A 54,264-nucleotide genomic window follows, 5' to 3' on the forward strand; every position below is an offset into this window, starting at 1 on the left:
GAGACTGCCTGGCGGATCCACCGCAGCGTGGAGGGGGTGGGGATGGCCCAGCTGTAGTGCGCGCAGTGAGTGCGGCGGTCGCGGGCATAGGGCTGGGGTGGGCTGCCGTCGCCGTCTGATTCCCATGGCAGTCGTTCGACCAGTTCCCAGTAGGGGTTCCTGCCGGGCAGCGGGGGGCTGGCACTGCGGCAGGAGGTGGCGGTGTCCGGCACGCGGGGGTTCCTCCGGGACGGGAGGGCGGCAGTCACGCGGAATGCGCGGCGTGGGCGGACGTGAGCAGGTTACCGGTCACTGAGTGTGGCTCCTCTCCGCCGGAAGGCACGCCGGGGGCTGTCCAGGGGGTCATGGGTTGAGTGTGGGCGCGGGCGGGTTGGCCGGTGGCGGGCTGGTCGTGGGTGTCCCGCCTGGCGGGAGAGGTGGTGCGGTCTGGGGGGTAATTGCCCTCCGCGCGGCAGCGGTACAGGTACCGGCGGGCTGGGCGGTGGGGGCTCGTACGGGTGTCGGTGTGGTGCGGGGGCGGCTTTCGGACAGGTGCGTGGGCAGCATCCGGGCGACACCCCCGCAGACGCCTGTATGTTTCGCAGGAGTTGACCGAGGTCATCGACCTGAGCCGCCACTGGATGGAGGGCCTGACCTCGCGGCTGGTGGCAGGCGAGGAGCAGTACATGAGCGACCACCTGTGGAGCTGGCTGTGATCTAGTCCCGTCGGTGCCTATGGCAACTCGGCATCAGCTACTCCGCGTCGGACAGCGTCTCTACGTGGGGCTGACGCCCCGGGAGCCCTGCTGATGCTGTGTAGCGGCGTGCGCCTGGCCTTGACCGTGGTCGCGGGTGGGCGGCTGCGTCGCATCCGGGGCGGGAGGGACGGCCCGCCGCCTGTGCTGTTCCTGGATTCGTGCGATGCGACGCCGGAGTTCGTCGGGGTCCGCGTTCTGCACCGCCTCGGTGAGCTCCTCGGAGCTGACGTCGAACTCCTCGAAGCCCACCGGGTCGTGTGCACCCGGTGCTCCCTGCTTGATCTGTCGGATGAGGCGCTCTTTGCGCTCCCGCATCTCGGCAAGCCAGTGCGGGTACGACGTGCCGATGGTGGCCTCGGATCGTGTGTGGATGCCGAGGCCCGAGGCGTTGGGGGGGGCGGGCGGTATCGGGGCGCGGGCGCTCACGGCGAAGCGGGGGCCGGGAAGGGTGTGGAGCGCGGATGCGTCGTCGGCGCGGCTGGCGACGATGAGACGGTCGGCTGTGGCGGTCCGCGCAAGGAGTGCCTCGCGAGTGCCGGGGTCGTGCAGGAGGTCGGCGTGCACGACCAGGACGCCGCCGGTGTTGCGTTCGGGATGCTGGACCGCCTCGTCGGCGGACATGGGAGTACAGGCGAGGTCCGGGTGCAGCTCGGTGACGGTGGTACGGATCTGGGGCAGCAGGTGGCGGAAGTCGATCACTGTCAGCGGCATGCCCGTGCGGGCGGCCAGGTGCGCTCCCGCGGCGACCGCGATCTGCCGGCCGGGGGCTCCGAAATCGTAGGTGACGTGGCCTCCGCCGGAGGCCACCAGCGAGTCGATGAGCTGTGCCGCCTCGGGGTGGTCGATCGCATCGGTCATGTGGGGCCTTCTCGGGTTCTCTTGGGCGCGATCCGGCTGGCGGCTCGGTCTTCCTTGCCGTGAGCCGGTCCGGACAGGTGACTAGGTGCGGCCGATCTCCTGGGACCGGTGCTGCTGGTGTGCGGCGGACTGCTCTTGGCCGTGGTCTCGGGGTGTCCGTGACGGATCGGTGGGCACGGTCGCGGCTCGGCGCTGGCGAGCCGGCTCGATGGTCGCCTCGTACTTGCTGCGGAGTTCGCCGACGCGCTGTCTGACCTCGGCGGGATCCGCCCTCTTCAGCACCTCGGCCATCTCGTCGAAGACTGCGATGTCCTGGTCGGACAGGACGTCACGGTTGGCCTGCCGGACCAGGCGCAGGGCCACGCTCATGTCCATCGGCGGGGGCGTCAGGGTAGTCGGCGCCGGACGGAGAGCTGAAGGCATCAGGTCACGGAGTCGAAGGACGAGGCCGGGGGTGGCGAGGGCGTCGAGGGTGGTGTCGCTGTAGTCGTGGCGCGCCACGAGGAGGTGGTCGGCGCTGTGGGCCATCGCGAGCAGCGGCTTGCGCACGTCGGCGTCGCGCAGGATGTCGGCGTGCACGGCCAGGACGCCGTTGATGCTTCCGGTCGGCTGCAAGGCCGCCTCTTCGGCGGAGATGACCGCGCTGCGCGCCTCCGGCTGTACCTCTCGGACGAAGGCGCGGACGTCGGATTGGAGGCTGCGGGCTTCCACGATCATCAGCGGGGCGTTCGTCTCGGCCGCCAGCCGCGCGCCGGCGGCGAGGAGGGTCTCCCGGCCACCGCAGCCGACGTCGTAGGTGAGGCGGCCTCCCCCGGCGGCCACGAGCGTCTCGACGGTCTCCGCGATCCGCGGGTGCTTCAGCACGCTGCTGTCCACGCGATCATTCCCCTCTTCGCCGCGGTCAGTGGTTGTTGTAGAAGGTGGCGGAGGTCTTGCAGTACGAGGGGCGCTGCCCGGTCTTGATCACGCAGACCCGCAGCTTGTAGGAGTATTTCTCGGCGATGTTGTGGCGGCCGTCGACGGCGCTCACGACGGTGCACTCACTGTCGTTGTAGCTGTCGGTGACGCGGTAGACGTGCGCACCGGCGGCGGTCTGGACGTCCACCAGCGCGCGGTAGCCGTCGGTATTGACGTCGCACACCTCCAGCCGGTCGCCCTGTTCGCGGAAGGTCGCGGCGGCGCCGCTGCCGTGCGGGCCGCCGTTGTACCACCAGGTGGTCGCCGCCGAGGCGGTTCCGGCGTTGGTCGCCATCAGGGCACCCAGCGCCACGGCGGGTACGGCGGCGCGAGCCAGGCGCATACGCGTCGACTTCATCCGGTCCTCCTGAACAGGCGGGGCCCGGCCGTGGTGCCGGACCGTTCAGAGGCAATCAGCTCCTCGTGGCACCGAGCGGCTGGTGCCGGACTGCTTCCCAGGTTCTGCGACGGTGTCCGGGCCGCCTGTCCCGCCCGGCGGGATATTCGTCCGGTCCGGCGGCGACCAGCTTCTGCGCCGGTGCCGGGTCTGCCCGGGGGCTTCTGGCCTGTGGAGTGCCGGAGCGCGTGCCGGTTGTCTCCCGCCGGTCACGGCCGGACCGCTACCCTGGGAGAGCAGCGGCACGTGCCGACGACCTTCGAGGTGATCATGGGTAGCGACGACTGGACCCCCGACTCCATCGCCCATGCTCTGCCGGACGCCGGCATGCGCATGGAGTTCGTGCGGCAGCTGAACACCACGCCGCTGTCGGGGCTCGCCGCACTCGGCGAGAAGTGGATCAAGGTCATCAAGGACCTGGAGGCCGCTGCCGAACGCGGCCGTGAGCTGCACGCCTACCAGCAGCAGCACGGCGGGCAGCTCCCCAAGCGGTACACGGACGTCACCGACCTGATCGTGGAGAGTCGGGCCGCCTGAACCATGTACCGGCTCTACATGGACTCCACACTGCATGCCGCATACCGGGACCTTCCTGACAAAGCGCGTGCCCGTGTCGCTCAGTTCCTGCTCGGCTCGGTCAACGATCCCCGGGCGGCCACCAGTCCGTACGGGGACGTCGATGACGGACTGATGAGGCTGTGGGCCTCGGGCGACCTTGCCGTCGCGCTCCTGATCGGGGACCAGACGCGGACCATCACCGTCCTCAGCATCGCCTACGCCGGACTGGACTAGCCCCGGCGAACCCGGCCCGCCCCGGCTTGAGGTGTGCGAGCTCGTCACGCCGCCGGGGCGTGCGCGGTGCCGCACCGCGGGCACCGGCAAGGGTTGCCCTCGCTGGATGTGGCCAGCGCCAGGCACCGCGCGCAGTCGCACAGTTCAGGCTCACCCGGAGCCCTCCGGTAGTCCGGGCCCAGCGGCGCGGCCGAAGGCCAGGCGCCGGGCTTGTGCCCGGCGGGGGCTGAGAATCTCTGCCACAGCGCCACGACCCGGACGGAGGACCGCACAGGGCGGATCTGCAGGCGCATGAACGCGGGCAGATCCCCCTGCTCGCGCATGGCCGCGATGTCGTCGGTCGTGAAGTTCTCCACGGCCCCCTCGCGCGCTCCGGCGTCCCCGGTGATCCGCTCACCGGCCGCCAGGGGTGCTCGATCCGTCACGGTGCCCCTCGTCCAACTCGATCCCTTCGGGCACCCAGGGCGGCGGCATCTCGTGCAAGCCCCCACCGCCGCCCCGGGCTCTCCCCAATCCGTCCCAGAACAGGAGGTCCCCTCACCCTGCCGTTCGGGGAAGCGACCGATGCCGCCGCGGGGCGCCTAGTCCCGGCATCTGGCACGAGCAGGTGCGGGGGCGTCCCGCCTGGCGGACCGGACGGCCGGATCGTGGGTCCGGCGCCGACAGGCGGGCTCAGGCGGCGGGCACCGCGCGGGCCAGCGGGGCCAGGTCGCCGTGGAGAGCGGCGTGCAGGGCCGCCGGAATCTACCGGGCCCGCTCCTCGCCTGCAAGGAGAGGAGCGGGCCTGGATCGAAGGCGCCCACCGGGACTTCGAGAACTCCGACCCGGCCGCACTGGAGGACTACACCGCGTACGAACAGCGCCTCGACCAGTTCGCCCGGTAACACGGCGTGCAGGCCGCTGACGACGAGCTTGAGGACACCCGCGCCAGGCGCCTGTTCCTGAACGACACCGACGAGGCCGGCCGGCAGCGGTGAGGAGCACGGTGGGAACCGGCGCGGGCCGGATAGATCGCGCACCTGCGGAACCAGAACGCCACCGGCTGGGACGAGACGGCGGGTGCGCGTGTCACGCGCACCCTGTCCGACCAGGAGTGGGAGGCCGCGTTGCGGTCAAGGGTCGCCGAGGCCGCCGACGAGGTGCTGTGGGACCTGCCGATCTTCACCGGCCGGCGCCGACCCTGGCTGGCCCCCACCACACGGATGCCCGCCGACGTGCTCCGCCCCCTCCGTCAGGCATGCGCGGCCCAGGACCTTCGCCTGTCCTCCACCGTCCTGCCCGACCTCGGCAACGCCGTCGGGCCCGCATCCCTGGCCCGTTGGGAAGACGCCGCACGCCAACTGGGCGACGAGGCCCACGCGCAACTGCCCCAATGACGTCAGCGCATACCACCTGGCCCGCCGGTGAACATGGAGGCCGGGCCGCGAGCCGGTCTCCACACTCACCGCAAGGGTGGCGATCGTACGGGAGAGTAACTGCCGACCTCTCACAGTGAGTAACATCCGGCAGCAACAACCAGGTACAAGGAGTGCTGTCGTGGCCGACGAGCCCGCAAAGACCCCCATCCAGAACAAGTACGCGCAGCAGTACGCCGACGACCTCGCAGCCAACCGCAAGGAGCAGGGCAACCTCACCGCGCAGATCGCCGGTCTCCAAGAGCGCCTGGAGCAACTCAAGGCGGAGGAGGACTGGTTGACCCAGGCGCAGGGCAGTTTGCCCGAGGTCCCGGCGCCGAGCGTGTCCCAGGCCCAGCCGGCCGCCGCTGAGGCCGAAGCCTCCGCGCCAGCCGAGACGATCGCCGATGCGACCCAGGCCGTTCCGCCGCAGCGGCAGGACGAGCCGGTGAAGGGGGGACAGCCCAGGAAGCCCGCGAAGAAGACCGCGAGCAAGAAGGCCGCCAAGGCGACGGCGAGGAAGACCACGGCCAAGACGACAGCGAAGAGGACGGTGAAGAAGGCCGCCGCGAAGAAGACGACGGCCAAGGAGGCTCCGGCACAGTCGGCCGCCGCCGCGGAAGCACCGGCGGACACGGCCGCGGCCGAGGAGAAGTCGGGGCCGCCGCTGTGGCAGCTCACCCTGAAGATCCTCCTCAAGACCCCCGGGCAGCCGTGCGTGGTCCGTGAGGTCCACGACCAGCTCGCGCAGCTCCATCCCAACCGGGCGACGTCCATCCAGACGGTGCGCAACAACCTGGAGATCCTCGTCAAGAAGGGCCTCGCCGAGAAGTCGACCCAGCGGCGGAACACGATGTACACCGCGTCCGTGGACACCGACGCAGATGCGACGCCTGCTGCGGACGGCGAGACCGGACAGGCTCCCGAAGCCGCTGCCGAGAAGGTCCCGGCGGAGGTCTAACCTCCGCTGTGGCCCGCCCGGGCATCCGCGCCGGTCCGGCGGGCCGAGCGCTGCAGGTGCCCGGGCAGCAACACCGCGCCGACGAGAAGCTGGAAGGCCGCCGGCGCGAAGCCGAACGGGTAGTCCTCGCCCAGGCCCCAGCTCAGGATGCCCGCGACGCACCCGGCTCCCAGCCAGGCGATGGCCTCGCACGGTAGGCCGCTGCGCGTCCTGGCCGTCCCGTAGGCGGCGATGGCCGCCAGCCCCAGGCCGGCGGCCACGCCACTCAGCTCAGCGCGGACGCCCAGGAGGTCGGCGGCGGTGCCGTGACCTGGTAGTTGTCGTCGTGTCTCACGGCTTGGCCAGCTGTCCAGTCTCACGATCGTGTCCGAATCCTCGGGACGGCTGGCTTGCTGGCTCGTCAGCTCGCTGGCTAACCACCAGCTGACGGAGTGCAGAACGCAAGCGGAGCGCTGGCCGGAGTGGCTGGCGCCCCGCTGCCGTGCCATCAGGCCGGTTCGGGTGTGGGCGTCTCGGTCCGGCTGCCACTCAAGACGTCCACGATGCGGAAGTCGTCGCGTTCCAAGGCCTCGACGATCGCCACGGCCATGTTCTCAAGGCCGTCCGTGTCGGCAGGTAGGCCGCCGTGCGCCTTCCGGTAGGCGACCATGGTGTCCACGATCCTGAGCACAACATCGGTGTTCTCCGCACTGCTCTGCATCACGCCTCCTGTTCGTCGTCGCTGCCGCCGTTGACCGCGCGGAGCCGCCGGTGAGCCTTGAACGCCTCCCCGGGTTCCGGCCAGTCGTTGGCGCAGATTCCGTAGCGGGGCGGCATCAGACCCCGCTCACCCGTATGAGTGAAGGGCCTGACCTGCCGATCTCAAACTCGTGTCAGATCTGCCATCGCCTGGCCATCGCTCGTGAGATTTGGCCACGAAATCTGAGACCCTACAACGAGATCCCAGGCGGTCGGCGTCGGTCAACCGGCTGATGCCGCCACAACGATCTCGACACGGCGGTTTCGCTTCCTTCCCGCCTCCGTGCCGTTGTCGGCGATCGGCCGGGCCTCACCGAGGCCTTCGGTGGTGTATGTGACGCCAGCGAGCTCCGGTCGCTTCTGCAGGAGAGCCTTGACGGCGGCAGCGCGCTCCTTCGACAGCTTCAGTCCGTGCTCGGCAGTGCCGAGATCGTCGGTGTAGCCCATGATCTTCACGGGCCGGGACGGGCGTGCCGCGGCGATCTTGCGTGCGACGTCGTCCAGGGCTGACCGCGCGGCTGGCGAGATCGTGGAGCTGTCCTTGGCGAACAGGAGAGAGGCCTGAAGGGTGTACTTGGTCTCCGAGTCGCTCTGGGTCTCGCGCTGGGTTCCCGCCAAGTCCTCCACTTGAAAGACGAGCGGGTACACCCGGCTGGTCAGACCGCTCAGGTTTGTGGCTTCGGGGCCGGGAGGGGTCGGGGCTGCCGTCCCGGTGGTGATGAGCGCGGCCGCCATGAGGGCGAGTGTCGTGGTGGCGGCCATGGTCACTCTGCCGGGATCGTGATTACGACGGGCTGCGTGTTCGCCAGTTGGAGGTCGACCTCGGTGGTCGACTCAGGCGGAGCCGGGAAGGACGCATAGAGCAGGCGGGTCTCCCCCGGCTCGATGATGCTCTTGATCTTGGTGCACAGGCAGGTGCCCTTGGCGTCCTGCAGCGGGAGATAGCGCTTCTTGCCCTTCCTGTCGACGAGGGAGGAACCCTCGAGGCTGTACGACCACGCCGAGGCGTAGAAGTCCTTGTGGCCGTCGTTACGGGCCCCGGCCGAGACCGTCACGATCCCATCGCGCCGCTCCACTCGGTAGATCAGGCCCACGATGTCGTCATCGCCCCGGGTCTGGGCGATCGGATCGGTGGAGGGCAGGCCGGTCGGCTTCGGCGCTGCGCTGGGCGGGGCGTCGGCGGCGGTGCTCGGGGTCGCCGAGGCCTTCGGGGGCTGCGCCGTGGGCGTCTGCGGGCCGTTGGAGGGCGCGCTGGACCCGCAGGCTGCAAGTACTGAGGCAGCCGCGACGGCAGCGGCAGCGGCGGCCAGCTGTCGGGGAGATCGCATAGGGCCTTCCTCTCAGGGAGTCGTCGTATACGGGCCGCGCGGAGAGGTGGGTCCGGCGGGTCGCGCGCCGTTGGTGTGGGCGATGTGAGTCACCTTGTACGTGCGCGCCGAGGACTGACCGGCCTGAGTCCCGGGGCTCCTGCAGGGCGGGAAACGTTCTGGCTGTCCGTCCCGGCAGGCGGGAACTGCGCGGGTGACCGGCCGGACGGGGCTCGCGATGGGCCCCGTCCGGCGGGCGGTCACCGGTTGTCGGGCGTGTGGGCGTGGCGTCGGCGGGATCCGGCCCAGACAGCGCCGCCTCCGGCTGCTACCAGGACACCGACCGCCCCGATGAGCCAGGTGGTGGAGGCCGCGCCGGTGTGGGCGAGCTCCGCGGTGGGCGCGGGCGGCTGGGGCGCGGCCGACGGCGGTGTGGGGGCAGGGGGCGGTGTAGTGGCCGGCGGGCTGGCGGGGGTCTTGGTGTCGGCGAAGGTGACGGTGACCTGGGCGCCGGGGCGGGCGGTGAAGCGCTGGGGCGCGGCGTCGGCCTGGTAGCCGTCCGGCGCGGTGGTCTCGCTCGCCCAGTACGAGGTGCCGTTCTTGAGCTGCACATTGAGCTTGAGCTTGGCGGTGCCGTCCTTGCCGGTGGTCAGCTTGGCGATCTCCTTGCCCCGGGTGTGCTTGCCGGAGGCGTCGAGGGTGTCGGTGTTGATCGTGATGACCGCTCCGGCGAGCGGCTTGCCCGTCGCCTTGTCGGTCTTCTTCACCAGCAGTTCGCCCTGCTTGAACGGGTCGACGATGGTGAGCGGGTTGGCGGCCGCGCGCTTGCCCTCGGTGATGGTGATGCCCTGGTCGGGAACGCGCTCGTGCAGGCGGCTGCCGGTGTCGGTCTCGCGCAGCCGGTAGGTGCCCGGCGCGAGGTCGTCGAAGGCCAGGGTGCCGTCGGCGCCGGTCTTGCCCTCGGCGACGACCCGGCCGCTGTCGGGGTCGGTGAGCTGGAAGGCGGCGCCGACCAGGCGCTCGCCGCCCGGGTCCTTCTTGTGGATGGTCACGCCCCCCGGGGCGGGGGTGACCGCGATGGCGGCGTTGGCGCTCGCGGTGGTGGTGTCACCGGCCAGCAGCATCCGCTGGGCCTTGCTGTCGCGGGGCGTGAGGATCTTCAGCTCGGAGCCGGGAAGGTTCGACGCGGTGGCGCGGACGGTGGCGGTGCCCTTGGTGTCGGCGGTGAACTCCCACTCGGCGGTGCCGTCCTGGCCGGTGGTGACCTGCCCGTGCTCGCCGTCCTTGCCCGCCTCGGCGAGTGCGACCTTGACGCCGGGCACCTTGGCGCCGGAGAGCTGGGCGGTGACCGCGACGGTGACCATGACCTTCTTCCCGACCGAGGTCTGGGTCACCTTCGGGGTGACGGTCAGTCGGTAGGGGCCCGCGTACCGCTTGGCCTCGGCCAGGTAGCCGAGCGCCATCGTCCGGGCGGAGGGGTCCACGTTGGGGTAGGCCAGACGCTGCTTGCCGCGGGCGCCGTCGATGCCGTAGGCGCCGCCGGCCAGCCACTCGTACACGGCCGCATCCACCGCGGCGGCCTGGGCCGCGTTACGGGTCTGGCCGTACTTGCCCACGACGTAGGAGGCGTAGGCAAGATGGGCGTCGGGGACGGGTCGGCCGGTGACCGAGGACGTCCAGTGCTCGACCGTCTTCGGGCCGGTGTAGCCGCCCGCCTGGTCGGGCCCACGGCGCTCGGGGTCCGCGCAGAACGTCTCGTAGTTGCCGTACACCGTCATGCCGGGCGGCCCGTAGGCGCCGATGTGGGAGCTGGCGGCGTGGCCGTCACTGTCGGGGATCGCATAGCCCGGCCCGAATTTGTCGTGGTCGGCCGCCGGTCCCGGGGCCGCGTGGGCGTGCGACCAGGCGAAGGTCCCGGCCGCCGCAGCGGCGATGACGGTGGCGGCCAGGCGCGACGACGCGCGGACGAGAGGTGCGTGCATGACGGGGGTGAACTCCTTGGTCAGGGAGGGGTGATGCGGGCCCAGGTACGGCAGCGCCCGCCCGGGCGGATGGATGAACGGGGGCCCGGGCGGGCGCTGGGGAGGGGAGGTCCTGTGCGGCTACGGGCGCGCCGTGAGCACGGCGAGCGGGCGCTCGGCGAGGTCCTCGCCCGGCCGGGCGGACGTCCGCGGGCGGGCGGCGGACAGCGGGCGGGACTTGTACGGGCGCTGGATCATCTCGAAGGCTCCTCGGAGAAGACGGTGGTGAAGCGTCGGTTGGACAGAGGCGATCTCAGCAGGACGGGCCCCGCACCACCAGAGGTAAAAGCTGACAAACTCTGCTAATCCCCGGGAGTGGGATACGAGTTGTCGCGACGGTCTCGGCTGCGGGACAAAATCTCTCCGACGCCGTGGTCCCGGTCCGTCCGGCGGGTCGCCCACCGCGCGGCCACGGCGTGACGGCGGTCACACCCGACGTGCGTCGGCGGAGCCGACAGCGACCTCCCGGTCGGCCAGGCTCGGTGGCCGAATGCCACAACGGAGGGAATGACCCGATGCCTGTACTGCACGACCGGGTCCGTGCCGCTCACGCTCTTCTTGGTCTGAAGATGGAAGCGCGCGTTGTCGAAGGTGAAGTGGTTGTCCGTTCCGGAGGGCGGGAGCGGTGCCCTGCGGTCCGTCCGCCTTACACCTCGGCCGTGGTGGGGGCGGGCACGGTGCGGGCCGAGAGGAGAAGCGCGCACAAAGCGGCGGCCATCAGCGGAACGGCGAAGTGGCCGCCGAGTGGGCCCGCCAGGGCGGTGCCGCCTGCCAGGCCGAGGCGGATCGCGCTGGACATCCAGCCGACCGCCTCGGTCGATGTGCCCGGTGGGGCGAGCGAGGTGACGGTCAGGCTGGCAACGGTCAGCAGGGGGACGAACAAGGCGCCGGGCAGCATCGCCAGGATGAGGATTGCCGCAGCCGGGAGCGGGGCGAGCAGGGGGAGCCATCCGGCGGCGAACGCGGCGCCCAGCAGCATCAGGTGCCGCGGCCGGGGAGCAGTCGCGGGCTGGAAGCGGGCGAACATGACGCCGCCGAGTAGCCCCGCAGCGGCGAACACGGCGGGCAGCGCGCCCGCGAGCCAGGGCGCGGCCTGCCGTTCGGCAACGACGATCCCGGCGACGTCGAGGGCGCCGACCGTGGCGCCGAGGAAGACCAGGGAGAACAGCAGGGGCCGCATGGCGGGCGGGCGCAGTACGCCGAGCCGCTGCCGGCGGCGCGGTGTGGCCCGCCAGGTGCGGGCGGGGCGGGTGGTGGCGAAGGCGAGAGAGCCGGCCATGGTGACGGCAGCCGCCAGGGCGAGGGCCGCGGCCGGGGAGAGCCAGGTGGCCATCACGATGGCCAGGGCGGGGCCGGTGACGTAGACGATCTCCTGGGTGGAGGAGTCCAGGGTGTAGGCGGTGCGCACGTGCGCGTCATCGGGCAGTACGGCGTGCCACAGCGATCGCAGCCCGCCCTCCAGCGGCGGGCATCCGGCTCCGGCCAAGGCGACGCACACGGCGGCCAGCGGTAGGTGAGAGGTGCCCACCAGGGCCAGGATGCCCAGCGCGGTGGCGACCAGGACGGCGCCGAGGTGGCAGGGCAGGGGAAGGCCGCGCAGATCGGCCAGCCGCCCCAGCAGCGGCAGACCGAACGCCGGGGCGATGCCGTAGAGCGCGGCCAGCAGACTGGCGGTCGCCAGGGAGTGGCCGTCCGCCTGTGCCGCCAGGATCAGGGCGACGGGCACCATGCCCAGCGACAGGCGGCCCACGACCGATGAAATCAGCAGGCGGCTGCAATATCGGCGGCGCAGCACATCGCGGAAGGTTGGCGGGGTGGTCCGTGGCGCCGGATCGTCGGCCGGTGCAGGCGGGGGTGACGGCTGCGGTGCGCGGATCGGCGCCTGGGTGGTGCGGGGGACGTCGCGGACCTGCGCGTGGGCCATCGCCTGCCTGCCTCTGCAAGGGAGATCGTGGGTGCGGGAGAAGGCCGCCGTCCGTGCGCCGGGGCCCAGGGGGGCAGGCGGCGGCGTACGGACGGCGGCAGCGGCGAAAGAGGTCCATCCGCCATGGCGAGAAGCCCAGCAGGCTGCCAGGCTGCCCTCAACGTCGCTTCCGGCAGGGCGGACAGCATCTGTGCTCCCTCCCACCCCTTGGGGCGGCAGTCGGGCACATCGGTCCGCCACGCGACGCCCTTGGCGTGTCCGGCGATTGCTCCGCGCGGACTGGAGGGGCTCCTCGCTGCACTCGGCACGCTGCGTCTGCCCGGCCCGGGGCAAATCCGCATGCCGGAATCGGTGTGCGTGGGCGGAGTCACGCTCGGGGTGACCGGCCGATAGGCGGCGAGCAGCGGGGATGCCAGTGGTCTGGAACGGGGGCCTTCTGCTGCTGATCGAGCTCTGCGGCCGAGAGTGCCTGCCGTTCCCGGGGCGGCGTCGTTTCCGGACGCGTCGGCACACCCCCCGGTGCGGCCTGTCAGCGCCGCTGCTCGGGAACACGCCCGGCGATGCCTTCCAAGGCTGAAACGCCCCTGTTCAGCTCCTTGAGCAGTTGAGCCATGCCGAACAGAACACCGTGCAGCTCCCGCACTACGTCCGCGAACTCAGTTAGCGGCTTGGCCTGTTCATCGGACGGACGGGGGGTGCGCGCGAGCCCAGGATGCGCAACAAAGGTTCCCCGCCCTTGGCGGGCGACCACGTGCCCCTCGTTCTTCAGGAGGCGGATGGCCTTCTGCACCGTCAGGCTGGACGCCTGGTGAACCTTCATGAGCTCGGCGTGCGACGGCAGGAAACACCCCGGCTTGAGGGTTCCATCGGCGATCTGGCGTCTGAGGTCCTCAGCGACGCGCTCGAACTTTCGCAGCCCGCAGCCGTCGTCACACGTGCTGTCAGCGCTTCCCTGCGGAGCCTCGCTGGTGTGAATCGCCATGGCAGAGTCCTGGAGTCAGGAGGCCGAGCCGCCGACGGGTCCGCGGCGGATCCGAGCCCCACGGTGACGGCTGAAAGTGCAGGAACAGCCCGGAAACGGCCGGTCTCCGGCACGGCAAGGTGCCCCTGAGTAGCACTGGCCGCAGGCTGAGCCTGGCCGCCTACCCTTCGTTCTCTTCTTCCATGCCCGAGACGTTCGGGTTGATCAGCCGCAGTGCTTCCCGGAGTAGCTGCTCCAGGCGGTCGAGGAGTCCCAGGTGGCGTTGGCTGCTGCTGCGGCCAACGCCATGACGGCGGGGGCTACGGCAGCACGGGTCGCGATACGGCAGATCATCGGGGAGCCCTTTCGAAGAACGTGGCGCGGAAGTGGCCTGGGGGTCGATGCTGCGCACCAGGGCACGGGCGGTGAGCGGATCGGCCGCCCGGCTCCCGCAGCATGCAACGGCGACCTGGGTTGCCGTTTCGCAGGGCGGGAGTAGCAGTGCGGCCGGCTGCGCGGGTGAGCGCAGCCGGCCGCGCCGAGAGCGCACGGCTTGGTGGTCTTGGAAATCTCCTGGGGCCCCTCGGCTACTACTTCGACGCCCTGGCAGGGATGCGCACCCTCAGGTCCGGACGTGACCGATCCTGGGCGGCCGATACGGCGGTGACGCCGTCGGCCATCGGCAGCGGTCCCACCTACGGGTTCCGCGACTTATCCTGCCCTCCCGGCCGGCGGAGTCCGCCGCGCGGTAGCCAGCACCGGCGCGACGGCAGCGCCCGGGGCCGTCGAGTCCGCGGGGCGGGAGGTGCAACCGGGTTGTGCAGCGCATCCTCCCGCCCCGCGGCGTGCTCGGCGCCCGGGCGGCCCTCAGCGGCTGCGGGCGGGCGTAGATGGAGTGGCACCCATAGCCCGAGCGACCCGTATGGAGCCGATGACGTGAGTCCCCGCACCGCCTTGACTCCGCCCGACGAGGACCTGGCCATCGGCTTCCAGCCGTCCCCGCCCGCGGCGGACACCCGCGCGCTCCACCAGCTGCAGCGCGCCCTTGCGCCGGGCGAGCGGCCGTTCCTGGGCCTCCCGGACCACCTGGGCCAGGTGATGGCCGAACTCTCCCAGCTGCTCGGCCTGTTCAACGGTCAGCAGGACGGCCCGTACGACGACACCCGCTTCGCCGACGGCACCCGAGCGCACGAGAAGGCGGTGCTCACCTACTTCGCCGCGCTCGTCGGCGCCTCCCTCGACGAGGCGCACGGCTATGTGGCGGCCTCACCGCGCGAGGCGCTCCTGCACGGCCTGGTCATGGCCCGCCGCGGGCTGCCGGAGCCGTCGGTCTACATCAGCGAGCAGGCCCACTACGACGTCGTGCGGGCCTGCGAGCTGCTGGGGATGAACACGGTGCGGGTCCATGCGCTGGGCGACGGCACGATGGATTCGGACGATCTGCGGCTGCAGACCCGGATGCGGCGCGGGGCGGGGGCGCTGGTGGTAGCCACCTGCGGCACTCCCCTGCACGGCGCGATCGACAACGTGGCCGAACTGCGCGCCGCTGCCGCGTTCGGGCCGGTGCACATCCATGTCGATGCGAGCGCGGGTGGACTGGCGGCCGCGCACACCGACCTGGTGCCGCCGTGGTCACTCGCACACGGCGCGCACTCCATCACCCTGTCCGGGCACCCTCTTCTGGGGCTGCCCGTCCCGGCGGGCGTCTCGCTGGCCCGGCGCGTGCAGGCCCCTCCCACGAACCTGCCGATCACGGCGCCCGACCGCCTGCTGGTCGGCGCCCGCAGCGGGCTCAGTGCACTGTTGCTGTGGACGCGGCTGCGCTCCCTGGGGCGGGCTGGCATGGCCGCCGTGGTGGCCCGGTGTCAGGAGATCGCCGCCTACGCGCTCGCGCAGTTCGAAGCCGCGGGGGTGGCACCGGAACGCTTCCCCGGCTCGCTGACGGTCACCTTCGAGCGGCCCGCCCGGTGGGTGGTCGACAAGTGGAGCCTGCACTACAGCGGGGACCGGGCGCGGATCGTCACCACCGGGCCCATGACGTACACCGCCGTCGACGAGCTCGCCGCCGATCTGTCCGCTGCCCGTCAGGGAGTTGCCGCGTGATGCCCGCCGTTCCGCTGCCCCCCTGGCTGCTCGCCCTGCCCGCCGAGGTCGGTGATCTGATGGACCACACTCCCGAGTCCGCGTACGCGCATCTGCGCGACACCCGCCCCGCGTTGTTCTCCAGCCCGGCCGGCGACGGCGCGATTGGCATCACGCGCTGGCCGATGGCCGAGGGGCAGGTCCTGCACCGTGACGAGGAGCGGGTGGTCCTCGAAGACCCGGTGGTCCTCCCGGACGGACGGCAGGAGCGCCTGCTGCGGATCCTCGCCGCGCGGCCGGAGCCGCCGGTGGCCGTGCTCCCGCTGCTCGACGGTCAAGTCGTGCTCGTCGACCGGTTCCGGCACGCGGCCCGCACCTGGACCTGGGAAATCCTCAGGGGCGCCGGTGCGGGGGACGTCGGCGACGCCCAGAACGCGGTCGAGCAGCTTGAGGACCTACTCGGTACGAGCGCCTCGGAAGTGATCGGCCTGGGCCGGGTTCACCCGGACCCGGCGATCCTGGCCGAGGCGGTGATGCTGTACGCGGCGCGCATCGACGCCCTGGGCGAGCTCGCGCACGGCGCGGGGGTCCGCCGGGTGCGCGTCGTCGCGTTCGCCGAGGCGGAGCAGATGGCCCTGACCGGTCAGATCACCGACGCGGTGACGATCGCCTCGTTGTTCCGGGCTCGTCAGGCAGGTCTGGGCGAGGAGGGCCCGTCCGTATGACGGGGGCACCGGGACGCGACCGGCTGACCGCCGTCGTCGAGCGCGCCATCGAGCAGCACCTGCCCGGCGGCACATACGGGGTGGATGTTCCCAGCATGGCCCGTGAGGTCGTGCGGCAGGTGCGCCGGCAGTTGGTGTTCGAGCGGTTGGAGGAGACGAAGGCGAAGCTCGCCGGGACGCTCGAAGGCAACGCCGCCCGGGCGGAAGAAGCCTCCCAGGGGGACGCTCCCTGAGCGCAGGCGGGGAACGCCTACGCGGTGGGGCGGTCGTCGGCGTCCAGGCCCAGAGTATGCCGGGCCTCTTCCCACACCTCCGGGCTCACCGGGACGCTGGGACCGCCGGGGTAGTCGAGGATGATCGGGTCGTAGCGCTGCCCGAGCTCCTCCCGGAGCTGCTCGATGCCCTCCATGGTGGCGGAGGGCGCCGGGTCGAGGTTCATGAGAAGGACGCGGTTGCCGCCATGTTGCGCCAGGAGCTGAGCCATCTCGATCGAGGTGGTGGTCTTGCCGCGCCCCCGGGAGCGGAGGGTGAGGTGTGTGCCGCCAGGGAGGTTGGTGACGACGCGGGCCGCCGGCTCGGGGGTGCTGCTGTTCTCCTTGGGTTCGCTGCCCTGGTTGCCGATCGGCACTTCGAGCCCCCAGCACGTGACGGATCCGGTGGACAGTACGGTACTGGGGCGCGCTGACAGCCATGCCGGATCCGGCCAACCCCCACCGCCTCGGGCCGCTACGGCGCGCTGGTGGAGTGCTCGTCGCGGGCGCCGGGCGACCGGGTGAGGATGTCGGCCGCGATGACCAGCGGCATCAGCAGGCCGACCGCGGCCAGGCCGACGAGCGCGGCGAGGTGGAGCACCGCTCCCAGCAGTCCGAGCACCACGGTGACCAGCGGCCATGCCACGGCCGACAGCCACAGGGCGAGGGCGAGGAGTCCGTACCCGGCGACGAGGGCGGTTCCGCACACGAGCGTGGCCATGGCGGCCAGGGCGAGATGCGGCAGGCCGCGCCGGATGAGCGGCCCGGCGGCGCGCAGCAGCAGACGGATGACGGTGTTCAGGATCCAGGTCACCGGTCCACTCCGGGCGCGGCGGGGCTGGCGGCCAGGGCCTGGGCATGGGCCTCGTCGTGGCCGGTGGGCGCCGCCGGGCCCGCGGTGGCCGGGGCGGTGGGGCGGGCCATGGCTTCCTGCAGGCGGGCTCGGATGTCCTCCTCGTCGAAGGGCACGCTGGCAGCTCGGGTGTGTTCCAGGGCGTCGAGGGCGCGGTTGAGCAGGTTGCTCTCGGTGCCTGTGGTGGCGCGGCGATGGGCGGGGATGGGCTGCTGGAGCTGGTAATTGATCTGGCCGTCCAGTGCCTCGGCCGCGCGCTCCAGTGTGCCGAAGGCCTCGATGGCGCGGCGCTGGGTCTGTGCGGCGGCGATCGGCGCGAGCGCCTCGGGTAGATCACGCGGCGCGGGGGCGGGGAAGGCCAGGCGGCCGAGCGCGTCGTGCATGAGGTGCAGTTGGCCTTCGCGGGCGGCCAGGTAGGAGGTCGCGGCGTGCAGCAGTTCCGGGTCGGCGAAGTAGTCGGTGCTGTCCTCGGCTGCGGTGGCGGCGCGCTGCGCGGCCAGGTCCTCGACGGCGTCCGCTGCGGTGGCCGAGTTCTCCCGCCAGGCGGCGGCCGGGCCGCTGGTGGACAGGTCGCGGGCCGGGATCGGGAAGGTGTCCAGGAGTTGCCTGGCTTCGCTCTCGCGGCCCGAGTGCGCGGCGGCGGTGTAGGCGCGAACGGTCTCGCGGGCCTGGGCGAGGTGTGCGGCGCGCGCCTCGTCGAGAACTGGGGCGGTACCCAAGGGTGCGCCGTCGACTCGCCGGTCGCGCAGGTAGTCGGTGAGGTCGGGCTCGAGGACGGCCCGCAGTTGCTGGGCGTGCGCATCGCGCAGGGCGATCTGGTCGAGCAGCCAGTTGGCCATGGGCGCGAGTGCCGGGACGTCGGCGGTGAGAGACTCGACCGCGTGCCAGTCCTCGATCAGCTCGGTACGGGTGCGGTAGGGGAGCTCCAGGCGGTCGATCAGCTCGACGATCCTCAGCCCTGTGGTGACAACCAGGTCGGCTGTGGGCTCGTCCAGTTCTCCGGCACGCTCCAGGCTCGGGGTGAGGACGGAGGGCGGCGGATAGCTGGTCAGGGCGCGCATGTGGCAGGTCCAAGCGGCGGCCGCGGCGATCCACCCGAGTTCGAGTCCCTGCTGCGCCTCGGCGTTTCTGCGGTAGAACCAGCTGGCCAGTTGCTCGGTGAGCCGGGCCTCGTCGCTGGTCGGACCGTGCATCAGCTCGGCGGCGAGTTCGCCGGGGGTGTGCTCGCGCAGGACGCCGGACTCGATGGTGAGGATGGCCAGGTGCCGTGCTCCGTCGTCCAGTTGGAGCCAGCGGCGCAGGGTCTCGGCTCGTCCGTGGGTGACGTCCTGCAGTGCGATGCGGGTGAGGTCGGCGCCTGCGCGGGCGATCCCGCTCTCCCCGGCCCGGGGAGCCTCGGTGCCTTCAAAGCCGGCCGGCTCACTGCCCTCGGCCACCCACACCAGGGCGTACGCGTCCTGGCCTCGCTCGGCCAGCCAGGGGCGGAAGTCGTCGGGGAGGGGGGTGGGTTGCTCGCTCATCGAGGGGACCTTCTGCTCGGCGGTGGAGTGCCGCGCGGCCCGTGGACGGCGGCTGGCGGCAGCTTGCCCATGCCGATGATCTCCACCGGCCGGGCCCCCGCGACCGGTCCGCCCTGCGGGAACCGGAAGGAGACCAACCGCAAGCGCGTCCCGTGAGACGGGACGCGACCCGGGAAAGGAGCGGGCGCGGGGCGGGGCGATCGAAGCCGCCTGGCTGGGAGCGTTGCCTGGACGGCGTGCGGTCGTGGACGCAGGCATGACCGCCCTTCTGTCTCCCCCTGTTCACGATGCGTCCGCTGCTGCTCCCTGTGGGCGTTCCTGCGCGAGGTCGTTGAGCGCGATCCCCAGCGGGCGTATCAGTTGATCGACGCCCCGGCCTTCCAGTTGGTCACCGAGCTGCCCGAGGCGGCCGGGGCCCTCGGGCGGATCGATCTGCACGCTTATGGGCGGGCACACACCTTGCTGGACGACGCCGGGGTTCTGATCAGGCAGGCGGCTGCTGTTCTTCTGGGACTTCCCGCGGCCGGGCCTCGGGTCGAGCGGGAGGTGGTGGCGCAGGCTCTTGCCGTACCGGACGTGGGTCCGGCCGACCGTGCCGGGCGCCGGTCCGCCGCGGGCCAAGGCCGTGCTGGCGGGGTGGATGACGAGGTGTGGGAGCGTGCGGGCCACTTCGCGCTGTGCTTGGCGCGGCAGCCTGGCGGGGGCGGGAAGGTCGAGCTGCGGTTGCGCGATCAGTCGCGCGCCGCGGGCGCGGGCGTACTCCTCCAGGGCCCCGGCCATCTGCTCCATCAGGTACGCGCCGAACCGTGCATCGCGGCCGTCGGCGTACCAGATCCACGTGTAGACGAAGCCCAGGGAGCTGTCGGCGTAGTCGGGGTGGGGCGGCATCCGGTTCCCGTTGTGCGTCTCCTCCTGCACGGTCAGCGTCCTTGCCTGGGCCGCCGGCGGGGCCGTTGCGGGGTGCGGCGCGGGCGCCAGGCGGGGGCCGGATCGCCTTCGCCGGAGGCGGAGGAGAAGCCGCCCGCGATGCTCGGCCGGGCGGGGGCCGGTACCTGTCCGCCGGCTGTGGCGGGCCGGTTCGTGGGGCTGGTGGTGCGGTTCGGCCGCGCGGCGCGTGCCAGGACGGTGGCGTTCGGGATGAGTGGGGCGCACGTCTCGCAGACCTCCTCCACGCTCCACACGCGTCGCACCATCGGGTCGTGCCGCAGGATCAGCACCACCCCGCCCGCGCAGGATGTCCTGGTGTCTGGGTGGGCGCCGCACCGCTGGGAGCCGCAGTGGCAGTAGGCGTGGGGGTTGATGGTCGCTGCCTTAGCGTGCGCGGCGGCGTGCGCGGCGGCGAAGGTACGCAACGCGGTGAGGTTCTCGGAGCGGGCGGGCATCCGGCACGCCGCGGTGCTGCAGGTGACCGAGGCGGCACGGCTGCCGTGGCCGAGGATCCGGACCGTCCAGGCCCGTCCGGGGGTGCGCTCGGTGGGGGATTCGCTGTAGGCGGTCGTCACGGCCGTCCGTTCTCGTTGCTGGGTTGCTTGGTGATGTTGCTCCACTATGTGTCCTCCAATGGGTCGTCGGGCAGCAGTTTTCTGCACCGAGTGGTGTGGGTTCCAGACGGTGAGCTGGCGGTCGGTCCCGGTGTCCCGCCCTCCGGCCGGCCACGGAACCGGCCGCCAGTTGGTGGTGCAGCGGAGGCGGGAAGGCACCCGCTGTAGCTGCTGTGCTGCGGCGTGCATCAGGCCTTCGGCCCTGGGCGGCGCCGCTCGGGATGGGCGAGGTCGGGGAGCGGCTGGGTGATGTCCCACTCGATGAGCCGATCCTGCTGGCGTTGGTAGAAGGCGCGCTTTTCGGCCTTGCGCCGCTCGTAGTCCTCGCGGCCGTGGATGCTGTAGACCTCGACGTACGCCGCGGGCGTCACGTCGGTGAGGACGAAGTCGGGCAGCACGGTGGCGGTGGTGTCGTAGCGCCAGGGCTTGATGAAGGCGTGGCGGCGGCCGGCAAGAGCGGCGGCCATGACGACCTCGTGGGAGGAGTCGGCCGGGATGTAGGTGCCGGTGGTGAGCATCGCGGCCACGTCGACGGCGATGAGGTGTCCCTTGGGACTGCGCTCGACCACGAACAGGGCAATCCGTGCGGCGGCCGTCTTGGCGAAGGCGTGCCGATAGGAGCGCGCGGCCCGCGCGTGCAGGGCCGCGCGGGCGTAGAGCGGGGTGTGCTGGTGGGCGATGCGGTAGGCGACGCCGTACGGGGTGGGGGCGACTTCTTTGACCTGGCCCAGGAGCAGGCCGCGTCGTTCGGTTGGTCCGTGGCGCCCCAGCCGGGTGCGGAATGCTTCCAGGGCTGCCGTGTTGGCGGCGGCGGCCTGGGGTGAAGGGCGGCACGAAGTAGAGGACGGAGTCGAGTCCTTGGCCGTTGACGGTGGCCTCCCGCAGAGGGCGGCGCAGCAGGGCGTGGCAGTGGTGCCATGTCCGCCGCCGGAATCGGGGCTGCCAGGTGTTGAGGTGGGCCTCTTCCCAGAGCCAGTGGAGCAGTCCGAGCAAGCCGATGGTGCGCCGCGCGTGCCGGTCGTCGGGGGGCTCGTCCGTGGCGTTCTCGTGGGTTTCGGGGTGGTTCAGGTTGCGGGCGAGGGGGGTGGCGAGGCGGATGAGCACGCCGTCGTCGGCCTCTTTGATGGCCTGCGTGCTGTAGCGGTCGCGGCCGGAGTGTCCGGGGGCCGAGCTTGTGGAAGGGGCAGGTGGTCTCGTGCTGGTCGCCTTCCCCGGGCCAGCCCGCGAGGTGGTAGCGGCCCGCGCGGGTGCAGCGGATCACTAAGCGCAGGGCCGGGCGACGGCACAGGCACCAGGCGTGTCCGACCTCGGCGCGGGCGCGGGCGAACAGACCGGCGGCCTGTGTGGTGTGCTCGCGTAGCCAGGCCAGTTGCACGGTGCGGCTCGCCAGTTGGATGCGGCCGGAGCCGGACGTGGGGTGCATGCTCACCTTGTTCAGAGGGTCGGTGGCCGGTGGCCGGGCCGGTTGGTGTCGGGCGGAGGCTGTTGGCGCAGCGGTGAGGTCGGCGGCAGCAGGACGGCGCGTTGGGCGGCGGTGCGGGCTCGCATCTCTTCGAGGCGGCGCTCGACGCGGGCGTGGGTGTACAGGTCGATCGCGTCGGTGAGGTGGTCCCATTCCTCACCGTCCAGGCCGGCCGGGCGCGGGCCGAGCACGTCGGGGCCCGCGCGGTGGTGGCGGCGCCGGTAGTCGCCGATGGCGGTCAGCAGCCGGGTGTAGGTGCGCTGTTCGTCCTCGTCGTCTTCGCCGGGGGCGGTGATCTCCTCCATCCAGGCTTCGGGCAGGGGCTCACCGGCGAGCACGGCGGCCAGGGCTCGCCGGGCGAGGCGGGCATCGAGCGCGCCGTGGGACAGCGGGGCGATGCCGAGGGGGTCGCGCAGGGCCGGGTGGTCGGGCAGCGGGCCGCCGGGTGGCGGCGCATCGAGGTGGCTGAGGGCCGCTTCGATCATGACGGAGGCGGGGGCATCGGGCGGCGGGAGGTGCACCGGGCGGCGGCGTCCGGTCAGGGAGCGGACCCGGGCGTCGAGGTCGTCCCAGGCCGCCGCGTCGTTCGGGTCGGCGGGGCGCGGGCCCAGTCCGGGTACGCCGGTGATGGCGTGGCGGGTGCGCCACAGTTCCACGAGGGCTGCGGTGGTGGCCCAGGCGTGGCGGCGGCGCGGGGCACTGGTGGGCGGCGGGTTGCCGAGCGGGCGGGTCCAGGCGGGCGGGGCGGCGGCCAGGGTGTGGCCGCGGTTGGCGAGCGAGCGGGCCAGGATGCGGTGGCGCTCGGCGAGGTAGGTGGCCCAGCGCTCGGGGGTGTCGGGGTGGACCAGGGCGTGGGAGTCGGCGACCCAGTCGGGGATCTGTGCGCGGTGGTTGGGTCGGTGCGGGGCGTGGTCGGGCAGGCGTTCGCGGAAGCGGAGCTCGGCGTAGATCTTGTCGGAGACGGCGTCGGCGCGGGCCAGCGCGGCTCGCGCCGAGCGCTGGCGGTCGGCCGTGGCGGTGCGCCGGGTGGCCAGGGTACGGCGGATCGCGCCCTGCGAGGTGGCGCCGGGGGCCGCGGTGGAGGTGGCCCGCTCGCGCTGGAAGTCCTCGCGTGCGGCGTCGCGCCAGTTAAGGGCGCGGCGCAGTTGCGACTCGCGCATCAGGTCGGCGATTACGCGCCGGGCCGTGTCGGACAGCGGGGTCTTGTTCTTCTGGGCGTGGCGGATCTGGGTGCGCGCCATGGCCATGTCGGCGGCCAGTGCGCGGCGGGTCAGCTCGCCCATGGGGCGCTGGTCCCAGGCGGGGTGGGTGTGGCCGGCGCGGGTGGTGACGGGCGCGGGCAGGTGGGTGAAGGCGGCGTCGGCCGCCTTGAGCGCCTCGCGGGCGGCGGCCCGGTGGGTGGCGGCGAGCTTGGTGAGGGTGTGCAGTTGAGTCAGGGTGAGCGCGGTCAGCGGGCGGGAGCGGCCCTCTTGTTGGGCTTCGGCGGCATCCTTCAGGCGTTCGCGCAGTCGCCAGGTCAACACCGCCGAGGGGTCGTCCGCGCCGCCGAAGCCGCGCCGGGGCACGGTGTTCAAGAGCAGGCGGGGCAGGTCGAATCCGGCGCGCTCGGCGTCGTGCAAGGCGCGGATGAGGGCCGGGTAGGCGTCGGCGGCCATGAACATCGCGGCCCGGTCGGCGCCGAGGGTGTGCTCGAGCAGGCCGGTCAGCCGGGCGGTGGTGGCGCGCTCGGCGACGTCGGCGAACTCGGCCGACAGCTGCCCGGGCGCGGCGATCTCCTGCTGCAGGGCGGCAATCGACTCGGTCGCCGACAGCTGGGCGCGGCGCCGGGCGGCGATCGCCGCGAGGATGTCGTCGAGGCGGTCGCCGTCCTCGATCGCGACGTAGAGGCGGTTGGTGCGCGCACCGCGGGTCAGCTGGACGTAGACGCCTTCGCGGTTGGAGCGGGCCGAGGCGATCGCGTGTGAGGTGTCCACGGTCATGCCCTGGGAGCGGTGGATGGTGGAGGCGTAGCCGAGCTCGCACTGGGCGGCCGTGTAGTGGGCGGGCAGGCGGATGCGGCCGCGGTGCTGGGTGTGGCGGACCACCACGTCCCCGTCCGGGAGGATCTTCTGGACGGTCCAGGTGTCGCCGTTCTTCACGAAGTCCCGCCCGCCGCGCACGGTCATGCGGCGGCGGTTGAGACGGGTGACGATGATGTCGCCGACGTGCGCGCGCTGCCCGGCGCGCAAGGGTGCGGACTGGCTGGTGTCGACGGTGCCGGCGGCGATGTGATGGGCCTGGGCGCGCAGGTTGAGCGCGGTCACCGTCGCGGTGTCGGCGGCCGTCATCAGCGAGGTGAGGCCCTTGTTCTGGTCCTTGGCCCAGGCGTCGAAGACCATGTCGCACATCGCGTCGTAGGTTCCGGCGACGATCCGGCCCTTGTCGCGGTACCAGTCGAAGACCGCCCGAGGCTCCTCGCCGTCGCGCAGGATCAGGGAGGCGTCGGCCTCTCCGGGGACGCGGAAGCGGTGCAGCTGGTCGAGCTCGATGGCGCCGCCGGCCCGGGAGATGAGCCTGAGGGCTCCCCCGGCCTCGACGGCGGCGAGCTGGTGGGGGTCGCCGAGCAGGCGCACCACCGCCCCGGCAGCCGCGGCGTCGGCGAGGATCTCATCGAGCAGGAGGGTGCCGGCCATGCCCGCCTCGTCGACCAGGACGACGTCGCCGGGACGCAGCTGGAAGTCCTTGCCGACCGTCTTGCCGTCGGCGGCGCGACCACGCTGGTGGAGCCAGGAGTGCAGGGTGTGGGCGCGCCGGTCGAGGTCGCTGCCGAGGACTTTCGCCGCCCGGGAGGACGGTGCGAGCGGGACAAGGCGTGCGCCGGCCGCGTCCACGGCCCGGGCCACCAGCTTCATGGCCGTCGTCTTTCCGGCGCCCGCCGGGCCGAGGCCGGCCAGCAGCAGCCGCTCGGAGCACGCGAAGGAGGAGGCGAGCGCGCGCTGTCCGGCGTCCATCGGGCCGCGGCCCAGGGCGGCGACGCGGTTGAAGGTGCCCCGTCCGACCGGTGGGATCACGCTGGTGCGGGCGGCGGCCAGCAGCCGGTTCTCGGCGGCGAGCAGGGAGTGGGTGGTGTAGGTAGCTGAGCCGATGGGCTGGTAGATGCTGGTGCCGTCGGGGCGTTGCAGGTCTGGGTGCGGGGGGTTGGTCTCGGGCGGGGTGATGTCCAGGCAGTCGCCGTGGGCGAGGATCTTCTCGGTGATCTGCTCGGCCGCCTGCGGCGCGGCAGTGGCCCCGGCCAGGGTGCGCATCAGGTAGCGGCGCGCCTCGGCCAGGACGTGGCGGCGGCGGAACGTCGTACGCCGCTCGGTCACCGCGGCCAGAACTTCCTCGGCCGCCGCAGCGAGGTCGAACACGGCTGGGGCGGACCGCTCCCCCGCGGCGGCGCGGGCGGTGGCGAGCAGGTTGTCGACGCCCTCGCGGTCGGTGGCCGCGATCGCCCGGGCCCGCCAGTCGGCGAGAAGGTCGTCCAGACAGCGCGCCTGCCGCTTGGGCGGGCGGGTCTTCACGGTGGCCTGCCACTGCAGCCGGGTCCGGGCCGGCCGTGCGGGCTGGCGGCCGTGGCGGCGCCGGTAGGCGTCGAAGAGGGAGTCGGCCATGGTGCGCACCGCATGGGAGCGCTGCGCGAACGCGGCGCGCAGCCGCCGGTCGATGCCGACGATTTGCATCACCGGCCGCTGGCCGGGAGTGACCTCGACCTCTTCGGTGGCGAGCCCCAGCCGGGAGCAGACGAGTTCGAGGGCGCGCTGGTTGAACAGCTCGCTGGCGGCCACGACGTAGCGCAGCAGGAGGCGGGAGTCCAGATTGCGCCAGCGCCCGTCGGGGCCTTTCACGCGCGGGGATATGACCACGTGCTCGTGCAGCATCGGATCGCCCGCGCGGGATTCGTAGTGCAGGTAGACGGTGGCCAGCAGCCCGGGGTCGGCCCGTTGCTGGGCCACGCCGCCCGGGCCGGTGCGCACCGCGAGGGCGTTGTGCTCGATCCAGGCCAGGGCCTCGGTGCGGGCCTGGGCCAGGACCTCGAGGACGATGCGGCGTACCTCGGGGCCGCCGAGCGCGAACAGCAGCGAGAGTTCCTCGTTGGAGAAACACAGGTCGTATCCGGTCACGGCGCGGCGCTGCGGGCCGCTGCGGGCGGCCAGGTATCGGCCGAGCTCGGCGCCGTCCGCAGGAGTGCGGTGGTACTCGGCCTCGAAGGCGCGCGCCGCACACCGCATCCGCACGTCTCGCGTCTCGGCCTTCGTCAGCGGGCGGCACAGCCGCTGGCTGACGTGCTCCAGTACCTGCTCGATCTCCTGGTCGAGCGGGGAGAGTTCGGCCAGGCTCGGCACGGCCGGCCCGAGTTTGGCGGCCTTCATGGCCCGCTTGCGCGAGGCCCCGGCGGCCAGTTCGCGGGCGGCGATCTCCTCGGCGTCGGGGTGCATGCCGAGCCCGAACAGGGCCCGCATCTGCGCGTCGCTCACGATCCCGGACAGCCCCAGAGCCTTCGCTCCCTGCCCGTGCCACACCCCGGGTGGCACCCCGGGCACGCTGGAGGACACCGTCAGCTCGGCGCCCTGGGCGCCGTCGCCGCGGGCGATGTTGCGCCGGTAGTAGCGCTCCCGCCCCGCGGTGAACGCGTTCGCTGTCATCCCCACGACGCCAGAAGATCACCGCGTACAGGGCCAGTGCGGGCGAAGACCGGCCCGGAGGACCGAACCTCCCAGGGCCCGAGAAACGACCTTCGAACGCGTCCCGCCGGAAGGGAAAACACCCCTCGAGCACGGGCAGGCGTCAAAAGTGCCAGAGGTGTACGGGGATCGACCCGCCACCGGCCGGCGACCACACACCCACGCCCTCACCCATCCCGACCACCGACCCGGTACCCCGGCCTTCGCACACCACCGGCATCCACCGACATCCCGGGCTCCGCCGCCACCCTCCTCACGGTCCGCCCCTGCCCGGGGTCCTCTCCCCCCACCGTTGCGGGGGCGTCCCGTGAGCGGGACCGGGCGCAGCGACGGGCGTGCTACGGCCTGGGACGCAGGCGCCTTGGCCGCCCTGGTGGGGCTGCGGGCGGCTGAGACTGACCGGGCGCGGCCTGCCGCAGGGGTGGGCGCGAGATGCCGGGAGGTGGCTGTGGTGGCGTCGAGCCGGACCAAGAGCAAGGGGAAGAACAGCGCGACGCTGGCGCGCCGGAAGGCGGCGCTGGCGCGGGCCGCGGCGCGGATGGCCGAGCAGCGGCGGGAGGCGGAGGAGGCGGAGGCGGAGCGGCTGCGCAAGGAGGCTCAGTTCGACGAGCTGGTGGCCGACTTCGAGCTGGCGGTGGAGGACGAGGCCGCGGCGGCCGCCAAGGTGGAGGAGGAGGTTCGGCAGGTGCGTGAGCGCGGCCAGGTGCGGATCGACGCGGCGAAGGCGGCGGCGGCGCGGGTCGTGCTGGCGATGGGTGAGGCCGGGGAGACGGTGGCCGGGTGTGGGCAGCGGCTGGGTGTGGGGGTGGAGCGGGTCAAGGAGCTGCGACGGCTGGCGCGGGAGGTCCTGGCCGCCGAGGGCGCGGCGCCCGGGAAGGGGAAGGCGGGCGGCCCGGAGAAGACGGTGGCGCCGCAGCAGGAGTCGGCGGGCGGGCCGGGCGGGGAGCAGCAGCTCGATGGTGGGCGCGGTCCGGGGCAGGCGGGCGACCGGTCGCGCGGCGCGGGCGCGGCGCCGGTCGCCGCTTCCCCGGTGACGGCTCCGGCCGCTCCCCCGGCGTCTGGGACCGCTCCGGTCCGGTCCGCTGCTCCGGCCGCTGCTCCGGGTGTTCCCTCGACCGCTGCGCCGGCGGGGCCTTCGAGGGCGCCGGGCGGTGCGGTCGGTGCGCGGCCGGGGTGGCCGGAGTCGTCACGGTGACGGTAGGTGCGGGCATGGAGCGGCCCCGGCTGCCGCGCGGGGCGGTGGCCGGGGCCGGGGTTGGGGTCAGCCCTGGTTCGACCAGGGTGCGGCGGACCGCTGCGGGGCGGCGGCCTGGGGGGCGGGCGCCTGCTGCTGGGCCGGGTAGGCGACGGGCGCGGCGGCCTGCTGCTGGGGCCAGGCGGCCGGTGCGGTGGTCTGCTGGGGCGCGGCGGCCTGCTGGGGGACGTGGCCGGTGAAGCGGCCGGGGTCGACGTCCTTGAGGTAGACGGTGACGGGGGCCTGGTCGGCGACGAAGATGCGTTCGTGGATGCCGGGCGGGGTGAGGATCCACACGACGGTGTCGTCGCGGCGCTGGGTGCGGCGGATGAGCGGCGGGGGGAGGGTGACCTCCTCGGTGATGTCGGTGTCCGGGTGGGTCTCGGGGACCGTGATGTGGTCGACGGTGCTGAAGAGACCTGCGTACGCGGCGAGTTCGTTGATGGTGGTCTCGTGCTTCACGGCGCTCCCCCCCTTCTGGTTGTGGCCTGGGCCTGCGGGTTCGCTTGGGACGGTAGGCGGCCCGGGGAGCGGGTGGGGCGGGTGTGGTGCGCGGGTGCCGGGGGGCGGGATGCAGGTTGGGGTGGCGGGTGCCTCAGGCGGGAAACACGAGAGCGGCCCCGTGCCCGGACGGGTGTCCGGGCACGGGGCCGCGAAGGGGTGGGGCTAGCTGGTGGTCATGGTGAGAGCCATGCCCTCGTCGTCGTGGGTGATGTGGAGCAGGAAGCGGGTGGCGTGGTCGGGAGCGGTGCGCAGCATGTCGATCAGGACCTGGCCGTCGGGGAGCGGCTGGGTCAGGTCGAGGGTCTCGTGGAGGTCGTCGCCGCCGAGAACGGTGGAGGGGTCGGTGCCCGGCCCCCAGTCGTCGGCGTAGACGATGTGGTGCCAGTTGCCGTCGGCGTCGCGGGTGTGGGGGGTGTTGTCGATGCCGTTGCTCATGAGGAAGGTGCCGTCGCCCTTGATCCACCACAGGCGGGGGCGGGCGTCGGGGTCGCCGGGGCCGATCGCGTGCTCGCGGGCGGCGACGGCGAGCTCGGCGATGGAGCGGACCTTGTCGAGCGGGAAGGCGAGCGTGCAGTCCTGCCGGGCGGGGGGCTGGTAGTCCTCGCCGAGGACTTCGCGGAGCAGGGCGTCGAAGTCCTCGGGGGCGGTGGGTTCGGTCATGTCGGATCCCTGGCATCGGTCGGTGTGGATGGGCGCGCGGGGTCGCCGGCGGCGCGGGGCCGGGGCGGGCGCGGCGGGTCCGACAGTGGGGCGGCGGGGAGTTAGCGCGACAAGGCCCCGCCCCCGGCCTCCTGATGCGGGGGCCGGGGGTGGGGTTGGGCGGGGTCAGTCGTCTTCGGGTTCGGGGGTTTCGGAGCGGGCGGTGCGGTCGGCGCAGCTGCCGCACTCTCCGTCGTAGCCTTCGCCGTCGCTGGTGGACTCGCCGCAGTCCTCGTTGCGGCACAGGTCGTCCAGGATTGCGGTGGCGACGGCTTCGGCGAGGGTGGGCAGGTCGTTGCCGTCGAACTCGGCGCACGGGTCGGCCCACCGCTCGTGCTGGAGTTGGAGGGTGCCCTCGACCACGGACAGGGTGTAGGTGCCGGTGCGGCGGGTCTTGTTCTCCAGGTAGCCGGTGACCGCGTACGTTCCGGCGGTCGCGGTCCAGTTGTCGCCGAGGGTGCGGGTGGCGACGCGGGCGATGTCGGAGATGTGGAAGTCGGCGTCGGGGAGCGAGCCGTCGATGAGGGTGTCGTCGATCTTGTCGAGTTTCGCGGCGGCCGGGACTAGGTCGAGGCCGGTGATGGCCAGGCGGCCGACCGTGAGGTCGTGGAGCTCGATGGTGTCCGCGGTCTCCAGCGTCAGTGCTTCCCGGGCTGCGGCTTCCGTGGGGGCGGTGACGTAGACGGTGATCAGGCCGGGGACGAGGAGTGCGTACTCCGTGTCGGGGGCCTGGTCGGTCGGGGTGGGCTGAGCGTGGGTGGTCATGGTGCCCCTCGTGTGTGCGGTGCTGGGTGGGTGTGCCGGCACGGGGCTCGGCGGGGCACACGGTCGGGGGCGCGGGCGTTAGGGCGACAAGGCGGGCGGGGGCGGCTTCGGCCCGGTGCGGGGGCGGGCCGGGGGTGCTGGCCCGGCACCGTGGGGTGTGGAGGGGGCAGGGTACGCGGGCGGTCCCGTGCCGGGACGTGTGTCCGGGCACGGGACCGTAGGGGTTGTTCGGTTACTTGGTGATGTAGGTCAGCTCCATGTACGTGTCGTCGAAGGCGGCCTTCAGCAGGAAGCGGGTGGCGCCCTCGGCGGCGGCTTTGCGGAGCATGCCGAGCAGGGTGGTGCCGTCCTCGGAGACAGGGGTGGTCAGGTCGATGGATTCGCGGAAGTCGTCACCGCCGAGGACGGAGCGGGCATCGGTGCCTGGCCCCCAGCCGTCGGCGTGGACGACGTGGGGAAGGCGGCCGTTGTCATCGCGGGTGTCGGTGGGGTCCTGGCCGTTGCTCATGAGGTAGGTGCCGTCGTCCTTGACCCACCACAGGCGGGGCGCGGCCTTGGTTTCCGCGTAGCCGAGCTTGTGCTTGTCGGCGGCGGCTGCGTGCTCGGCGGCGGCGAGGACCTTGGTGAGGGGGAAGACGAGCGTGGCGTTCTTCTGTCCGTAGGCGGTGTTGGCCGTGACGACGTCCAGCAGGGGGTTGGTGCTGGTGTCGGGGATCGGCGGGACGGTCATGTTGCCGAGGAACTCGTTCAGCCAGTCGGGGCGCTGGTCGGCGGGCAGGGCGAGCAGTCGCCGTGTCTTGGCCGGGTCGCCCAGGGCGGCGGGGGCGTCGCCGGTCATACCGGCGGTCAGGTCGCGGAACCACTGGGGGCGGTCGTCGGGGTCGAGGGCGAGGAGCGCCTCGACGTCCTTGAGGTGGCTGGAGGGGGTGTGGGGGTCGGTCGTCATGAGTTGGTCCCGGGGTGTCGGTGGTGGATGCTGCCGAGCGCGCGGGCCGGTGTGGCCGGGGCGGTCGGCGGGCGACACGGTCGGGACGGCGGGGCTTAGCGGGGCAAGCCCGGCAGGATGCGGGGCGGCCCCGGGCCGGGACGGGTGTCCGGGCACGGGGCCGTGAGGGCGGGGCTGGTCAGCTGTCGTTCCCGGCGTAGAACATGCAGTCGTTCGGGATGCGGGTGAGGAGCTGCCGGGTGACGTCGGGAGCGGGGACCCTGATCTTGCTGGACGCGCGGGCGCGGCGGTCGCGGCGCAGGAATTCGGTGGAGCTCTCGTCGAGAAGGACGTCCAGGCGGGTGACGCGGGGGTTGGGGTTGGTCTGGGTGGTGCCGGTGAGCCCGTTCAGGGAGGCGGGCGAGATGTTGACCAGTCGGACGCGGCGGCCGGGCTTGATGTCCTCCTGCGTGGGGACGGGGGTGAAGGGGATCTCTTCGACGGTCACGGTCATCGGGGCAGTTCGCCTTCCGGTTGAAGGACCGCAGCCCCGGGGGGCGGGGGTGCGGCTGGTGGTGTGACCGTGCGGGGGCGCGGGGTTAGCCGGGCAAGTCGTGGTGTGGGCGTACGCGAAACGGCCCCCGGGCCGGGACTTGGTGTCCCGGCCCGGGGGCCGTAGCGGGGTGTGGCGGGGGTAGTCAGCGGCGGCTGGAGGCGCGGGACCCGGCGAGGTCGGTCAGGTGGGTGGGCTCGGGGACGGCGGAGAAGCCAGTGTGGTCGACGCTGAGATGGACGATCCAGTGGTCGGGTCCGGTGACCTTGATGACGTCGCCGACGGAGACGGAGCGGATGTCTGCGGGCCAGGTCTGGCCGTTGTCGTCCGCGCCCTGGTGGTTGCCGACCACGAAGGCTGCGTCGGCCGCGGTCTCGTGGTCGCGGACGCGGTCGCTGGCGTGGAAGACCAGGCGCAGGGGGCTGCCGTCGGGGTGGGTGGCGGCGGCGAGCGGGTGGCGGGGCTGGTAGCCGTCGAAGCTGTGGCGGGCGGTGTTCACGTAGACGGTGGCGGTGTACACGGCCGGGGCCGGGGCGCTGCCGACGGCGTCGGTGGCGTCGATGCGGGCGGTGACGGTCAGGGGGCGGGTCACGGCGGTCGTCACGGCGGGTACTCCCATCGGGGCGCGGCTGGTTGACGGGAGTGACGGTGGGGCGGCGGGGGGTTACGCGGGCAAGGAGCGGCGTGGTCGGCCGGCGGCGGTCCTTGCGGCCGAACAACCCCACGGCCCCGCGCCGGGACGGGAGTGTCCGGGCGCGGGGCCGTGGGGTTGTTCGGTTACACGGCGCGGCCGTTGCAGTCTTCGCGGGGGGCGCTGTCCTCGGCGGCCTCGGCGGTGGCCTCGAAGTCGGGTTCGCCGTTGCCGTGGTAGATGATTCCGTCGCTGCCGGTGTAGGGGTCCAGGTCGGCGGGGTCGAGGTCGGGAAGGTCGCGCTGGGGGGTGAGGGCGGCGGTGATCTCATCGGCGAGCAGGCGCAGCAGTCCGGGGTGGATGTCGACGGTGGTGGTCGCGTTGACCGTGATCGGCACGTAGTCGGTGTCGCTGTCGTCGGGTGAGATGGCGTGCGGGTGTTTCTGATTCCAGGTGGTCAGTGCCTGGATGAACTCGTTGACGGGGTCGGTGTGGGGGGACGGTGTGGGCGTGCGCACGGTCGGCTCCTGGGCGGGAAAGGTGGGTGAGCGCGGGTTTCGGGACCGGGGAGTCAGCGGCGCTGGCGCGAGGGGCGCCGGTAGTGCTCGCCGCCGAGGGTCCGCTCCCGGCTGGAGACGGTGAACTGCCGGGTGGTCAGGTCGAAGACCACCCAGGAGGCATCGGCGTGGACGGGGGTGGAGGCGTAGGGCTGGGGCTGCCAGTGGTTGCGCGATCCGTACAGGTCGTGGAAGTCGGGGAACTGTCCGGCGGCGATGAGGGCGTTGAGGGCGTCGGCAAGGTTCTGCCACAGGGCGACGGCATCGGTGCTGGTCGGGGTGGTCACGGTGATGCTCCGCTTCATAAGAGAGGGCTGAGGCCGAAGGGGGGCGCTGCTCCCCCGGGGGCTCCGGTGGGCCCGATCGTGAACGGGCGGGGAGTTACGGCTGCAAGGTCGTCGTCCGCCCGGAAGCAGGGCTCGGCCCCGTGCCGGGGGCGGGGTCCGGGCACGGGGCCGTGAGGGGCCGCCGGTCAGCTGTCGTTATCGGCGGAGGCTGGGCAGTCGGCCGCGATGCCGAGTTCCAGAGCGGAGCGCATCAGTTCGAGGAAGGCGGACCGGGCGGCTGTCGGGGTGGCCTCGCGCAGGGTGCGCTTGCGCAGGATGGGCACGTTGAGGCTGATGCCCGCGGGGACGTCGGGTGTGTCCAGCTGCGGTACGAGCTGGTAGTGGCGGGTGTCGATCATCCATGCTTCGTACCGGTCGGCGGGGCGGCCGCTGCGGGCGGCGTGGCCGTTGTCGGGCGTGCGGGAGGGGCACGGGCAGGACGGGTCGGTGCAGGGCCGCCCGGCCGGGTGGCTGGCCAGGACGGAACGCTGCCGGTAGTGGGTGGCCTGGCCGTTGAGCATGGGACAGGTTGCGGCGGTGTAGGGCAGGCACTCGGGGTGCAGTGCCGGTTCTGGCGAGTGGCTCCGGGCGATGTCGGCGGGGCGGACGATCAGCCAGCATCGTTCGTCGAGCGGGTGGCCGCAGATCTGGCAGAGGCGGTCGAGGAAGGCGGCGCGGGCTCGGTCGGCGTCGAGGGTGCCGAATGCCGCGTGGCCGCCGTGGATGAGGGATACGTACGGTACGACCAGTCCGCCTGCGAGGGGTCGGTGAGCGCAGCGTTGAGGGATCGGGTGCATGGGCTGCTTCTTCCGGGTGCCGGGGGTTAGAGCAGCAACCGGAAGAGCGGGACTGGGCTGGGTGTGGCCCGGCGGCCAGGGCGGGGCGCGGACGCGGACGGCCCCGCCTGCGGGTGCAGAACAGGGCCGGTACGCGGATGCGGAGTCAGCGGCGGCGGGTGGTCAGGGGGCCAGGTCGGCCAGGAGGGCGGTCGCGTTGTCCGCGTAGACCTGGTTCGGGTCCAGGGCGCGGCTGGTCTTGACGGCGGTGTCGACAGCCAGGTTCACCAGGTCCCGGACGGTGGGAATCAGGTCGTCGCCGTCGCACTCGGTGAACAGGCAGTGTCGGGCGTCCTCGTGGGGCTCGTACGCGCCGTCCGAGGCGAGCAGCAGGCGGCAGGGGCCGGTGATTTTCCGGGTGGTGGTCTCGATCGCGGGGTGACCGTACTGGCGCTGTCTGTCCTCGTCGGTGGCGTCGGAACCGAGGAAGGAGGTGATGTGGTTCCGGTTGCCGCTGTAGGGATAGGTGGCGGTGGGGGGGTAGACGCGGCGCTTGTTGTGGTCTTCGGTGAGGCGCACTGCGATCCCGCGTTCCATCAGGTACGCGCGGGAGTCGCCGCACCAGGCGACCGTCAACGGTTTGCCGGGGGCCTTGACGGCGACCACGGCCGCCGCCTTGTCGCTGGATCCGTCGTGGATGGCGTCCTGCCGGCACAGGTTGTACACGTGCCGCAGTCCGGCCTCCGCGCTGCCCCGGTGGGCGGCGGTTCGGGCGATCTGCCGGGCGGCGCCGAGGGCCCATCGGTGGGTTGTCTCGCGTCGGCCGATGCCGTCCAGGAGAACGTACGCGCGGGTTCCGTCCGGGGAGGTGCGGACGGCGGTGGCGTCGCACTGGCCGGGGTCGGTTCCGGTGTGCTGGGCGGTGGCGTAGGTGCGCATGAGTGGGGTTCCCTTCAGCGGGCCGATGGCGGGTGCCGGACCGCCCCGGGGGGAGGGGCGGTCCGGCGGCCGGGGGCTCGACCGCACCCGGGTGAGGGGGTGGTGCGGGAGCGCCTTCTGGCATCACCGACACTCCCCCAGCCGGGGGCAAGCCCCGCAAGAGCGGGTCGAAGGTGTCGGGGTCCGGTCGGCAGGCGGTACGGCGACCGTGAGAGGCCCGCCCCGGAGGCGGGGCGGGCCTCCCCTGCGCGGACGGGTCACTGGCCGCTGGGCCGGGTGTGTGAGGGAGCAGCGCGGTGAAGGTGGGGCGCGGCAGTTCACCGCGCCCCGTTCGGGGAAAGGGCGGGGCCCGTCAGCGCATGTCGTCGTCGGACAATTCGTCGGCGGGAACGTCGTCGATGCTGACCAGTTCGGCGCCGTCGGCGTCGCCGAGCGTGATGTGGCCGATCACGTGGCCGTCGCGAGTCGTCAGGTCGATGTCGAAATCCTCGTGGCCGATCTCTTCCAGCGCGGCCTGGGCCGCGGGGACGTCGGCGGCGTTGACGTGGACGGTGACCGTGCCGTCCAGGCGCAGCGCGATCCGGTGACCGGCGGCCGGCCGCCTCGGCTCGCCGTGCGCGGTGACGACCGTCTTCACGTCGTCGTTGAGCGCGGTGTACGCCAGGCCGTCGGCGCTCGTGTCGACCAGCGGCCGAGGACCTCCGAGGGTGACCCACGGCTGTTGGGCGCCGAGCAGTTCGACGTGGTCGGGGAACAGTGAGGAGGCCGCACTCGCGGGCAAAGCCTCACCGGTGTCGACGAACCATGCCCAGCCGTGTGCCGAATTCTTCTCGTCGTCGCGGTCGGCGGTGACAGCGATGACCGCGCGCGGATCGGTGGCCACGGCGCGGGTGAGCCAGTCCAGGGCGGCGGACACCTCTGCGGGGCTGAAGTGCATGTCGTAGTCGTCGCCGAGTCGGCCGGTGACGGCGATGCTGGACCCGGTGGTCAGGTGCACGGCGATCGTCATGCTCGGGTCGTCCTCGAACACTGAGTTGAACGCGCCGACGGACAGGGAGGCGGCAACGGTCTCGGGCGAGGCGGCGGGGGCTGGAGCGGTGGTCATGGCGGGACCCTTCGCGGTTTGGGGATCGGGCAGGGGCGCGGCCGGGGGCGGGGTGGTGATCACCGCTGCCCCGACCGGCGCGCTGACCCTGGCCGGGTGGGCGGCAACGGCCGCAACCGCCGGACCGGGCGGAGGTGAGCAGCGCGCGGCCCCAGGGCTACCCGCGACGGCGACAGCGGCGTGGGTGGGGGCGGGGACGCGAGGCGGCCCCGTGCCGGGACGGGGTCCGGGCACGGGGCCGTGGTGGGGCGGTCGGGAGGCCGTTCAGGTGCTGCTGGGGGGCGTGTCGGTGCGGCGGCCGAGCCAGTAGAGCAGCGAGTTCTCTTGTTCCCCGGTCTCGGCGGGGCTCAGCTCCGGCTCGTCGCCGTCGTTCTCTTCGTCGTCGGGGTCGTGGCTCTTGTAGGGGTAGGGGCTGTCGGGGTTGTCGAGGAAGGCGAGGAAGGCTTCGGTGACGAACTGGCGGTCGTGGTCGTGGTCGAGCTTGATGTACAGGCGGAGGCGTTCGAAGGCGGCGTGGGCGGCCTGTTCGGCTTCGGTGCGGGTGTAGAGGGGCTCTGGTGCGGTGCCGGGGGTGATGCCGGTGGTCTGTTCGAAGCGGTGGATCGCGTTGGCGGCGGCGCGAGCTGTGTGGGCGGGCTGGGCGGCGGCTGGCTTGAGCAGTTGGAGGGCGTCGAAGAGTTGTTGGCTGGTCTGGGTCCACGGCGAGGTGGAGGTGTCGTCGTTGCGGAGGGCGAAGTAGCCGTACTGCCACATGTCGTGGAGGGAGCGTTCGAGCTGGTGGGTGGCCTCGTGGCCGGGGACCGCGCGGTAGGCGGCCAGGGCCATGCGTGCGCGGGCGGTGATGGTAGCTGCGGTGCGGGGGTAGGTGAGCTGGCTCATGGGTGGGGTCTCCCTCTTGTGCGGGGGTGGTGCGGGGTGCCGGGGGTCAGGTGTAGGAGGGGGCTGCCATGGTGGGGCCGTAGCTGTCGCCGGGCTGGCCGGCTGCCTGGGGGCCGCCGCGCGATCCCGCCACGTAGCTCCATCCGGCCACGGGGTAGTAGCCGGTGCAGTCCGGGCGGCAGGGTTCCTCCTCGTGGCCGAGGAAGTTGCCGCCGCACGCGCAGGATTCGGACCACTCGGTGACGACCTGGACGATGTGGCCGGGGGCGGGTCGTTCGTCGGCGGCGCGCAGGAGCTCGCCGACGTTGACGGGGCGGCGCAGCGGGTTGCGGATCACGGGGCCTCCTGAGTTGGTGTCTGCCACTTGGCGGGCGGGTGGGGCGGCCGGGGGGCGGGTGGGGCGGCCGGGGGGCGGGTTGGTGGTCATCGCTCCCCCGGCCGGTGTGCTGACCCTGGGCGGGTCGGAGCCAACGGCCGCAAGGGTGGCCGGGGCGTGCGGTCAGTGCGCCGGGCTGTAGGTGTGCGGGGCGAGGAGGGTGAGGGCGTCCGCGATGGGGCCGATCATGTCCGAGGGCAGGGACGCGGTCTTGAGGGCGGCCAGGGCGGCGGGGGCGTCCATGTCCCGGATCTCGTCCGTGAGGTCGGCGTCGTCGGGATGGTCGGAGGCCACCTCGCGCGCGGCCCTCAGGACGGCGTCGAACAGGGTGTGCGCGGCCTCCTCGGCGGCCGTCGGTTCGGTGGCGCCGGAGGTGAGGGGGGTCAGGTGCGGGGCGACGCGGGCGGCGGCCCGGTCGGCGGCCGCGTGGAGTTCGGCGTCGGACAGGCGCCGCACCAGGAGGTGGGTGTGGTGGTCGGTGACCTCGTAGCGGGCGTGCTCGTGGCGCAGCACGGTGCGCATGCGGTGGTGGTCGCTCTCGCGCTGGTAGGCGTCGGGGCCGAGCGCGGTGAGCTCGACGACGGGGCCGAGCTGGGGGTGGTCGAGTTCGCGGGCGGTGAAGCCCTGGCGGGGGGTGTCGGTGCGGGTGCCGTAGCGCAGTCGGGTGAGCTGGTGGACCTTGAGGTAGGCGGCGATGGTGTTCGCGCGGGCGGGGCGCGTGGTCGTGGAGTGGGTGACCGGCTTGCGGCGTCCGGCGTTGCCCTCGGCGTTGGTGTAGGGGGTGGCGAGGGAGGCGACGGTCCAGCTGCTGTAGGGGGTGAGGTGGGCGACGGCCCAGGCGCGGGCGTCGTCGGTGGTGGCGAACGGCCCGTACGAGTGGAGGGCGACCATGCCGCCGGTGCGGTCGGGGTCGGTGGCGACGACCATGGAGGTGTTGGAGAGGGCACCGCCGACGAACTGGGCGTCGACGGTGGCTATCGGGTCCTGGTCGAGGTTGAGGAGGGTGGTCAGGTGCAGGAACATGCCGGGCTGCCTCTCGGGTTCGGGAAGGGGGGGGAGGCCGGGGGCCGCGCCAGGTCGCCCTGAGGGCGTGGGGTGCGGCGGACGGTGGCGGCACTGTCGCGGTGCGGCCGGCTAGAGCGGCAACCCGAGCGGGTTGCAGCAGCGTTGGGCGTATGAGCGGCAGGGCGTCGAGAGGGAGGGGCGGCGCGCGGCGGACGGCAGGCGGCCCCGCCTGCGAGGGTGCAGGACGGGGCCGGGCCAGGAGACGGGGGGTGGAAGGTCAGCGGGCGGGGTGTGCCCCCTCAGATGCCCTCGGGGCTGGTGGGAGGCTCCGGCCACGATGAGAATCCCAATCGGTTCTCCAGCCGGGCGTGCTCGGCCGCAGCGGCGGCCCGGTGCTCCGGGGTGTGTTCAGCGGGCGGGACCGTCCAGTCGCAGGCGGCTACCAGCCGGTCCGCGGCCTCGTGGGCCATGTTGGACTCTGGGTAGTCCAGCCCGATCAGGCTCTGTCCGTTCTCGCGCAGTGTGATCACGTACGTCCATGGCGAACGGGCTCGGTTCGGCACGACGCGCAGTCCGGGGTGCCGAGGCAGGTTACGCAGCTCGTTTTCAGTACGGACCTCGGCCGCTCGTGCGGCGAGTCGGTGCAGCCAGTACGCGACGGGCTCCTGTTGGGCGTAGGGTTCCCGGCGTCTGATTTCGGCTCGCAGCTGCCGCAGGGACCAGTGGGTCAGGTCACGGGCGTCGATGGCGTCACGCCGCTCCTGGGTCAGTTCCGTCCACGAGTTCTCAGGCGGCTTGGTCATGTTCGGCTCCCTCGGCTTCGCTCGGTGGGGCAGCTGGTTGACGGGGAGTACGGTGTGATGCCACCCAGCTAGCCGAGCAAGGCGGAACGCGACGGGCAGGAGCGGGGCAGTGCGAAGGCCCACCCCTTTCGACAGAGGTGGGCCTGGTACGCGCAGGCGCGGTGCGTGGAAGGTCAGTTGGTGGGGCGGCCGGTCTGGTCGGGGTTGTTGCCGTGGCGGTCGCCGCGGTGGATGTCGCTCTCGATGTAGGTGATCATCGATCCGTCGGGGGCGCGCATCGTGTAGCAGAGGGAGGACTCCGCCCAGACCAGTTCCCAGCCCGCGGTGTGCAGGGCGTCGCTGACGGTCTCGTCTCCGCCGGAGCCCGCGAAGAACCCGCGGTTGGGGTCTTGGTCGGTGGCCAGGGTGCGCAGGACGTCGTCTGCGGTCTTGGCGGTGCGCAGCTCCTGGAGCTGTTCGGCGATCACTGCCCAGAAGGTGTCGAGCATATCGGGCATGGTGCGTCTCCCTTGTTCACGTGGTGGTCGCGGCGCTCCGGCCCGGGGCCGGTGACGTGCCGGTGCGGCAGGCGGAGGTTCTCGAGCGGGCGGCCAAGGCCCGCGACCCCGCCGGCCGCACAAGGGGCGCGCCGGAGGCGGCCGGCGGTCAGGGGGCGGGCTTGGGCGGGTCGGGAAGGGAGAAGACGCGACGCGCAAGGCGGGGCGGCGGGGAGTCGGGGAGGAGCTGCTCGGCCAGGGCCTGTACCCAGTCGGGTGCGTCGTCGCGGAACTGTCCGGGGTAGTGGAAGAGGCGGCTCGTCCGCGCTTCGGTGGTGCGGCGGCGCTCATCGAGTTTGCAGCCCCAGATGGTGAGCGTGTCGACTTCCCACTGAAGGGTGCCGGGCGCGTCCTCGACCGGGTGCGGGCGGATTTCGGCTTCGAATTCCTCGGCTCGCATGAGGTGCGTGCCGTCCCGGCTGGTGGCGAGGAGCTGGGGGCGGCTGATCGTGCCGGACACGGTGAACGTGGCCTCGGATGTGCTGAGACGGATCTTCACGTGGGGCTCCTGGTCGATGAAGGGAAGGGTCGGCGTGGCACGGGGCGCCGGATCAGGGGGTGGGGTGCCGGGCCGCCCCGGGGGTGGGGGGCGGCCCGGCCGGCCGGGGGCTCAACCGCACAGTGGAGGGGGGCGGGAGCGCCTTCCGGCAGCACCGACACTGCCCCGGATGGGATCAAGCCCCGCAAGCGGTGCGGTGCCGGGCGGCGACATGCGGCGGCGGGGGGATGTGAGCCGAGCGGGCAGCCGCGACGGGGGGCGGCCCCGGGTCCATGGGCGGGGCGGGGTCTCCGGGAGGGAGGAAACGCCGCGTGTGGCCTGCCCCGGGGTGTTCCGGGGCAGGCCACACGGGGGTGCTGCGTGCGAGGGTCAGGGCCTCGGCTCGGAGACCGTCTTGGCCGCCTTGCGACGGATGCTCTCCCGGCGCAGGGCCGGGAGGAGGAGGCCCGTCAGGCCGCCGTAGCCGGCGCAGACGTACCAGGGCTTGTCCTGCCAGATGACCACGGCGTCCAGGGCGAGGACCACACCGGTCGCAATCATCAGATGGGTCTTTCGGCTCCCCCGGTCCAGCGCCCACGCCAGCGCGGTGAAGGTGAGAACAGCGAGCAGTACGACATCGACAATTCGTGACATGACAGGTAACTCCGTGGTGGTGGGTGGTGAGGTGGGATACGCCGTGCGGTGAGTACGGCTGGGTCGGCGGAGGCGTGCTGTGCGGCCCGATCCGGTGAACCGCACTGTGGAGCGTGGGAGGCCAAGCGGGGCAAGGCGGCAGTGCGGCGCGGCGGCGTGAGGCGGGTATATCGCGGCCGAACAGCCCGCCCCTGGTGCGGGACGGGCTGTTCGGCCGTGGCCGGGCCGCGGGTGCGCGGAGCCGCGCTGGGTTAGGCGCGGGCGGCGGACCGGGGCGTCTTGCTGATGCGGCGGATGGTGGTGGTGCGGGCGGGGGCGCGGGAGAGCGTGATGCGGTCGGAGTACTCGTGGCCGGTGGCGTTGAAGTGGTCGGTGGGCCAGGTGTGCGCGGCCTGTTCCGCCGGGGGCAGGTCGTTGAAGTCACCGCCGAGCAGGGCCCGGCCGACCGGTCCCCGGGCTCCGCAGTCGCGGCAGCGGTAGAAGCAGATCTCCGCGTACCAGTCGGGAGCGAAGCCGAAGGGGGTGAAGGGGTCGGCGAGGGCCAGGGCCTCGTCGGCGGTCATCACGCTCGCGGCCGCGGTCGTCACGGTGGTGGCGGTGGTGGTCATGGGTTCAACTCCTGTCCGTGGGACGGCGCCGGGCCGTCGGTGGTCGTTGGTGGCCGTACCGTGCGGCGGCGGCCGGCAAGGCGGGCAAGCGGACGCGGGTGAGGCGTTCCCGCGGCGTGCGGCGGGCACGGGAGCGGCCCCGGCCGCCGCGAGGGCGGGCCGGGGCCGGGGGTGAGGCGGGGTGCTCGCCTCGCTACTTCGTGGGCTTCTCGTCCTTGCGTGCCCGGATCCAGCGGGCCAGGACCCGGGGCGCCTGGCTCCAGGTGATCAGGAGCAGGGCGGTGAGGGCGGCGAGCAGCGTTCCGTAGAGTGTGTGGCCGCTCATCAGGTGGGCGACGGCGGCGAGCAGCGTCACGGCGGTCAGGATGCCGCACGCTGTCTGCCGGGTCCGCTCCGAGACGCCGGGCTTGACGACCGTGAACAGAGCCACCAGGGCGGACGCCGTCTGAAGGACGGTGATGAGCATGAACAGGAAGGACAAGGGGGAACTCTCCTCGCGAGATAGCAGGGTTCGGCCGTGATGGCCGCGCACCGGGCGGGCCGCCCGGGTGCCTGGGGCGCACCGTGGAGTGGGGCCGGGCAAGCTCCGCAACATGGCCCCGCCCCGGCCGTGATGCGGTCGGGGCGGGGCGGGCTCGGGGGTTCACGCTGGTCAGGACGTGGCGGGGGTGGCGGGGGCCTCCTCGGCGGCCGGGGCCGCGTGGAGCGGGTCGACCGTGGCGCGGATCTTGCGGGCCTCGGCCTCGGCGCGGTCGACGATCTCGGCGTACAGGCCTTCCCGGAAGGTGCGGGCGGAGGTGTCGAGGCTGGTCAGGTGGCCGCGCTTGGCGGTGATGGCGATGACGGCGGCGCGGATGGCGATGGCGACGACACCCTCGCTCGCGACGACGACGACATCCCCGTCACGGACGCCGGCGCCGTTGAACGTCGAGGCGGCGGCCTGCATGGTGTCGTCGAAGTACCGGACGGAGCGGCCGAGGGCCTGAGCCTTGACGAGGCCGGACTTCGAGCACGTCCGGTAGTAGTCGCCGGTGCCCTCGACCAGCTCGGCGCCTTTGCGGCGGGCGTCCTCGATGTTGTCGTACGTGCCCATCAGCGAGGAGGCGATCCGGCAGCCGCAGTTGATGTGCAGGTAGGTCCGCACGCCGCGGCTGTTGCCGTTGCGGTAGGCGCGGGTGACGACCCGGATGACGTCCTTCGCGGTGGTGGTGCTCGTGGGGGGTTCCTCCTGCTCGCGCCGACTGCCTACCGGGTGGGCGGGGCGTTCGGTGAGCACGACCCGGTCGGTGCTGCCGGGCGTGGTCAGGGTGGGATCGGGCACGATGGGGCCTCTTCCGGGTCGCGGGTGGTAGCGGCGCGGGGCCGGTGGCCGGGGCGCGCCGTGAGGGGTGCCGGGGCGGGACGGGGGGGTGCGGGAGCATCCTTTCCGGCGAGGTTGACGCTGCCCCGCACGGAACCAAGCCCCGCAAGACCGTGGCGGGACGGGCGGCGGGCGTGCGGGCGACATGCGGCGGTCCCGAACCCGGGGTGGTTCCTCGGGGGGATCGCGGGGGCGGGCGGAGGGGGTGGTCGGCGTGGCGCGGTGGGTGCGGAGCGGGGCGGCCGTGACGACGTCCTCGAAGGCCGTGTGGGCGCGGAGTCCGGGAGCGGGCCGGGTGGTGGTTACCGCTCCCCCGGGCCGGTGGCGCGAAGGGCGGGCTGGCGGCCGGTAACGAGCGCAAGCGGCATCGCACGGGCCGGAGATGAGGCGGCCCCGGCGCCCGCAGGGCGCGGGGGCCGGGGCCGGGTCGGCGGGGTGTGGGAGGCGGGTCAGGTCCGGCTACGGGTGGTCGGGCACGACGCGCGCCGTGCGGCGGGGCCGACGTCGCGGTCCTCGTCGGGGGGAAGGAACTCGCCGCCGGTCGATGTCTCCCACAGGCGTTCCCATCCGGTGGCGGTCAAGGTATTGCGGGCGGCCTGCATGAGCCGAACCCATGCGGCGCGCCGGTCGTTGTGCTGCGGCAGGGGCGGGGGAAGTTCCTCCAGGCCGTTGACGACGGGAACGACGAGTGTGTGCTCCGGAGAGCGCGGCGCAGGCCGGACCCGCAGGCCGGTGGCGTCGGTGCCGGTGTCGGTTGCGGTGTCGAGGACGGTGAGATTGGCGGCGGCAAGGACGGCGGCCGCGCGGCGGTGGACGTCGGGCAGGGCAGGCGTGAGCATGGCGGGCTCCAGAAGGCCGGGGTGCGGTGGTCAGGCGCAGAGGGCCGGGGTGGCGGCTGCGACGGGGTGGAAGAACACGTCACCGACCAGGCGCGAGTGGAGGGTGACGATGCCGGTGGGCAGTTCCAGGTGGACGCTGATGGTGTGGGTTCGGGCGGCCTGCCGGGCCAGCTGGCGCAGCCACGGGCCGGAGACCGGCTCGGTGTACGTGAACGCGCCGTCGCGCAGGCTCAGCAGGTGGCTGCGGCTGGTGTAGCGGTCGCCGGTGATCCGGTCCGTCTCGTCGGCGTTGAGGCGGTGAACCAGGACGAACTTGCTGGCGGGCCTGTGTCGGGTGTGCCACCAGCCGGTGACCGTCCGGTCGTCCAGGGTCAGGCCGCCCGGCCGGCCGGGGACGATCCACCGGCCGTCGTGGCGCACCCACTCGGTCCCCTGGGGGCAGCTGGCGCTGTCGCCGTCGCGGAGGGGCGGCAGCGTGGTCTGCGCCCGGCCGGTGCGGGCGAAGGTGAAGAAGTCGGCGGCCGCGATGCGGGGGCCGTTGTAGGGGGCCGGGTAGGCGGGCTCTGCCGGGGCGGCAGCCGTCGGGCGGATGGGCGCGGGCATGACAACTCCAGGGTGGGGTGGCGGGGAGAGTGCGAGAGCGCGTCCGGTCGGCCCATCGGCCGGGGGCGGGAGCCGCGTTCTCGATGCCCGCACACTGGCCTGGAGGCGACCAAGCCGGGCAACCTCCGGCGTCGGGAGCAGCGATGCCGCAGGGTGACGTGGACGGCCCGCCTCCCGGGTGTGCCGGGGGCGGGCCGTCAGATCGGGCGGGGCGCGGCGCCGGTCAGGTGGCCGGGCACGTGCGGGCCGGGGCCGGGTTCGGCTGGGTCAGGGGCGCTCGCGCCAGTCGACTTGTCGGGTAGGCCCCGCCCCTCTCGGGACGAGGCCCCCCTCAGAACCGTGCGTGCCACTCGTCGCGGCACACGGCTCAAGCAGACCCCTTGGACTGCGCGTGATTCTGCGTTTGACCGTAGTCATGGGACGCGTGATGCCTCCGGTGACAGTCGGAGTGGACCAAGGCTTGGTTGGACACCCGATCTGACCCACCACGTGAGCGGTAAATCAGATGATGCTTGTGAACCGTCCGGTAGCTGGCGTGGAACCAGTTGGCCCAATCACGGACTGAGTCTGGTTCGTACGTCGCTCCGTCGATCAGGTCAAGTCCGCACAACGGACAAAGCCCCTTCTGCCTGGCTGCGAGATTGACGGCAAGCTTGCCGTCTGCTTGCGGGTGTTTCCGCTTGCGCGTTCGCTCCCGCCAGTACTCCGCCAGTTTGGGGTCATCCTTGGACGCGTCGCCCTTCACCATCACGTGGCGTTGGATGCTCGTCCATCCGAACTTGCCCATAAAAGCACCGGTCTCCGTGTCACCGAAAACCCAGTTATCCTGTCGGGTTGGGTTGAATCGGCCGAAGTACGCGCTCTTGACCCAGCCGCGCGATTTCTGTGCGTGCCGCCTCTTCGCCCACCTGTACTCCCGCTTGTAGAGCCACCAATCCAGCTTTTTGAACGTCTCGCTGGATACGGCGCTTCGGTAGTAGGTGGCCCACCCCTTGATCAGAGGGTTCATATTACGGATCAGATCCGTTGTTCTGGCCGCTGCCATGTGCTGACACCGATCAGAAATTTCCCTCTTGACCTTCTGCACCGCTGCCTTGCTGGGCTTGATCAGGAGCTTCTTACCGTATCTCCTGACATTGAAACCAAGAAAGTCAAACCCTTCCGATGCGTGGACCACTTGGGTCTTCTCATCGTTAAAGGTCAGCCCTCTCGGCGCCAGCCAGTCGGTGAGCTTCTCCTTGATCTGCCATGCTTCCGCCTCCGTCGCGCACATGACGACGAAATCATCGGCATAGCGGACCAGCGTAGGGATGTTCCTCCGTGACCTCTGCACTTGCGTGAGGCTCGGATCGTATCCGGCAGCGATTTCCATGCCATGGAGTGCAATGTTGAGCAGCAGGGGGCTGATCACCCCGCCTTGTGGCGTTCCCTCTTCGGTAGGGGCGAACCTGCCGTTCTCCATTACCCCGGCTTTCAGCCAGCCTCTGATCTCCCGGTAGGCCGGGAAGTCGCCGATGGCCTCCAGCAGGCGATCATGATTGATGCGGTCGAACGCGCTGGACAGGTCAGCATCCAAAATCCAGACCTTCTTGGCGCCCTTGCGGGCCAGCGTCTGGAATATCGCGCCGATCGCATCGTGGCATCCTCGTCCGGGCCTGAAACCGTAGCTTCGCCCTTCGAAGCGCGCCTCCCATTCCGGCTCCAGGGCGTTCTTTACCCTGGCCTGCTCCACTCGGTCCCGGATCGTGGGGATTCCCAGTGGACGTTTCTTGCCGTTCGCCTTGGGGATATGCACTCGCCGCACCGGTAGTGGCATGAACCGCGGTTCGTCAGTCAACTCTCGCAGGAGTTGACCTCGTTGCCGTTCGTTGACCACGACCGCCCCGTCGACTCCGGGAGTGCGGCGTCCTGCGCTGAGCTGAGTCACTCTGCGGATCGAAACGATCGTGTTGCTTCGTGACCTCAGCATCAGCTTTTGCAGATTTCTGACCCTCTTCGGGTCTTCTTCACGTGCTGCCTTGAAGATCCGCCGCCTCAGTCGCCGCACGTCCGCCTCCGCTTTGGCCCAGTCGGTACTGCGCCATTGCTCGGCGTCGCTCAGGGCCATTGTCACGTTGGCTGTTTCAGATTCCGTCAATACAGTCACGTCCACCACCTCCGCGTCCACTCCGGTCTCCTGACTTTCGGTCTCTTTGCTTTGGCATCTTCAAAGGTCCACCAGGCCCGCGTCAGCTCGCTTTCGCGCCCAGCCAGTTGACTGGTATCCGCCGGGTTATGGGCGGCGGCTGAGGTGCCGTTGTCCACCTTTTCCCCTGGGCTTTCACCCCAGCGGCCTTTGCTTCTCGGGCCTTCCTTCGCCCGCAGAGGAGTTGAGCCTCAGTTGCCATCGGCCTACCGGTCATGCGACCGGACCTCTACGGGGTTGTCCTGTTCCGCTCCGTCCAGCTGCGAGCTGGGTCGGGTGCCTCCTATATCCCGGGGCCACGGTGACCACACGCGACGTAGATCGGACCGTCGCGCCGTGTTCGCTTCTCAGCAGTAGCCCTGGGCCGGCGTTCTGCACTGCTCCGGCCTTTACGGTCACGGGACCTCATCAGAGGTTCACTTGCGTTCACCCTTCAGCTCTCCCCCCTGGCCCTGTAACCCGCAGCAGCCTGCGTGTCCTTGGGGCTTCTTCACGAGGGCTTCGCACAGGTCTGTTGCCAGTCCTGCACGCCTCGCCGGGGGCCCGCCACTTTGGTCACTTGGCGGGGAAGGCCTCCTTCCTCTGGTATGCCTTCACTGGACCGGAGCGGCTTTCAGGCCGCACCGACCTGGCCGTAGTAGTTGACGTGGTGATACTCGACCATCAGGTCCGAGCCGTCGAAGTTGTAGGCCCCGTGGATCTCCTTCAGGGCCGCCAGGATCGCGCTCAGCTCAGGGCCCGGTACCCAGCGCGGCTCCCCCCACATGTCCGTCTCCTGGACGTACCCCCAGCCCTTCTCCGGGAGGCTGTAGACCTTCACGCGGATCGCGCTGCCACCGGAGAAGTAGTCGGTGCGGACGGAGACCTTGATCTGCTTGGGCATGGTGGCGAGCGCGGTGAGCGAGTCGGTCAGGGCAACCTCGGAGCCGGTCGCTTTGCCCAACTTCGCCTCGACCTTGCGTGCGAGCTTGATGTCGGCGCGGATGCGCCTGGCGATCTCCGTGGTGGACAGGTGCTTGACCTCTTCATACCGGGCGCCGTAGCGGATGTCGGGGAGGCGGTAGCCGTGCCAGACTCCATCGCCGCCGCTCTGCTTCGTGGTGAGCTGGCCCTTCTCCTGGGCGGCGGCGATGGCGCGGTCCAGCATGCGCGAGGCGGCTGCGCGCTCCTCCTCGCCAGTGCGGGAGTGGAAGACCAGGTTCTCCAGCATCCAGATCTTCTTCATCGCCCGGTTGCCGGGCGCGTGCTTCTCGTCGGTGATGCGGGTCCGCGGGGGCTGGGCCGTGGTGGTGGTCATCGTTCGTCCCTCCGACGCTGCTGCCGGGGCTGGCCGCCCCTTGACGAGGCGGGACGTTGGCCGGACGTCGGGCTAGCGCCGCAAGCAGCCGGCCGGAGATCGGAGACGCACGCGGCAGGGGCGTTACATCGACGCGTCCCGGCCCCGCACGCGCGGTGCGTGCGGGGCCGGGACGGAAGGTGGGCTCCTTTGATCGGTGGGGCGCCGGTCAGGGTCGGGGCAGGCGAACTCGTCTTGGTCACAGGGGCCTCCTTCAGTCACGCCTCGGCACCCGGCGGGCAGGGCGCCGGGGTATGGCCGCAACCGTGAAACAGGGCTGGGCAAGCCCCGAAAGACCGTGGGCCGTTAGACGAGTGCGGGCCCGGAGTACGACCGAATCGTGAAACTGAGCGGAGCGGGACAAACATCGCAATAAACCAACGACCAACGAGCGCGCGGGCGCAAGGTGCTGGGCATGTGAGGAAGCGGGGTCAGCATGTTGTTCACCGGTCCCCGCGCCGTCGGCGCAGTTCCTCGCGCCGACGGCGTAGCCGGTTGACGGTCACCGGATCGTGGGCCAGAGCGCGGGGGTCATCCAGCAGAGCGTTGAGGAGCTGGTAGTAGCGGGTGGGTGAGAGGCCGAGTCGTTCACGGATCACGCGTTCCTTCGGCCCAGGGGCAGGCCAGGAGCGGCTCTCCAGGGCCAGGATCGCCCGGTCCTCACCAGTCAGGCCCGAGGGAGGGTTGGGAGTGCCGTCGTGGGGTTCGGCTGGAATATGGGAGGGCTTCCCCGTGGGGGCAGGAGTGAGGGAGTCGGGCTGGTTGGTGGTGTCCGGCATGGTGGATGGCTCCTGGTGGCGGGAACAGCGAGAAGTCAGGCCGCGTCTCCTGTCGGGAAAACGGCGGGCTTGGGCTGTGACGGTGGCCCGGCCGTGGGTAAGCGGCACAACCCCCAGGGGTGAGGGCGACGCCGTGGCGCGGTGCCCGGATTTCCGGGGAGTCGGGCAGTCGGCGGCTCCGGACACGCCACCGGCCCGCACTCCCGGGAGTGCGGGCCGGTTCGGCGGGCGGTCAGTGTGGTGCCGGGGCTGGGCCGAGGGGCCGGTCAGGTGAGGTTCGCGGCGGCCAGGTCCATGGGCGGGATGGACTCGGGATTCTCCGTCTCACGGCGCCCGCGCGGGGCGCCGCTGGGTGGTGAGTACTGAGAAGCGGTACGGCGGGCAGCGGGTGAAGACGGGGCGGGCGGGCCGCTGGCCGGTTAGACGGCGGGGACGACGATGCGGAGGCTGTCGCCGGGCTGCGGCCGGTCGAACTCGCTGATCTCGACCAGGGCGTCCGCGACCCAAGAGTGCGCGAAGTCGTGAGGGTACTCGGTCCCGGTCGGCGAGTCCGGAAAATAAACGGTGGCGCCCGAGGTCGCCCATGCCGGGTCGTCGCCGTACTCGTTCGTGACACGGAAGCCGACAGCGGCTGGGCGGCGGACGCGGGCCCGGTCATCGAACCAGTCCTTCAGCCCCTCGCGGAGATCGTCCAGCAGCTTCCAGCACTTGTACCGGGGCGGAGTCTGGTCGGCGATCCACAGCCGGTCAGCGGCGCACAGGTCGCACACGATGTCGTTGTAGGCGTTTGTGCCGCCGCAAGGGCAGCGCCACATCAGGCCAGCAGTGATCATGGCGTCGGTGACGGCGATCTCCTCGTAAGGGGAAGCAGCAGTCATCAGGCGGTTCAGGACGGCGGTCACGTCGGTGGGCGTAGTGGCCACGGGGGTGGATCCTTCCGATAGGGCCGCTCAGCGCCTGGGCCGGGCGGCTGGGGCAGAGGTCAACTGCACGGTGGCCCGGCGCCGGGCAAACACGGCAACCGGCACGGACGGCGCGCAGCAGCGGACGCGGCAGAGCCGCCCCGCGCGGGACGGCGGGCATGACGCAGCCCCGGCCCGTCGCGGGCCGGGGCTTGGGGCTGGGCGTCCCCTCAGACGCTGGCGGGCTGCGGTGCGGGGGCGTACATGACCGGGACGCCGACGGGTTCGGCGGGGTCCGCCTGCCAGCCGGGCCCGAGCATGCGGCCGCGGGTGATCAGCTCGTGCGGGACGCGCGAGCAGGGGCCCTCGTAGGAGGGTTTGACCTCGGGCTTGCCGCATCCGGCGCCGAGGCAGGTCCGGCAGTGTCCGGTACGGACGCGGGCGCTGACCCGGACGAGCCAGCCGTTGTCGTAGACGTTGACCGGGGCGTACGAGCGGTCGGGCCACAGGGTGGTCATGATCCTGCCGCTGTGGGTGCTGACACACCATCGGGTCACGCTCATCGGGGTGGCCTCCTGCTCCTGGACGGGTCGGACGGTGCACGCAACGTCGTGCACGCGCACCGTGGCGCGGCGGCCGGCAAGCCCCGCAAGCCGCGGCGGGCCGCGGCAGGGGGTGGCGACGGCCCGCCCTCGGGGGATCGGGAGCGGGCCGAGCGCGGGCCCGCCGACGGCCCGCCCCCGGAGGCTGGGGGCGGGCCGGGAGCGGTCACCAGGCGCGTCCCTCGCGAATGAGCTCGAACTGCTCGTATGCCAGATCAGCGTTCTCGCGGCTGGGACCGAGCCACTTCACTCCGTGGTCCCAGCGGTAGACCCAGTAGCACCTCCATCGGCCCTGCGGGTCCTGGCGGTCGTCCTGCCGGGTGCTGCGGCCGCACAGGAGCCGGTAGACCCGGCCGTCGGGTGCGGTGAACGCGTCAATGGCGCGGGTGCGCTCGTAGAAGTACCGGTCACCGAGCACGCCGGGCTTGTGGTCGTGTGCGCCGAACCTCTGGTGGGTGATCCACCGGCCCTCGTGGGGCGGGAGGTCCTCGGGGCGGATCTGCGGGTGGGCCCACACGCGGGAGTTCGACGGCGCAGGGCGCAGCTCGCCGTCGCTCGTGCGGAAGCTGTATCCGAAGCCACCGTACGTCTCGTGGGTGCCTCCCACGCTGATGCCCCAGACCGGCGTGAACTCGGTGCCGACGGACCCGTCGGCACCGGTGACCTCACGGGCAAGGCGCTGGCCCGTCTTGATCTGGCCCGGGTGCAGCAGCTCGACCCCGGCACTCCCGTCGGGCCACATCCAGTCGTCCATGTTCCAACTCCCTCGTCAATGCGCCGCGTTGAGCGGGCTCGGGCCGGTGCGGCCCGTGGTGGGTGAGCACACCGTGCGGCCGCGACCGGCAAGCGGTGCAAGCGGACGCGGGCGGAGCGTTCCCGCAGCATGCGGCGGGCACGGGAGCGGCCCCGGCCGCCGCGAGGGCGGACCGGGGCCGGGCGGGGGCTTGGGGATGCCGGGCCGCCCCAGCGGGCTGCCCCCGCAACAGCGCGCGCCCGCCCTCGGCGGGCCAGAACCGGGGGCGGGCGCAGGGACGTGGGCAGACGTCAGTGGGGGCGGCCCACGCATTCGTCGACAGGGCGCAGGTGCTCGGGGCAGGTGGCGCGTTCCTGCAGTGTGATCAGGCCCTGTTGCATGCACTGGTCTTCCAGCGCGCTGATGAGCCCGGTCGGCAGCGGTCCCATGGGGTCGTGGTCGGGGCTGGTGAGTGCGTCGCGCACGTCGGTCAGGGCGGCCAGAGCCCGGCGGGTGATAGTGGAGGTGTGGTGGTTAGCGCGGGCAGTTGCTGCGGTGAGCATCCGGTCGAGGGACTGGGCCAGGGCGATGGTGGCCAAGCCACGTTCCATGACCGTCTCGGCGGTGGTGCGGTAGGTGCGCATCCACTCGCAGTCGGCCAGAGAGCGGCCAGGCGTCCACTGGGTCATGAAGTCGGTGTCGGCTCCGTCGGCTTCATAGACGGCGGCGGCCACGGCCGGGGGCATGGTGAGCGTGTCGGCCAGGAAGCGCACGGCATCTCCTCTGCGGGGTCGGGGATTCGGCGGACGGGACTGCCCGGGGCAAGGAGCCCAGCGGGCGTAGTTGGAAGCCTTGGGCGAGCCCACCGGCCTTTTTCGCGCCTCGGCTGTCGGCTCGCCGGGTGCGTGCACCGTGGAGCGGGGCCGGCAAGCCCCGCAACGTGGGCCCCGGCCGACCGTGATGATGTGGTCGGCCGGGCGGGGGTGGCTCGCGCTGGTCAGGACGTGGCAGGAGCCGTCCGGTCCGCTTCGCCGGTCGAGGCGACGAGGTCCTGGGGGACACGGGTCCACTTGCCGAAGTCGTCCTGGCTCAGGGCGGCGGAGAACCACTTGGAGTCCGGGGCGTTGCTGCGCAGGAAGCCGAAGGCACGCGGGCCAGCGCCGGGACGGGGTCGGGCGTGGGCGGGGCAGAGGGGATCGGCGATCGGGGCCCGAGAGCGGGGTCAATCGTGGTCGCAGGGGGCGACCCGGATGCCGTCGCGGCGTACCGTCACGGCGGTCGGGTCACCGAAGGCCTGCCGCAGCGCGTCGTCGAAACCACCTCCCTCCAGGGCGTGGTGGAGCGCCATGACACGCTCAAAGCGGCCCCGGTCGGGGCCCCGGTAGTGCTCACGGTTCGGGCCGTAGGTGTCGCCCAGACTCGGGCAGCCGCCGTCCATCAGCCACAGATCCCGCGCCGTCGCGGTGGGTGGCTCCTCGACGGTGCGCACCCAGATGTAGTGGACGCCGAAGGGGCCCGGGTCGTACGGCGTGTACTGCTGCCACCCGAACTCGATGACGGTCGGATCGTGCAGCACCGCCTCGAACTGCGGGCGCAGTTCCTCAACGGGCCGCTGCCGGATGCCGTATTCGGCGGCACCCTCGACCGGAAGCCCGAGGAAGGGCGTGTAGGGGGCGCGTGCGTCAGAGAAGGGCATGGTTCCTCACGGGGTGGGAGTTACGTCGTCGGTGCCTGCACTCTGGCCCGCGGACGGCCAAGCCCGGCAACCCCCACGAACGTCCCCGTGCTCTTGGTTGCGGGCACGGGAGGGCCCCGGCACCGCACGCGCGGAACCGGGGCCGGGATCTGCTGGGCGAATCAGGAGAGCAGAGAGTCAGAGCTTCTTCACGGTGGTGATGACGGGGGCCTGATCCGTGCCCCGGTCCTGGTCCTGGTCCGGGTTCTTTCCCTGGTCCTTGTCGTGGTCCTGGGTGCGGGCCTTCGCCCGGGCACGGGAGCGGCGCAGCATCAGCAGCAGAACCATGTTCGCGGAGGCGTACAAGACGGTGCCGTCGGCGTCGCCGCGCCAGAACGCTGAGACCGTCAGCAGAGTGAGTGCCGCGATCTGAATCGCGACGGCCCGGGTGGCGGCGAGCAGGCCGAGGAGCATGAGCAGCAGGGGCATGACCATGCCCGCGACCAGCAGGGCGTTCAGCAGTTCGGCCCAGTTCATGAGGTGGACTCCTTCGTCGGTGCGCCGTCTCCGGCGGGGACGGGCCGGTGCGGCCCGTGGTGGGTGAGCGCACCCTGCGGCCGCGGCCGGCAAGCAGCACAACCATCGCGCCGGACGCGGCCAGGGCCGGGCAGCGGGGACGGCGCAGGCGGGGCGGGTGCGGACATGCCGACGGCCCGCCCCCGGATGTTGGGGAGGCGGGCCGAGGCAGGGGGCGGGCAGTGTCCGCCCGTGGGTCAGGGGCGGCAGGCGGTCGAGGACTGCGCGGTGCAGCCCTGGCGGCAGGCGGACGGGGTCACCTCCATGAGCAGGGCCCGCACGGCGTTGGTGCCCGTGGCGCGGCGGGGCACCTTGGCGTCGTTGCCGTGGATGACCTCGGCGCGCAGGACCTTGCCGCTGGTGCGGCCGATGACGATGGAGCCGAACGCGCCGTGCGGGCCGACCGCGTTGAGGATGATGCGGCGGGTGCGGCCGTGCGGCTGGCCCCAGGCGGGGCGCAGCCCCTTCGCCTCGGCGAGACGCACGATGCCCGCCGTGTACGCGGTGACTGCGGTGAGGTCGATCGTGGTGTCGGTGTCGGCTGTGCCGGGGACCTGCTCGACGGCGGCGAGGGTGGTGTTCATGGTGGTCGGCTCCGGGAGTGTGAAAGGGGCGGGGCGGGTGCACGGTGGCCCGGCGCGAGGCAAGCACGGCAACCAGCGCACCCGCCCGGCGGCCAGCGGCGGGGCGGGGCATGGGTGAGCCCCCCGGGCGCCGCGCTGGTCGCGGAGCCCCGGGGGCCGGGGGCGTTCTCGAGGCGGGGGCTATCGGGCGTCGATGGCCGCGCACCATCCGTTCAGGACCGCGGTCTTCTGGTCGATCGGAGCGAGCACGGTGGTGATGCGCGTCTCGGCGCCGGGCAGGTCACCCGGGCCGAATTCGCCGGGTTGGACCCACGAGGGACTGCGGTCGATGTGCAGCATGGCCACGGTGGTGTTGGCCGCGACGGGGCGGCGGGAGCCGTCGAAGAACCGGCAGGAATCGTCGGCGTCGGCGATGTGGAAGGTGTCGAACTGGAAGTTGAGGAGCAGCCGGTCGGCGTGGTCGTCTCCGTAGAGGACGCGGCGGGTCCGGTCGGGGACGAGCCCGGCACGCAGCTGCTCGATGCCGGAGACGGCGCAGCTGGTGAAAAGCTCGTCGTCATCGAAGAGGGCGGACAGCGCGTTGCCCATGAACCCGCCGGTGAAGCGGAGGGCACCCAGGGTGGCGCCGGTGTGCTCCCACCACAGCGGGGCGAGTTCGCGCACGTGGGCGAGCATGTCCTTCAGGTTGCACAGGGTCCCGGCCCGGCTCATGGCGTGGGTACGCAGGTAGGTGTCCAACTCGGTGTGGCCGTAGGTGATGTATCCCATGAAAGGCTCTCTCCGCTCGGTGACGTGGGGTGCGACGCAGGGGCGGCCCAGGGCGGTCGGCGGGCCCGGCGCGGGGCAAGCACGGCAACCGGCACGGACGGCGCGCAGCAGCGGACGCGGCAGAGCCGCCCCGGCCCGGGGGCGGGTCGGGGCGGCGCGGAGCAGAGCCTCAGACGCTGGCGGGCTGCGGTGCGGGGGTGTATGTGACCGGTACGCCGGCGGGTTCGGCGGGGTCCGCCTGCCAGCCGGGCATCAGCATCATGCCACGGGTGATCACCTCGTGCGGGAGCGTCTTCCGGCACCACCGCCGCTCCCCCGGCGCGAGGCAAGCCCCCACAAGACTCGGCAGCCAGCCGTACGTGCGGCGGCCCCGGCCCCGGGCGGGCACCTGGGGCGCGGCGGTCGCCGGGGCATCCGGCTTCCTTGAGGCGGTCGGGCAGGGCCTTGCGTTCGAGGCTGATGTGCATGGGCTGGTTCTCCTCGGTGGTGTGGTGGGCCGGGGTTCAGGGCAGGACACGTGATCGCGGCGCCCGGGTCCCGGAAGGCCAGGGGTGAGCATGGGGGCGGTTTCGGCCGGAGGCCGGGCGGCCACGGTCGGGGCCGGACGGGGTGCCGGACCGCCCCGGGAGTGAAAGGCGGTCCGGCGGGACGTCGCTCAGGCCAAAGCGCGGGGTGCGGTCACGTCAGCTCTGGTCGACGTCATCGTCCTGCTCGGCGGGCCACTCCACCCACCGCCACAGGCCCCCGATGCGGTACCGGCCGTCCGCGTCCGGCCGGATGAGCAG

The 54,264-nt window shown here is 72.2% G+C and carries 63 protein-coding genes and 2 pseudogenes (2 of these 65 only partly in view); 8 read left to right on the forward strand and 57 right to left on the reverse strand.

What is annotated here, in order from left to right:
- The 4 genes from ACGRHY_RS26460 to ACGRHY_RS26475 form a co-directional block, all read right to left on the reverse strand.
- Positions 1-212, reverse strand: partial view of a class I SAM-dependent methyltransferase gene (locus tag ACGRHY_RS26460; protein WP_394637798.1) — the 5' end (the start) only. It extends 415 nt beyond the left edge of the window; only the first 212 of its 627 coding nucleotides appear in the window; it begins with the start codon at positions 210-212; its stop codon lies beyond the left edge, outside the window.
- Positions 213-755: 543 nt separating this feature from the next.
- Positions 756-1,595, reverse strand: a complete 840-nt coding sequence (locus tag ACGRHY_RS26465) for a hypothetical protein (protein WP_394637799.1) — start codon at positions 1,593-1,595, stop codon at positions 756-758.
- 81 nt (positions 1,596-1,676) lie between these two features.
- Positions 1,677-2,471, reverse strand: coding sequence for a hypothetical protein (locus ACGRHY_RS26470; protein ID WP_394637800.1), 795 nt, complete (start codon positions 2,469-2,471; stop codon positions 1,677-1,679).
- Between the two features lie 25 nt (positions 2,472-2,496).
- On the reverse strand, positions 2,497-2,910 hold the full coding sequence (locus ACGRHY_RS26475; RefSeq protein ID WP_394637801.1) for a hypothetical protein: 414 nt from the start codon (positions 2,908-2,910) through the stop codon (positions 2,497-2,499).
- A 285-nt stretch (positions 2,911-3,195) separates the two neighbouring features.
- Between ACGRHY_RS26475 and ACGRHY_RS26480 the strand changes: the two genes are divergently transcribed.
- Positions 3,196-3,486, forward strand: coding sequence for a hypothetical protein (locus ACGRHY_RS26480; RefSeq protein ID WP_394637802.1), 291 nt, complete (start codon positions 3,196-3,198; stop codon positions 3,484-3,486).
- Between the two features lie 18 nt (positions 3,487-3,504).
- Positions 3,505-3,741, forward strand: coding sequence for a hypothetical protein (locus ACGRHY_RS26485; protein WP_394637803.1), 237 nt, complete (start codon positions 3,505-3,507; stop codon positions 3,739-3,741).
- Between the two features lie 44 nt (positions 3,742-3,785).
- Here ACGRHY_RS26485 and ACGRHY_RS26490 read toward each other — a convergent pair whose 3' ends face one another.
- On the reverse strand, positions 3,786-4,166 hold the full coding sequence (locus ACGRHY_RS26490; RefSeq protein WP_394637804.1) for a hypothetical protein: 381 nt from the start codon (positions 4,164-4,166) through the stop codon (positions 3,786-3,788).
- A gap of 681 nt (positions 4,167-4,847) precedes the next feature.
- On the opposite strand from ACGRHY_RS26490, the gene ACGRHY_RS26495 reads away from it, so the two are divergent.
- Together ACGRHY_RS26495 and ACGRHY_RS26500 are read left to right on the forward strand one after the other, a co-directional pair.
- Positions 4,848-5,117, forward strand: a complete 270-nt coding sequence (locus ACGRHY_RS26495; RefSeq protein WP_394637805.1) for a hypothetical protein — start codon at positions 4,848-4,850, stop codon at positions 5,115-5,117.
- 160 nt (positions 5,118-5,277) lie between these two features.
- Complete coding sequence (locus ACGRHY_RS26500) at positions 5,278-6,096, forward strand: BlaI/MecI/CopY family transcriptional regulator (RefSeq protein ID WP_394637806.1); 819 nt, start codon at positions 5,278-5,280, stop codon at positions 6,094-6,096.
- Here ACGRHY_RS26500 and ACGRHY_RS26505 read toward each other — a convergent pair.
- The 8 genes from ACGRHY_RS26505 to ACGRHY_RS26540 all read right to left on the reverse strand — a co-directional run bounded on the left by ACGRHY_RS26505 (position 6,093) and on the right by ACGRHY_RS26540 (position 13,401).
- On the reverse strand, positions 6,093-6,455 hold the full coding sequence (locus ACGRHY_RS26505) for a hypothetical protein (RefSeq protein WP_394637807.1): 363 nt from the start codon (positions 6,453-6,455) through the stop codon (positions 6,093-6,095). The genes ACGRHY_RS26500 and ACGRHY_RS26505 overlap by 4 nt on opposite strands.
- Positions 6,456-6,583: 128 nt before the next feature.
- Positions 6,584-6,796: a hypothetical protein gene (locus ACGRHY_RS26510; RefSeq protein WP_394637808.1), complete on the reverse strand. Its 213-nt coding sequence runs from the start codon at positions 6,794-6,796 to the stop codon at positions 6,584-6,586.
- A 260-nt stretch (positions 6,797-7,056) separates the two neighbouring features.
- Entirely contained in the window at positions 7,057-7,596 is a 540-nt protein-coding gene (locus tag ACGRHY_RS26515; protein WP_394637809.1) for an OmpA family protein, read from the reverse strand.
- A 2-nt stretch (positions 7,597-7,598) separates the two neighbouring features.
- Entirely contained in the window at positions 7,599-8,162 is a 564-nt protein-coding gene (locus ACGRHY_RS26520; protein ID WP_394637810.1) for a hypothetical protein, read from the reverse strand.
- Positions 8,163-8,401: 239 nt separating this feature from the next.
- Positions 8,402-10,123 carry an MSCRAMM family protein gene (locus ACGRHY_RS26525; protein ID WP_394637811.1) on the reverse strand — a complete coding sequence of 574 codons (1,722 nt, stop codon included), beginning with the start codon at positions 10,121-10,123 and terminating at the stop codon, positions 8,402-8,404.
- A gap of 685 nt (positions 10,124-10,808) precedes the next feature.
- A complete protein-coding gene (locus ACGRHY_RS26530; protein ID WP_394637812.1) occupies positions 10,809-12,086 on the reverse strand; it encodes an MFS transporter in 1,278 nt (425 codons plus the stop codon).
- Between the two features lie 529 nt (positions 12,087-12,615).
- Complete coding sequence (locus tag ACGRHY_RS26535; RefSeq protein ID WP_394637813.1) at positions 12,616-13,068, reverse strand: GntR family transcriptional regulator; 453 nt, start codon at positions 13,066-13,068, stop codon at positions 12,616-12,618.
- 204 nt (positions 13,069-13,272) lie between these two features.
- Positions 13,273-13,401, reverse strand: coding sequence for a hypothetical protein (locus ACGRHY_RS26540; protein ID WP_394637814.1), 129 nt, complete (start codon positions 13,399-13,401; stop codon positions 13,273-13,275).
- Between the two features lie 582 nt (positions 13,402-13,983).
- On the opposite strand from ACGRHY_RS26540, the gene ACGRHY_RS26545 reads away from it, so the two are divergent.
- The 3 genes from ACGRHY_RS26545 to ACGRHY_RS26555 are packed head-to-tail and all read left to right on the forward strand — an operon-like array spanning position 13,984 to position 16,087.
- A complete protein-coding gene (locus ACGRHY_RS26545) occupies positions 13,984-15,150 on the forward strand; it encodes a pyridoxal-dependent decarboxylase (RefSeq protein WP_394637815.1) in 1,167 nt (388 codons plus the stop codon).
- Positions 15,150-15,854: an NUDIX hydrolase gene (locus ACGRHY_RS26550; protein ID WP_394637816.1), complete on the forward strand. Its 705-nt coding sequence runs from the start codon at positions 15,150-15,152 to the stop codon at positions 15,852-15,854. Before ACGRHY_RS26545 ends, ACGRHY_RS26550 begins: the two co-directional genes overlap by 1 nt.
- The gene (locus tag ACGRHY_RS26555; protein ID WP_394637817.1) at positions 15,851-16,087 is read left to right on the forward strand and encodes a hypothetical protein; all 237 of its coding nucleotides are present in this window, start codon (positions 15,851-15,853) and stop codon (positions 16,085-16,087) included. The genes ACGRHY_RS26550 and ACGRHY_RS26555 overlap by 4 nt, the downstream gene beginning before the upstream one ends.
- A 17-nt stretch (positions 16,088-16,104) precedes the next feature.
- Here ACGRHY_RS26555 and ACGRHY_RS26560 read toward each other — a convergent pair whose 3' ends face one another.
- The 9 genes and pseudogenes from ACGRHY_RS26560 to mobF form a co-directional block, all read right to left on the reverse strand.
- On the reverse strand, positions 16,105-16,482 hold the full coding sequence (locus ACGRHY_RS26560; protein ID WP_394637818.1) for a nucleotide-binding protein: 378 nt from the start codon (positions 16,480-16,482) through the stop codon (positions 16,105-16,107).
- Positions 16,483-16,580: 98 nt separating this feature from the next.
- Positions 16,581-16,919, reverse strand: coding sequence for a hypothetical protein (locus ACGRHY_RS26565; RefSeq protein ID WP_394637819.1), 339 nt, complete (start codon positions 16,917-16,919; stop codon positions 16,581-16,583).
- Entirely contained in the window at positions 16,916-18,478 is a 1,563-nt protein-coding gene (locus ACGRHY_RS26570; RefSeq protein WP_394637820.1) for a hypothetical protein, read from the reverse strand. The genes ACGRHY_RS26565 and ACGRHY_RS26570 overlap by 4 nt, the downstream gene beginning before the upstream one ends.
- 282 nt (positions 18,479-18,760) lie before the next feature.
- Complete coding sequence (locus ACGRHY_RS26575) at positions 18,761-19,396, reverse strand: hypothetical protein (RefSeq protein ID WP_394637821.1); 636 nt, start codon at positions 19,394-19,396, stop codon at positions 18,761-18,763.
- Positions 19,397-19,398: 2 nt separating this feature from the next.
- A complete protein-coding gene (locus tag ACGRHY_RS26580) occupies positions 19,399-19,980 on the reverse strand; it encodes a hypothetical protein (RefSeq protein WP_394637822.1) in 582 nt (193 codons plus the stop codon).
- Positions 19,981-20,207: 227 nt separating this feature from the next.
- Positions 20,208-20,810, reverse strand: a complete 603-nt coding sequence (locus ACGRHY_RS26585) for a DUF1173 family protein (protein ID WP_394638208.1) — start codon at positions 20,808-20,810, stop codon at positions 20,208-20,210.
- Positions 20,811-20,895: 85 nt separating this feature from the next.
- A pseudogene (locus ACGRHY_RS26590) lies at positions 20,896-21,123 on the reverse strand (DUF1173 family protein); the annotation flags it as partial.
- Between the two features lie 124 nt (positions 21,124-21,247).
- Positions 21,248-21,442 (reverse strand): annotated as a pseudogene (locus ACGRHY_RS26595) (DUF1173 family protein); the annotation flags it as partial.
- A gap of 11 nt (positions 21,443-21,453) precedes the next feature.
- Complete coding sequence (gene mobF, locus ACGRHY_RS26600; RefSeq protein WP_394637823.1) at positions 21,454-26,145, reverse strand: MobF family relaxase; 4,692 nt, start codon at positions 26,143-26,145, stop codon at positions 21,454-21,456.
- Positions 26,146-26,635: 490 nt separating this feature from the next.
- Between mobF and ACGRHY_RS26605 the strand changes: the two genes are divergently transcribed.
- Positions 26,636-27,379, forward strand: a complete 744-nt coding sequence (locus ACGRHY_RS26605) for a hypothetical protein (RefSeq protein WP_394637824.1) — start codon at positions 26,636-26,638, stop codon at positions 27,377-27,379.
- Between the two features lie 66 nt (positions 27,380-27,445).
- On the opposite strand, the gene ACGRHY_RS26610 is transcribed toward ACGRHY_RS26605, so the two are convergent.
- The 35 genes from ACGRHY_RS26610 to ACGRHY_RS26780 form a co-directional block, all read right to left on the reverse strand.
- Positions 27,446-27,880, reverse strand: coding sequence for a hypothetical protein (locus ACGRHY_RS26610; RefSeq protein ID WP_394637825.1), 435 nt, complete (start codon positions 27,878-27,880; stop codon positions 27,446-27,448).
- A 204-nt stretch (positions 27,881-28,084) separates the two neighbouring features.
- The gene (locus ACGRHY_RS26615) at positions 28,085-28,582 is read right to left on the reverse strand and encodes a hypothetical protein (protein ID WP_394637826.1); all 498 of its coding nucleotides are present in this window, start codon (positions 28,580-28,582) and stop codon (positions 28,085-28,087) included.
- A gap of 165 nt (positions 28,583-28,747) precedes the next feature.
- Complete coding sequence (locus ACGRHY_RS26620) at positions 28,748-29,386, reverse strand: hypothetical protein (protein WP_394637827.1); 639 nt, start codon at positions 29,384-29,386, stop codon at positions 28,748-28,750.
- Between the two features lie 232 nt (positions 29,387-29,618).
- A complete protein-coding gene (locus ACGRHY_RS26625; RefSeq protein ID WP_394637828.1) occupies positions 29,619-30,332 on the reverse strand; it encodes a DUF3085 domain-containing protein in 714 nt (237 codons plus the stop codon).
- Positions 30,333-30,510: 178 nt separating this feature from the next.
- The gene (locus ACGRHY_RS26630; RefSeq protein ID WP_394637829.1) at positions 30,511-30,825 is read right to left on the reverse strand and encodes a hypothetical protein; all 315 of its coding nucleotides are present in this window, start codon (positions 30,823-30,825) and stop codon (positions 30,511-30,513) included.
- Positions 30,826-31,009: 184 nt separating this feature from the next.
- Entirely contained in the window at positions 31,010-31,468 is a 459-nt protein-coding gene (locus ACGRHY_RS26635) for a hypothetical protein (RefSeq protein WP_394637830.1), read from the reverse strand.
- A 173-nt stretch (positions 31,469-31,641) separates the two neighbouring features.
- Positions 31,642-32,013, reverse strand: coding sequence for a hypothetical protein (locus ACGRHY_RS26640; RefSeq protein WP_394637831.1), 372 nt, complete (start codon positions 32,011-32,013; stop codon positions 31,642-31,644).
- A gap of 53 nt (positions 32,014-32,066) precedes the next feature.
- Positions 32,067-32,339, reverse strand: coding sequence for a hypothetical protein (locus tag ACGRHY_RS26645; protein WP_394637832.1), 273 nt, complete (start codon positions 32,337-32,339; stop codon positions 32,067-32,069).
- A gap of 185 nt (positions 32,340-32,524) precedes the next feature.
- A complete protein-coding gene (locus tag ACGRHY_RS26650) occupies positions 32,525-33,175 on the reverse strand; it encodes a cell envelope biogenesis protein OmpA (RefSeq protein WP_394637833.1) in 651 nt (216 codons plus the stop codon).
- 162 nt (positions 33,176-33,337) lie between these two features.
- Positions 33,338-34,093 carry a PP2C family serine/threonine-protein phosphatase gene (locus ACGRHY_RS26655; RefSeq protein WP_394637834.1) on the reverse strand — a complete coding sequence of 252 codons (756 nt, stop codon included), beginning with the start codon at positions 34,091-34,093 and terminating at the stop codon, positions 33,338-33,340.
- Positions 34,094-34,445: 352 nt separating this feature from the next.
- On the reverse strand, positions 34,446-35,198 hold the full coding sequence (locus ACGRHY_RS26660; RefSeq protein WP_394637835.1) for a hypothetical protein: 753 nt from the start codon (positions 35,196-35,198) through the stop codon (positions 34,446-34,448).
- A gap of 264 nt (positions 35,199-35,462) precedes the next feature.
- On the reverse strand, positions 35,463-36,077 hold the full coding sequence (locus ACGRHY_RS26665) for a hypothetical protein (RefSeq protein ID WP_394637836.1): 615 nt from the start codon (positions 36,075-36,077) through the stop codon (positions 35,463-35,465).
- A 46-nt stretch (positions 36,078-36,123) separates the two neighbouring features.
- Positions 36,124-36,414: a hypothetical protein gene (locus ACGRHY_RS26670; protein ID WP_394637837.1), complete on the reverse strand. Its 291-nt coding sequence runs from the start codon at positions 36,412-36,414 to the stop codon at positions 36,124-36,126.
- Between the two features lie 162 nt (positions 36,415-36,576).
- Positions 36,577-37,476, reverse strand: coding sequence for a hypothetical protein (locus ACGRHY_RS26675; protein ID WP_394637838.1), 900 nt, complete (start codon positions 37,474-37,476; stop codon positions 36,577-36,579).
- A 281-nt stretch (positions 37,477-37,757) separates the two neighbouring features.
- The gene (locus tag ACGRHY_RS26680; RefSeq protein ID WP_394637839.1) at positions 37,758-38,261 is read right to left on the reverse strand and encodes a hypothetical protein; all 504 of its coding nucleotides are present in this window, start codon (positions 38,259-38,261) and stop codon (positions 37,758-37,760) included.
- A 173-nt stretch (positions 38,262-38,434) separates the two neighbouring features.
- Positions 38,435-38,758 carry a hypothetical protein gene (locus ACGRHY_RS26685; RefSeq protein WP_394637840.1) on the reverse strand — a complete coding sequence of 108 codons (324 nt, stop codon included), beginning with the start codon at positions 38,756-38,758 and terminating at the stop codon, positions 38,435-38,437.
- A gap of 148 nt (positions 38,759-38,906) precedes the next feature.
- Positions 38,907-39,296 carry a hypothetical protein gene (locus ACGRHY_RS26690; RefSeq protein ID WP_394637841.1) on the reverse strand — a complete coding sequence of 130 codons (390 nt, stop codon included), beginning with the start codon at positions 39,294-39,296 and terminating at the stop codon, positions 38,907-38,909.
- A gap of 369 nt (positions 39,297-39,665) precedes the next feature.
- Positions 39,666-39,929 carry a hypothetical protein gene (locus ACGRHY_RS26695; protein ID WP_394637842.1) on the reverse strand — a complete coding sequence of 88 codons (264 nt, stop codon included), beginning with the start codon at positions 39,927-39,929 and terminating at the stop codon, positions 39,666-39,668.
- A gap of 251 nt (positions 39,930-40,180) precedes the next feature.
- Complete coding sequence (locus ACGRHY_RS26700) at positions 40,181-40,537, reverse strand: hypothetical protein (protein ID WP_394637843.1); 357 nt, start codon at positions 40,535-40,537, stop codon at positions 40,181-40,183.
- 193 nt (positions 40,538-40,730) lie between these two features.
- On the reverse strand, positions 40,731-41,018 hold the full coding sequence (locus tag ACGRHY_RS26705) for a hypothetical protein (RefSeq protein WP_394637844.1): 288 nt from the start codon (positions 41,016-41,018) through the stop codon (positions 40,731-40,733).
- Between the two features lie 171 nt (positions 41,019-41,189).
- Positions 41,190-41,858: a hypothetical protein gene (locus tag ACGRHY_RS26710; RefSeq protein WP_394637845.1), complete on the reverse strand. Its 669-nt coding sequence runs from the start codon at positions 41,856-41,858 to the stop codon at positions 41,190-41,192.
- Positions 41,859-42,346: 488 nt separating this feature from the next.
- The gene (locus tag ACGRHY_RS26715; protein ID WP_394637846.1) at positions 42,347-42,736 is read right to left on the reverse strand and encodes a hypothetical protein; all 390 of its coding nucleotides are present in this window, start codon (positions 42,734-42,736) and stop codon (positions 42,347-42,349) included.
- 30 nt (positions 42,737-42,766) lie between these two features.
- Positions 42,767-43,339: a hypothetical protein gene (locus tag ACGRHY_RS26720; protein ID WP_394637847.1), complete on the reverse strand. Its 573-nt coding sequence runs from the start codon at positions 43,337-43,339 to the stop codon at positions 42,767-42,769.
- Positions 43,340-43,706: 367 nt separating this feature from the next.
- Complete coding sequence (gene ltrA / locus ACGRHY_RS26725) at positions 43,707-45,506, reverse strand: group II intron reverse transcriptase/maturase (RefSeq protein WP_394637848.1); 1,800 nt, start codon at positions 45,504-45,506, stop codon at positions 43,707-43,709.
- Between the two features lie 631 nt (positions 45,507-46,137).
- Positions 46,138-46,821: a hypothetical protein gene (locus ACGRHY_RS26730; protein ID WP_394637849.1), complete on the reverse strand. Its 684-nt coding sequence runs from the start codon at positions 46,819-46,821 to the stop codon at positions 46,138-46,140.
- 482 nt (positions 46,822-47,303) lie between these two features.
- Positions 47,304-47,639: a DUF3263 domain-containing protein gene (locus ACGRHY_RS26735; protein ID WP_394637850.1), complete on the reverse strand. Its 336-nt coding sequence runs from the start codon at positions 47,637-47,639 to the stop codon at positions 47,304-47,306.
- A gap of 419 nt (positions 47,640-48,058) precedes the next feature.
- Complete coding sequence (locus ACGRHY_RS26740) at positions 48,059-48,562, reverse strand: hypothetical protein (protein ID WP_394637851.1); 504 nt, start codon at positions 48,560-48,562, stop codon at positions 48,059-48,061.
- A 209-nt stretch (positions 48,563-48,771) separates the two neighbouring features.
- Positions 48,772-49,104, reverse strand: a complete 333-nt coding sequence (locus tag ACGRHY_RS26745; RefSeq protein WP_394637852.1) for a hypothetical protein — start codon at positions 49,102-49,104, stop codon at positions 48,772-48,774.
- A gap of 205 nt (positions 49,105-49,309) precedes the next feature.
- Positions 49,310-49,897 carry a hypothetical protein gene (locus ACGRHY_RS26750; protein ID WP_394637853.1) on the reverse strand — a complete coding sequence of 196 codons (588 nt, stop codon included), beginning with the start codon at positions 49,895-49,897 and terminating at the stop codon, positions 49,310-49,312.
- A 290-nt stretch (positions 49,898-50,187) separates the two neighbouring features.
- Positions 50,188-50,649 carry a hypothetical protein gene (locus tag ACGRHY_RS26755; RefSeq protein ID WP_394637854.1) on the reverse strand — a complete coding sequence of 154 codons (462 nt, stop codon included), beginning with the start codon at positions 50,647-50,649 and terminating at the stop codon, positions 50,188-50,190.
- A gap of 449 nt (positions 50,650-51,098) precedes the next feature.
- Positions 51,099-51,572 (reverse strand): hypothetical protein, encoded by a 474-nt coding sequence (locus ACGRHY_RS26760; RefSeq protein WP_394637855.1) that lies wholly within the window; start codon positions 51,570-51,572, stop codon positions 51,099-51,101.
- Positions 51,573-51,749: 177 nt separating this feature from the next.
- Positions 51,750-52,088: a hypothetical protein gene (locus tag ACGRHY_RS26765; RefSeq protein WP_394637856.1), complete on the reverse strand. Its 339-nt coding sequence runs from the start codon at positions 52,086-52,088 to the stop codon at positions 51,750-51,752.
- A gap of 236 nt (positions 52,089-52,324) precedes the next feature.
- A complete protein-coding gene (locus tag ACGRHY_RS26770; protein ID WP_394637857.1) occupies positions 52,325-52,711 on the reverse strand; it encodes a hypothetical protein in 387 nt (128 codons plus the stop codon).
- Positions 52,712-52,891: 180 nt separating this feature from the next.
- Positions 52,892-53,479: a hypothetical protein gene (locus tag ACGRHY_RS26775; RefSeq protein WP_394637858.1), complete on the reverse strand. Its 588-nt coding sequence runs from the start codon at positions 53,477-53,479 to the stop codon at positions 52,892-52,894.
- 683 nt (positions 53,480-54,162) lie between these two features.
- Positions 54,163-54,264, reverse strand: partial view of a hypothetical protein gene (locus ACGRHY_RS26780; protein ID WP_394637859.1) — the 3' portion only. Its footprint extends 669 nt past the window's final position; the window shows 102 of its 771 coding nt (coding positions 670-771); its start codon lies off the right edge, out of view; its stop codon occupies positions 54,163-54,165.

Origin of the sequence: Streptomyces shinuiensis (genome assembly GCF_043660855.1) — a bacterium.
In the GTDB taxonomy this organism is placed as follows: Bacteria; Actinomycetota; Actinomycetes; order Streptomycetales; family Streptomycetaceae; genus Streptomyces.

Coding starts and splice junctions, on each gene's coding strand:
- ACGRHY_RS26465 (WP_394637799.1), bottom strand. CDS start 1,595: ATGACCGATGCGATCGACCACCCCGAGGCGGCACAGCTCATCGACTCG.
- ACGRHY_RS26475 (WP_394637801.1), bottom strand. CDS start 2,910: ATGAAGTCGACGCGTATGCGCCTGGCTCGCGCCGCCGTACCCGCCGTG.
- ACGRHY_RS26485 (WP_394637803.1), top strand. CDS start 3,505: ATGGACTCCACACTGCATGCCGCATACCGGGACCTTCCTGACAAAGCG.
- ACGRHY_RS26510 (WP_394637808.1), bottom strand. CDS start 6,796: ATGCAGAGCAGTGCGGAGAACACCGATGTTGTGCTCAGGATCGTGGAC.
- ACGRHY_RS26515 (WP_394637809.1), bottom strand. CDS start 7,596: ATGGCCGCCACCACGACACTCGCCCTCATGGCGGCCGCGCTCATCACC.
- ACGRHY_RS26520 (WP_394637810.1), bottom strand. CDS start 8,162: ATGCGATCTCCCCGACAGCTGGCCGCCGCTGCCGCTGCCGTCGCGGCT.
- ACGRHY_RS26525 (WP_394637811.1), bottom strand. CDS start 10,123: ATGCACGCACCTCTCGTCCGCGCGTCGTCGCGCCTGGCCGCCACCGTC.
- ACGRHY_RS26530 (WP_394637812.1), bottom strand. CDS start 12,086: ATGGCCCACGCGCAGGTCCGCGACGTCCCCCGCACCACCCAGGCGCCG.
- ACGRHY_RS26535 (WP_394637813.1), bottom strand. CDS start 13,068: ATGGCGATTCACACCAGCGAGGCTCCGCAGGGAAGCGCTGACAGCACG.
- ACGRHY_RS26540 (WP_394637814.1), bottom strand. CDS start 13,401: ATGATCTGCCGTATCGCGACCCGTGCTGCCGTAGCCCCCGCCGTCATG.
- ACGRHY_RS26550 (WP_394637816.1), top strand. CDS start 15,150: ATGCCCGCCGTTCCGCTGCCCCCCTGGCTGCTCGCCCTGCCCGCCGAG.
- ACGRHY_RS26555 (WP_394637817.1), top strand. CDS start 15,851: ATGACGGGGGCACCGGGACGCGACCGGCTGACCGCCGTCGTCGAGCGC.
- ACGRHY_RS26570 (WP_394637820.1), bottom strand. CDS start 18,478: ATGAGCGAGCAACCCACCCCCCTCCCCGACGACTTCCGCCCCTGGCTG.
- mobF (WP_394637823.1), bottom strand. CDS start 26,145: ATGACAGCGAACGCGTTCACCGCGGGGCGGGAGCGCTACTACCGGCGC.
- ACGRHY_RS26615 (WP_394637826.1), bottom strand. CDS start 28,582: ATGACCGAACCCACCGCCCCCGAGGACTTCGACGCCCTGCTCCGCGAA.
- ACGRHY_RS26620 (WP_394637827.1), bottom strand. CDS start 29,386: ATGACCACCCACGCTCAGCCCACCCCGACCGACCAGGCCCCCGACACG.
- ACGRHY_RS26625 (WP_394637828.1), bottom strand. CDS start 30,332: ATGACGACCGACCCCCACACCCCCTCCAGCCACCTCAAGGACGTCGAG.
- ACGRHY_RS26630 (WP_394637829.1), bottom strand. CDS start 30,825: ATGACCGTGACCGTCGAAGAGATCCCCTTCACCCCCGTCCCCACGCAG.
- ACGRHY_RS26650 (WP_394637833.1), bottom strand. CDS start 33,175: ATGCACCCGATCCCTCAACGCTGCGCTCACCGACCCCTCGCAGGCGGA.
- ACGRHY_RS26655 (WP_394637834.1), bottom strand. CDS start 34,093: ATGCGCACCTACGCCACCGCCCAGCACACCGGAACCGACCCCGGCCAG.
- ACGRHY_RS26660 (WP_394637835.1), bottom strand. CDS start 35,198: ATGACCACCGCTCCAGCCCCCGCCGCCTCGCCCGAGACCGTTGCCGCC.
- ACGRHY_RS26665 (WP_394637836.1), bottom strand. CDS start 36,077: ATGAGCCAGCTCACCTACCCCCGCACCGCAGCTACCATCACCGCCCGC.
- ACGRHY_RS26675 (WP_394637838.1), bottom strand. CDS start 37,476: ATGTTCCTGCACCTGACCACCCTCCTCAACCTCGACCAGGACCCGATA.
- ACGRHY_RS26680 (WP_394637839.1), bottom strand. CDS start 38,261: ATGACCAAGCCGCCTGAGAACTCGTGGACGGAACTGACCCAGGAGCGG.
- ACGRHY_RS26685 (WP_394637840.1), bottom strand. CDS start 38,758: ATGCCCGATATGCTCGACACCTTCTGGGCAGTGATCGCCGAACAGCTC.
- ACGRHY_RS26695 (WP_394637842.1), bottom strand. CDS start 39,929: ATGTCACGAATTGTCGATGTCGTACTGCTCGCTGTTCTCACCTTCACC.
- ACGRHY_RS26700 (WP_394637843.1), bottom strand. CDS start 40,537: ATGACCACCACCGCCACCACCGTGACGACCGCGGCCGCGAGCGTGATG.
- ACGRHY_RS26715 (WP_394637846.1), bottom strand. CDS start 42,736: ATGCTCACGCCTGCCCTGCCCGACGTCCACCGCCGCGCGGCCGCCGTC.
- ACGRHY_RS26720 (WP_394637847.1), bottom strand. CDS start 43,339: ATGCCCGCGCCCATCCGCCCGACGGCTGCCGCCCCGGCAGAGCCCGCC.
- ACGRHY_RS26730 (WP_394637849.1), bottom strand. CDS start 46,821: ATGACCACCACCACGGCCCAGCCCCCGCGGACCCGCATCACCGACGAG.
- ACGRHY_RS26735 (WP_394637850.1), bottom strand. CDS start 47,639: ATGCCGGACACCACCAACCAGCCCGACTCCCTCACTCCTGCCCCCACG.
- ACGRHY_RS26745 (WP_394637852.1), bottom strand. CDS start 49,104: ATGAGCGTGACCCGATGGTGTGTCAGCACCCACAGCGGCAGGATCATG.
- ACGRHY_RS26750 (WP_394637853.1), bottom strand. CDS start 49,897: ATGGACGACTGGATGTGGCCCGACGGGAGTGCCGGGGTCGAGCTGCTG.
- ACGRHY_RS26760 (WP_394637855.1), bottom strand. CDS start 51,572: ATGCCCTTCTCTGACGCACGCGCCCCCTACACGCCCTTCCTCGGGCTT.
- ACGRHY_RS26765 (WP_394637856.1), bottom strand. CDS start 52,088: ATGAACTGGGCCGAACTGCTGAACGCCCTGCTGGTCGCGGGCATGGTC.
- ACGRHY_RS26770 (WP_394637857.1), bottom strand. CDS start 52,711: ATGAACACCACCCTCGCCGCCGTCGAGCAGGTCCCCGGCACAGCCGAC.
- ACGRHY_RS26775 (WP_394637858.1), bottom strand. CDS start 53,479: ATGGGATACATCACCTACGGCCACACCGAGTTGGACACCTACCTGCGT.